Here is a 57,671-nt window from a genome sequence, read left to right as displayed (position 1 = left end):
AGATATCTGCAGGTCTTTTTCCATCAAGTGCTTGGTGAGGTCGTTCTTGATTATATTCATTTCTAAATGCATCAAAACAGTGTTGTTGTTCCTCAAAATTTAATTTTGGAGGTGAAGCCACCGCTTCTTTTAAAGTTCTATGCATTCTTTCGTGTCTTCCGTTTTGTTCTGGATGACCTGGTTCAATGCGCTCAGGCATTATCCCGAGTTTTAACCACCAGATTGAAAGTGTTGTTAAGGCACCAATCCCCATTCCAGCGAAAGGTTGTCCATTATCGGTTCTAATTACATCGGGAAGACCATACTCAATAAATGCCTGCCTAAATCCTTCTTTTGTTTCTTTTTGTCGAGGACCAACTAATCCTTTGCATAACAATAAGAAACGACTGTGATTGTCCGTTATCGTCAGTGGATAACAATAGGTGCCACCTACCTTAAATTGTCCTTTAAAGTCAGCACTCCAGGTATGATTTGAATCGTTGCATTCCCTAAATGGTTCTGTACACGCTGATACGCGCCTCCTGTATTTCCTCGGCTTAACTAAACCATGCTTCTTTAAAATATCTCCTATAGTACTTACTGCCGGCCACACTTCTTCGGACTCATTAATTAATAACCAATCTCTTAATTTGTCCGGGCCCCATTTAGGATAACGATATTTCAACTCAATTAATCGTCGTTGCTTCTCATAAGGTGTTCCATTTGGATGGTGATGCCTTGCATGGGATTTTGGTTTCAACGCAGCCTCTCCCTCTGCTTTATAGCGATTTATTAGTTTATAGCCTGTTTTTCGACTCACTCCATAATGCTTACACAACTCGCTAAAACTAAATTCTCCTTTTAACCAATCTCCAATAAATTTTAATTTCTCTATTTCAGCCTTTGTATTCAGCCAATTCATTGGTAACACCTTTTTCTCCTAGAATAGTGTTACCTATCATCCCGGTTTAAAGTGTTACCAGTCTACCCGGTTTGTACCAGCCCACCCCCCTCTCCCGATAACGGGGGAGAGAATTTTTTTTATCAACTGCATTAGTACAGCGTCATCAGGAGAGTTCCATTACACTCCGGATGACTGAGGGTGGCGAGAAGGTGCTTGTTAGTGCGGATGCGGTAAAAATCACATTTCCTTAATACCCAGCGCATCGTCTATTAACCGAAGCGAAGTTTTTTCATTCTGCCTAAAAGACGCATGCTGATTGATGCATTGAACAATCTGATCCAAATCATTATCTAATGGTAAAACATGTGCGGAGTTAGTGAGCCAATGGATTTGGGTGTTCGCTAAAGGGGAAAAAATTCGCTCTATCTCTTTTGAATCAACAACCGCATCATGGGTTCCTAAAAAAAGATCGATTGGACAACTTGGTGCTACCCAATGGTGTGTACGAATCAAGGTAAACAGTTCAATAAGTGCAGGAATTGGGAGCTTTCTGTAGGATATTTCAGCATATTGATCCGTTTGCAGATTCCCTGCTTGTCCTCTTAGCTCACAGAATCCAAGTTTTTTGAGCACAGCAAGAAGTTTCAAGTTCTGATCAATGTTCATACGTAGTTTTAATGCCGGTGCTAAAAGGAACATATGATTGAATGTAAATATTGTACTCAGCTTGCATGCTAAAATACCCCCAAGTGATAATCCCAGTATGTCTACTTTTGGGTATTCCTTAAATAAGGCTTCACATTCTAGCATGGCACAATCAAGCCAATCTTCAGCTTTGGCTTGTGCAAAAGCTGCAATGCTTTCAGCATGTCCAGGTAATGCAGGACAAACTAATGCATCGTAATGATTTATTTGAGGTATCAGGTAACGATACACTGCGGGGGAGGAAGTAAACCCATGTAAAAGCAGGAGGGCTCGTTCTTTTTTTGGTCCCCGTTGATTAATTGGCTTAAGCAGTGCTAAATCTTCCTTTTTTAAATCAAGCAATTGTTTGCCATGACTCATATAACGAAAATCATTTTGATTCATCATCATTTATTATTCCATTTCAGTGCATTTACTTTGCAAAATAAGTGTAAATTATGGGTAAATATGGCTCATATAAAAAGAATCCTGATATGCTTAAGTGTATCTGAAAATACTGATTCTGCGCTATTTATTTAGAGGCAATGTTTCTTTTGATGTGCTATCTTTATTATAATAGGGGTAGATATTGTAGAGGTTAAAGACAATGAGTAACGGAAAAACTGAACCTACCAGCCCAAAACCAGGCAGCCAGACCCCAGGTCAAACAGTTAGTGATACACCACCTCCTCCAAAACCACAGGTTATAGCTCCTGATGTATCTGATGGGCCAAAGCAAACCGCTAAGAAAGACGAAGACAAGCCTAAGCAAGAACAAGAAGTACCTAAAGCCAAAAAAGCTGAAGGTCAGGGAAAAGAAGAGGGCAAGGATAAAAAACCCCCTATGCAGGAGTACCTGGATGATCTGGGGAAGATGGTTGAGGATATCCAGAGCGATATCAATGGTGCTTTGAAAGATGTTGCAAAAAAGGGTTGGGATAAAGCTGCAGAATCTAAGTTGGGGCAAGCTCTAGGTGGGTTAAGTGATGCCATAGGTGCAAAGAAAGACGAATTAGTCGATAAAGCAAAACAAGCAATTTCAGATAAGGTCGATGAGAAGCTTGCAGAATTCAATAAAACTTCAGTGGGCAAAGCAGTTGGTAAATTTACCGATGCACTAAGTACCGCTAAAGATACGATTACCTCGCTTCCTGACAAAGCCAGCGACAAAATGGTTCAGGGTATAGAAAAACTTACCGAGAAAATAAATAACATTGGTAAGAAGGAAGAGCTGGGTAATGTAGTCAAGGCTGAAAATATAGATGCAGATGAAACGGTTGCAGTAGAAAATGAAAAAGAAGATGAAATAGAGCAAAATGAAGATCTAGAAGAAGAACAGCAAGAAGAGCAGGAAGATCTAGATGAAGAAAATGAGCAAACCTTTGATGAGATTGAAGACGAAGTAGAGGAAGACACAGTAATGGAACTTGGTTCTCCATCAGATACTACTACGTCTCCCATGTCTTTCGCGGAGCAATCATTGCCTCAAGATTTTACAAGTGTTTCACCTCAATCGAGTACACCAGCTCCTTCTAAAGATTTGACAGAAGATCAAACCGCAACTGTAAGTAATACGATGTAGCCTGAGTGAGGCAAAGCGAATCCCGGGGAAAAACGAGAACCCGGGTTATAGCTTAAGCCTTCACCCGGGGTTGGATGTAATTTAGCCTAATAATTTATGCGGTAAGCTTTCAATACGACCGGCTTGGGTGACCACTACATAATTTAATTTGCGTTGCAGTTCACTGATTGTGTCCGCACCAGCATAGGTCAGACCCGATCTTAAACCGCCTACGATATCCGCAATAATGGCATCGGGATTTTCTTTGAAAGGTACCTCAGTTGCTACACCTTCAGCGGTTTTCCATTCATGCATTTGGCCTAAGAAGTTTTCTTGTGCTTCTTTTGAGGCCATACCACGATAACGCTTAACTTTGCTGCCATCTGGTTTTTCAATGACTTCGCCAGGGGTTGGTGAAGTACCCGCTAGCATCCCGCCAATCATGACAAAATCAGCGCCAAAAGCTAACGCTTTGACGATATCTCCTGAGGTTCTAATGCCGCCATCAGCAACAATAGAGCGATCAGAGCGTGAACAGTCTTGAATACAGGTTAACATGGGAACACCAAAACCTGTTTTAATTCGAGTGCTACATACCGAACCACCACCAATACCTGCTTTGATTATATCCGCACCGCATGAGGCAAGGTAATCCGCTCCAGCGTAGGTGGCAACATTTCCAGCCATAATACATCGATCAGCAAGTATCTGACGTAAGCTTTTGAGGGTCTTACCCACATATTTGGCATGAGCATGAGCCACATCCACACAAAAATAGTCAGCGCCTGCATCACGTAATGCCGCCGCTCTTTCTAATTCAGCGGCAGTACAACCTACTGAAACAAAAACTCTATTTTGGCACTTTTTAAACTCGGCAATGTTGTCTTCAATGCTCATAAAGCGATGTAAAGCACCCATAGCGCCTTTAGAACCCATGAAATTGGCCATTGCACTTTCAGTAATGGTATCCATATTTGAACTGATTACAGGCAGCTCTAGGGTTAATTTGCCCAGTCTGTCAGTACTGGCAGTTTCCACTACTCTTCTTGATTCATGGTGGTTGTAGGAAGGAACAAGTAGAACGTCATCAAAAGTGATGGCATGATCAGTCATGGTAAATCCTTAAAGTGCATACTATAAATGTTCCGCCGCATAAAATGCAAGTCTTGAACGTTCGCCACGTGTCAGACTCATATGAGCGCTATGTTCCCAGTGTTTAAAGCGATCAACGGCAAAAGTTAAACCCGAAGTCGTTTCACTCAAATAGGGGGTATCAATTTGTTTAATATCACCCAGACAAATAATCTTAGACCCTGGGCCTGCACGGGTTACTAAAGTTTTTATCTGTTTTGGAGTTAAGTTTTGCGCCTCATCAATGATAATGTATCGATTTAAAAAGGTACGGCCACGCATAAAATTCAAAGAGCGAATTTTAATTTTGTTTTGCAATAAGTCTTGAGTTGCGCCACGCCCAAAAGTACCACCCACTTGGGAACTGTGGAGCACTTCTAAGTTATCCATTAAAGCGCCCATCCACGGGGTCATTTTTTCTTCTTCAGTACCGGGAAGGAAACCAATGTCCTCGCCGACAGGAATGGTCACACGGGTCATTAAAATCTCGGTATAACGGTTTTGATCCAGGACTTGGGTTAAACCTGCTGCAATCGTGAGTAGCGTTTTTCCTGTTCCAGCAGGACCTTGTAAGCTGACAAAATCGATCTCCGGATCCATAAGCAGGTTTAAGGTGAAGTTTTGTTCACGGTTTTTCGCATGAATTCCCCATACAGAATGCTTTGTATAATCGCGGGTTAGCTGGATGACCGCATGATCATGCTCCAATTTTTTTACAATGGCTTGAAACTGATCATCTTCGGTACTGATGCAATCATTGGGGTTCCATTGATGGATTAAAGGGCCCGTTACTTTATAAAAAGTTTTTCCACTTTCTTGCCATGACTCCATATCTTTAGCATGAGTATCCCAGAAATTATTATCAAGAATATGCAAGCCTTTGTGTAACAGATTGACATCATCAAGCACCTGATCGCTGTAATAATCTTCAGCAAGAATCCCCAGTATCCCGGCCTTAATACGTAAATTGATGTCTTTGGATACAATAATTACTTGCTTTTTCCCTGTGTATTTTTTTTGTAAGCCCAAAGCAGTGGCAAGAATTGTATTATCTACTTTGTGTCCGGGAAGAGTCGATGGAACAACCTGATCGAATTCATCGGTTTGAAAAAATAACTTTCCACTGCACTTTTTCTTATCTGAATGCAAATAATTAGGTATCGCTAATCCTGAGACGATTTGTTCATGGGTAGAGTTACTCATGAGCTCTACCAACATGCGGTTGGTTTGGCGGACGTTACGTGCCACCTCCGATGTACCCATTTTATGATTGTCTAGTTCTTCCAGCACCACCATTGGCAAATAGATATCATGCTCTTCAAAATGATAGATGGCGGTAGGGTCATGCATTAAAATATTAGTATCAAGTACAAACAACTTCTGACGGGTATTGCTATTATCCATAAATTCACCTTGTGATTAAAACGTGTAGCCTGGGTGAAGGCAGTACCTAACTGCCATCAAGTTAGGGTGAAATCCAACCTTCACCAAGCGACACTTATTTGATTGCTTCCTTCATTCTGCTTAGGGGATGCGACCCAGTCAAGAATAAAATGGTTACTTTAACGCACTAAGTACTTCGTCTACATGACCTTTGACGCTTACTTTACGCCATTCTTTGCTTAATTTTCCCTGCGGATCAATGATGAACGTACTGCGCTCAATTCCACGCACTTGTTTTCCATACATTGATTTCATTTTAATCACCTCAAACAATTGGCATAATTGTTCGTCTGGATCACTAATGAGCTCAAAAGGAAAGTTTTGTTTGGCTTTAAAGTTCTCATGCGATTTTAAGCTGTCACGAGAAATTCCAAATATCTGAGTATTTAATTTTTGGAATTGGGGGTAGGCATCACGAAAATCCTGCCCTTCTGTGGTACAACCTGGTGTTGCGTCCTTAGGATAAAAATAAAGGACAACATACTGTCCTTTATAATCGCTTAAACGTGCATTAATTCCACTCGTTGCCGAAAATGCAAAATCGGGTATCGATTCACCTATATTCATCAGTCTCTCCCTGTTTTTTTCATGATACGAGAACGGTCTCTTTCCCATTCACGGTCTTTAATGGAGTCTCGCTTATCATGCTCTTTTTTGCCCTTAGCCAAAGCTATTTTTATTTTTATATTATTTTTTTTCCAATATAAAGAAAGTGGCACAATGGTATAGCCTTGACGTTCAACACTGCCGATGAGGTGGTTCAATTCTTTTTTATTTAATAACAGCTTGCGGGTACGTATGGGGTCAGGAATGGAATGAGTCGAGGCAGTAATGAGCGGTTGGATCTGGGCACCCAGTAAAAAGGCTTCACCGTTTTTGATAATAATATGTGCATCAGATAAATTAATTTTTCCGGCGCGCAGGCTTTTGACTTCCCAGCCCTCAAGTACAAGCCCCGCTTCGTACTGATCCTCAAGAAAATAATTGAAGCCTGCTTTGCGATTCAACACTATGGTTGAATCGGATTGTTTCTTGTTTGTCATATTTATTCTTTGACGCGGTCGTGTTTGTAATCCAAAGGTAATTGAGGATAGACTCGATTGAGTTGATGATCAACTGCTACACGATTATCAAAAACAAAACAATGTCCTTCCCAGAGTGATTCTTCTTTGGGCATTTTTTCAATATAGTTGAGAATGCCATCCTGCAAATGATAGACATTTTCAAACCCTAAATCTTTTAGGTAAGCAGTGGATTTTTCGCAGCGTATGCCACCGGTGCAAAACATAGCAATTTTCTTATCTTTTTTATTGAGCAACTCTTCCTGCACGTATTGTGGAAAATCACGAAAATTTTCCGTGATGGGGTTAATGGCATTTTTGAATGTGCCTAATTCAAATTCATAATCATTTCGTGTATCAATCAACACCACTTCAGGATCTTGAATTAATTCGTTCCACTCTTCAGGACTGAGATAGGTCCCTACAGTTTTCAGAGGATCAACATTCGTAAGACCCATAGTTACAATTTCTTTACGAAGTTTAACCTTAGACTTTTCAAAGGGATTTTCTTTATCAAAAGTTTCTTTAAATCTTAAATCAGCCAAACGCTCATCTTGATGGATAAATTGGTAAAATAGATCCATTTGGGCACGCGTTCCGGCAAAACTTCCATTGATTCCTTCAGCGGCTAATATAATGGTCCCCTTGATTTTAATTTCATGCATTTTAGCAAGCAAAGGCTCACGCATCGCTTCGAAATTTTCTAGGGAAACAAATTTATAAAATGAAGCAATCACTATTTCGTTCATCATACTACCTGAAAAATAACCAAAAATAATCGACAAAAATTAACATTTACACAGAATTTAATCAATAGGCCTGAATTAAATGCACCCTAAGTTTCGCTTCAATGTGAAGCAAAAGTTAGCTAAATGCGTTGACAAAAACTAACCAGCGATCATACTGTTATATACCTAAGAAACTTTAAAATACTAAGTTTACGTTTACTTGATTTTTTTGCCTTGGAAGGCTTAAAGATCGGCCATGGACTGGTTCTGTTGGGAATTTTTAGACTTCCAGAGCGGAAATGGCAATAGGTTAAAATAGTATTTTGAAGTTTCTTAGGTGTATACCAAAGCTATCTGTGTTTTCATTCTGCTGGCTTTATAAGGAGATAATATGGCACATTACATTCGGAAGTTGCGTTGGTTCTTTATCCTTTGTTTTTTTATCCCACTCTTTAGTTTTTCCGCTACTCCCATAAAAACTATGGTTGTTTTTGGCGACAGTTTGTCTGATACCGGGAATACTACCCATTTACTAAAAAGTTTACGCCAAGAAGAGGATCCTGCTTTTTTAGTAGCACCTTTCAAAGCATTTGTACTCAATAAGATGGTTGAGTTTGCTGAAGAATATTATGTGCCACAAATGGTTTTGGATTCAGGTATCGCTGTAGTTACCGATTTTTTTGATAACCAATTAGCGCCTTATATCGCCAATTTAGTCAGTAAAATTAAATTAGTGCCTGTATTGCCAGGAAAGCCTTACTGGAATGCGCGTTTTTCTAATGGTCAGGTATGGAATGAATATTTAGCGAAGATGCTTTCCATTTCTCCGGACGATGAAGAAGTTTATTTGAACCGTGCTTTTGGTGGAAGCTGGGCCGCAACCTACGATTATCAGCTCACTGTCTGGAATTTAATTCGTCATCCATTAGGGACAATCAAAAATCTGATTGTAGGGAAATTGGTTCCACCCAGTCTTGGTCTAACGGTTCAGGCTTATTTGCTCGAACATCCCACCTTAAGTGATGAAACAGTGTTTTTTATTTTCACAGGAAGTAATGATTACATTAATGTTTTGTTCTTTGAAGATAATTACAACACTGAAGTGATGAGTACCTATGTTGATAATGTTCTATCAGGTGCTGGTTCAGCAGTCATGAAATTAATGCAAGCAGGAGCACGTCGTTTTGTGATTATGGGGCTGCCTCATATAGGCGATACTCCTCGTATGGTGCAAACCACTGATAGAGAGGTTTTGAATAATGCAGTGGATATGCACAATGAGCGCCTTCAAAATCGTATGCAAGAATGGGCGAAGATTTATCCCGACTCTAATTTTCTTTACATCGATATGGGCGATTATTTGTCACGCGCTTTAAAAAACCCAGAAAATTATGGATTTACTAATACGACGGAGGCGTGTATCGATGTGAAGCTTCCAATGTATGATGCATTCCGCAACTCACCTTTTGCGAACAACTATGTATTACGTTACGCACAAGTACTGCAGTACCGAGATGCGAGCTTTGCTGCTGGGGATAAAAACTATCATGTATGTGATACGCCCGACAGCTATTTATTCTGGGATGAAATTCATCCAAGTACCCGTGCTCATGGACTCCTTGCTTTTGAAGTCTGTAAGGCAATGAAATATCACGGATATGACGTAACCTGTGAAAATCCAATAGAGTAAAAAGCGGCGAGACTGGCTGAATTTATTTATTGGAGGTAAAAGGAAGCCTCCATCCGCCCTTACGGGCACCTTCTCCCTAGCAGGGAGAAGGAATGTTTTTAAAAGTACCCCCTCTCCCCACTTGTGGGAGCGGGGCAGGGGTGAGGGGTTCTTTTTGTAAAAACCAAGAAAATATCTATAATTTATTGGTAGTAGTTGTAGTCTGAATTTTCTTTTTATAACTTCTATTTATGGCTGTATTCCATATTTGATTTTAGAAGATAATTTGTGGCATCGTCCTTTCTCAATCTATTACGAATCATGTTAGTGATTTATAAATGTTTATGGCATAATTGCCGTTTTTTTATTGATATATCGTTCATATGCGGTTGTTGAAACGAGGAGCAGGTTTATGTGTGGGATTATGGGAGCTGTGTCTGAAAGGGATATCAGTAAAATTCTACTGGAAGGTCTACGTCGCTTGGAATATAGAGGTTATGATTCAGCCGGCATTGCGGTAATCGATAATCAAGGGAATTTAAAGCGTGTGCGAATTCAGGGTAAGGTGCAAAATTTAGCGGATGCAATGCAAGAAACCGCCATTGCGGGTAATACAGGGATTGCACACACGAGATGGGCGACACATGGTAAGCCCTCTGAGCAAAATGCTCATCCTCATTTATCCCATGGACAAATTGCATTAGTACATAATGGTATTATTGAAAATCATGAAAAATTACGTCATGAATTAATGATGAAGGGCTATCAGTTCACCTCTGAAACCGATACAGAAGTGGCTGCTCATTTAATTCATTACCATTATCAACAGAATGAAAATTTACTTGCAGCAGTGCAAACTGCTGCTGCAGAAATGGATGGTGCGTTTGCTTTGGGTGTTATTCACCAACAAAGACCAATGGAGCTTGTTGCAGTTCGTAAAGGGAGCCCCTTGGTTGTTGGTTTAGGCATCGGTGAAAATTTTATCGCATCTGATGGTCTGGCATTAAAGTCTTTTGCACAATCAGTGATCTACTTAGAGGAAGGGGACAGTGCTTCAATTACCTCAAAAAGCGTGACCATCTATAATTCATCCAAATCGGTTGTTGAACGACCTCTTCATCCTTTAACAAGTGATTCTGAAACGGTAAGCAAAGGGCCTTATCGGCATTTTATGCTTAAGGAAATCTTTGAGCAATCTAAGGTACTGACTGATACTTTAGAAGGTCGCATCAATAGCCTCGAAGTTCTTAAAGCCAGTTTTGGTGAACGAGCCTCTCATGTATTTCCGATGGTAAAACAAATTCATATTGTTGCTTGTGGTACCAGTTATCACGCCGGAATGATTGCCAAATATTGGTTAGAATCTTTAGCGGGATTGCCCACGCAAGTTGAAATCGCAAGTGAATACCGCTATCGAGATGTTGTCGTACCCCAGGATACTTTATTTATTACCGTGTCCCAATCCGGAGAAACAGCAGACACGCTCGCTGCTTTGCAAAAAGCAAAAAATATGAATTATTTGGCCACCTTGGCTATTTGTAATGTGGCAACAAGTACTTTGGTCAGGGAGGCAGACTGTGTTTTCCTAACGCGTGCTGGAATCGAGATTGGTGTGGCATCGACTAAAGCATTTACCACTCAATTGGTTGCTTTCTTGATGTTAGCCGCAGCACTTTCCCATGATCATCGGGCTAATGAAATCTTAAAACAATTGCAAGAGTTGCCTGCATGTTGCGAGCGTGCATTAAAAATGAATGAAGAAATTGAAGATCTCGCATCTCTATTTGTTAATAAAGCACATGCTTTATTCTTAGGGCGCGGGGTGCAGTATCCAGTAGCTCTTGAAGGTGCTTTAAAATTAAAGGAAATTTCTTATATTCACGCAGAAGCCTATCCTTCTGGAGAGTTGAAACATGGTCCTTTGGCTTTAGTTGATGAAAATATGCCTGTCGTTGCCGTTGCTCCCAATGATGAACTGCTGGATAAATTAAAATCTAATTTGCACGAAGTAAGTGCACGCGGTGGTCAGTTGTTTGTTTTTGTTGATAATACTCAGAACTGGCAAGCAAATGGCACGCGTTTAATTAAGGTACCTTACTGTGGTCTATGGATCGCTCCAATAGTTTATACGATACCTTTGCAATTGTTGGCTTACCATGTCGCCGTTGCTAAAGGTACGGATGTTGATCAACCGCGCAATCTTGCCAAGTCAGTGACTGTTGAGTAATAATGTGGCGGTTTTTTAAACGACTCACCCAGACTACTCCAGTAAAGTTTCGGGTGCGGTAATCAAATTGTTCTATATTTATGTTTTACGGGGATGTAAATGACTCAAGAGATGTCGGGATTAGCTGCGATTATTGCGCAAGAGCTTAAAGTGAAACCAGCGCAGGTAGAAGCGTCCATTCGTCTGCTCAATGAAGGGGCAACAGTTCCTTTTATTGCTCGTTATCGCAAAGAGGCTACAGAAGGATTAGATGATGTGCAATTACGTTTTATTGATGAACGTGTGCATTATTTACGAGAATTGGATGAACGTCGAGCTGTAGTTTTACAGTCTATCCGAGAACAAGAGAAACTCACTCCTGAGCTTGAAAAAAGCATTTTGGCTGCAGACACTAAAACTCGTCTTGAAGATTTATATCTACCCTATAGACCCAAGCGTCGGACTAAGGCTCAAATTGCCATAGAAGCAGGTTTAGAGCCATTAGCTCAGGCTCTTTGGAAAAATCCAGATCTGGATCCCGAAGAACAAGCCGTGCAATTTATCAATCCTGAGGCTGGCGTTGAGGATGCAAAAGCAGCATTAGAAGGTGCGCGGCATATATTAATGGAGCATTTTGCAGAAGATGCCGATTTAATTAATGAGCTGCGCGAATATTTGTGGCAGCATGGTATTGTCAAATCAATAGGCAGCTCCAAGAAAAAAGAAACGGTAAACAAATTTTCAGATTACTTTGATTATGCCGAAGCAATTAAAAAGATCCCTTCGCATCGTGCATTAGCTTTATTCCGTGGCCGTCGGGAAAGTGTTTTACAAGTGAGTCTTACTTTACCTGAGCACGAAGAAACCTACGGTGAAAATAAATTAGCTGCGTATTTCAATATTGCTGACCAGCACAGAAAAGCAGACAGTTGGCTCCTTGAAACCGTACGCCTGACCTGGAAGGTAAAATTATTTACTAAATTAGAGCTGGAATTACTCACTCGTTTACGAGAAATGGCAGATGAAGAAGCAATAAAAGTATTTTCCAGAAATTTACGGGATTTGTTACTTGCTGCACCAGCTGGTCCACAAATCACAATTGGCCTTGATCCTGGAATCAGAACAGGTGTTAAAGTCGTTGTCGTTGATGCAACCGGTAAGTTACTGGATTACACCGTTATTTTTCCATTTGCGCCCCAAAATGAATGGCATCAGGGAATTACTGATTTGGCAAAATTGGCAGCAAAACACCAGGTCAATTTAATCAGTATTGGTAATGGAACTGGCTCTCGCGAAACAGAGCGCTTAGTTTCTGATTTAATAAAAATGTATCCTGATTTAAAACTGACTAAAATTATTGTGAGTGAAGCTGGTGCATCTGTTTATTCGGCTTCTGAAATAGCTTCTCAGGAATTTCCTGATCTAGACGTCACCTTGAGAGGAGCTGTTTCCATTGCACGTCGTCTCCAAGATCCACTTGCTGAATTAGTCAAAATTGAAGCCAAGTCTATTGGCGTAGGCCAATACCAGCATGATGTGAATCAAACTCGGTTAGCGCGTTGTTTGGATGGTGTGGTTGAAGATTGCGTGAATGCGGTTGGTGTTGATGTCAATACGGCTTCGGCGGCTCTTTTATCCCATATTTCCGGTCTCAATGAGGCTTTAGCCAAGAATATCGTCCTTTATCGTGATGAACATGGCGCATTCAAAAACCGGATGGATTTGAAAAAAGTAAACCGTATGGGTGAAAAAGCATTTCAACAAGCAGCAGGATTTTTACGTATCATGCATGGCGATAATCCTTTGGATGCCTCTTGTGTTCATCCAGAAGCATATCCTTTAGTAGAAAAAATTATTGCAGATAAAAAAGTTGATATTAAGAAACTAATCGGCAATAAAGAAGTATTACACAGTGTGAATGCGGCAGAATTTATCGATGAGCAATTTGGTTTGCCTACTATAAGAGATGTGTTGCGTGAATTGGAAAAACCGGGTCGCGATCCCAGACCGGAGTTTAAAACGGCACAATTTAAAGAAGGCGTTGAAGACATCGAACATTTACACGAAGGAATGATCCTTGAAGGGGTTGTCAGTAATGTAACTAACTTTGGTGCTTTTGTGGATATTGGTGTTCATCAAGATGGATTAGTTCATATTTCAGCGATGACCAATAAATTTATTTCTGATCCACGTACCGTAGTGAAGGCCGGAGATATCGTAACGGTTAAAGTTATTGAAGTAGATAAAGAAAGAAAACGCATTGGCTTAAGTATGAAATTGGAAGATGAACCTGCGAGCCAAGCTGTTAAAAAAGTTGCAAAAACATCGGAAGTGAAAAAACAACCGCCAGTTAAAAAAGCAGAGCATAAGAAAAAACCTGAGGCTAAAAAAGTTGAGCCGGTTAAAAAAACGGTATTTAATACGGCAATGGCAGATGCATTAGCCAAATTAAAGCGTAATTAAAAGCTGGGGTGGCGCTTGGTTAATAGAGTCCCCTCTCCCACCCGTGGGCGAGGGGTAGCGGTGAGGGTTCATTAGCTGTAGTCAACACCCTCATCTGCCCTTACGAGCACCTTCTCACCATGGGGAGAAGGGATTTTCTCTTAATTTAATGACCGTGTTCCCTGGCTACATCTAACATAAAATGGTGAATCATGACCAATACCCCCAAAGGAGAGTTAACTATTCAGACTTTGGCGATGCCAGCAGATACGAACGCCAATGGTGATATATTTGGTGGATGGATTGTGTCACAAATGGATTTAGCCGCAGGAATATTGGCGAAAAAATTGGCATTAGGACGTGTGGCTACAGTAGCTATTCATTCAATGAATTTCTTAAAACCAGTTCATGTGGGGGATCTTGTGAGCTGTTATGTCACTTTGGTGAAACAAGGCAATAGTTCTATGACATTTAATGTTGAGGTATGGGCTCATCCTGCGACTCAGAATGAAACTTATCAAGTCACCGAAGGTGTTTTTGTTTTTGTTGCCATAAATGAAGAAGGTAGACCAAGAGAGGTGCCTAAAAAAATATGACCCAAAATTCGTCAGACCTATACCACCTACTCACGGAAATGGCGACCCACATTGAACAAAATGCGGAACCGGATCCTCAGTTATATACTTTATTTTTTCAAGAACCTGAACTCGCTTTTAAATTAGTGGATATCATTAATAACTTAGAAGAAAAGTTGGATGAAGGTCTTTCGGTTTATTCCGCATGTGTTTTTGCCTTAGATATTTGTGTCGCGCAGTTGCAAGGGGCTGCGGAAGGTAATAATAAAGTTACTGCAAAGGCATTAACTCAATTAATGAATCATTTAGCTGAAATGATTGATTCACGCAAACACACCCTTAGTTTTTGGCTCCCTATATTAAATTCATTTTATGAATCGCATGTTGAATTGACTGAAGATTTAAAAGATGCCTATTACGATCTTGCCAGCGATGAGGAGGAATCGATTCCTGAAGGTGAACCGATATCACATTTAGATGCTATTCGTGATTTGATTCACGAATTATCTGACCTGAACGTTTTTGAAATCGCCGAAAATTTTTTCGCGCAGAGCTATGCTATGCCCGCGGACTTTTTTATCGATCTTATGGTCGATTTATATAATATCGAGGAGGGGGCAGATATTGCCTTGCTCATTTTATTACATCCTAAGGCTGAGGTGCGCGACATTGCGATTAATACACTGGGCCAAATTATAGAGTTTGTGACTTTTTCCTCTATATCTCTTTCACGTTTGCAGACCATTATGCACTGGTATCCAGAGCGTTATCATGCACTATTTAATTCCTGGATAAAAACGCAACGTAAAAAAGGGGTTGTATTTGCACCGGAACAGGAAGCGGCTCAAGCGACTATTCGAGCTACTGAGGTGGATGGTACAGGCTCACAAGGTATTTTTCTGAATGTACGTAAACAGAGGAAAAATAGACTGTGTGGTTTATTACTAAAGTATGATTTAGGTATTAAAGATGCATGGATAACACCGGTCCTCTCAGCAAAAGATGTAAAGGATTATTATAAAAAGGCTTTTGATGAGAACGTGACGCTTCGTGAAGTCGATTTATCTTATTTCACCATGATGGTGGAACATTTCTTGGCGATAACAATAGAAAAAGAAGAGATTCCTAATATTCAATTTTTAGAAATTCAAGAACTATTAGGCATCCGCATACGCCCGGTGAAATTGGATTTAGATTATCTCTTTGAACAGATGAGTGTTCAAATCACGCCATTTACCCAAGAAGTAATTTCTGAATCGCTACGCCGTTCAAAATCATGGCTTAAAAGTAAAGCATTTACTGAATCCTGGTATTTGGAAAATGCTTTAGTGGATAAGATTGTCAATCACAACAGCACTTTTGTTGATGGAATTAGAGTGTGCAGCATGGAAGAGGCCATGGATGCAGTATTTGCTGAAGAAATGGAAATACACCGCGATAAATGGCAATTTCATTTTTTATGGATTGCCTTATGGATGAAAGCGAAAGAAAAGCGAAATGAAAAAATATGGCGTGATAGTTTTCTGATTGCATATACAATTTATCAAGGACAACCCTTGAAAGAGATTCCTGTTATGCAAGAGATTTGTCGGCAAACGGTGATTAATAGCGTGGAAACCATGCAAGAGAGACGAACACATCTGAGCCAGGAGTAAGAAGAGTCCACCTCATCCCACGCGAAGCAAGGGATCTCCTCGTTGCACTCGAGATGAAGCGAAAGGGGTGGAAACCGCCAAAAAAGACGGACATACTTGAGGCAGGAATGAGAGGAATTCATGTTTACCGGAATTATTGAAAAGAAAGGTACCGTGATTCGCAACATGAATCATGGTGATGCAAACCGATTGGTTATTTCTTGTGGTTTTGAAGAACTACAGATAGGTGAAAGTATCGCGGTAAATGGCGTATGCTTAACGTTATTGCCTTCTGACGAGGCAAACTTGAATTTTGACCTTTCGCCTGAAACGCTAACTAGAACCACTTTAGGACATTTAGGAGTTGGGGATGAGGTTAATTTAGAACGTGCTATGCTTGCATCGACTCGCTTTGGTGGGCACTATGTAAGCGGGCATGTTGATGCAGTGGCACAAATTCAGGCAATAAAGCATATGAACGAATTTGTTGAAGTCGAGTTAAGCGGATTTGATGCCAATGCCATGTTGTATTTAATTCCTAAGGGGAGTATTACGGTTGAAGGGGTAAGCTTAACGATTAATTCAGTTGCAAATCAAAGCATCAAATTAATGCTTATTCCCCATACATTACTTAATACAACCCTGTGCTACTTAAAGCAAGGACAAGAAGTTAATATTGAGTTTGACTACCTGGCTCGGATCGTTGCCCATCAGTTGCAAGTTGCCGGAAAGTTGAGTAATCAAATCCCGTTATGAATTAAGGAGTAGTTCATGACCAAACATTTAACATCCCGATGGCATCGTCTTTTTTTTGCCACGATTATTATAGGGATTGTTTCTGGTTTTGGGGGGATGTTTTTAGCGATATTATTGCATTTTATCCAACACCTAGCCTATGAGCACACTGTATTTCCTATTCTTGGCAACAAGAGCTTTTTATATGTGGTCAGCGATTCAACTGCTCCAAGAAGAGTAGTTGCACTTCTGCTTTGCGGTTTTATTGCAGGTTTTGGCTGGTGGGCTGTCTTTCGCTATGGCAGCCCCTTAGTCAGTATAGCCAATGCAATCAAATCACCAAGACCCTACATGCCAATAAAGACCACTCTAACCCATGTGCTGCTGCAAATTGTTACGGTGGCTTTGGGCTCTCCGTTGGGGCGTGAAGTTGCCCCACGAGAATTAGGGGCTACCTTTGCGTGTTGGTTTACTAACAAGATGAAATTACATCCTAAAGAAAGTCAAATATTAGTGGCAAGTGCTGCAGGGGCAGGATTAGCGGCGGTTTATAATGTTCCTTTTGGAGGTGCTTTATTTACCCTGGAAGTATTACTTGGAAGTTTTCGATGGTTTGCGGTAATCCCGGCAATTACTACCTCTGCGATTGCTGTGGTTATTTCTTGGATGGGGCTTGGCAATCAAACCATGTACCATATACCTGTTTTAATTTTGGATTATTCCGTAGTTATTTGGGCGATTATTGCCGGTCCTTTTTTTGGTTTCTCGGCTTATTGGTTTAAAGAAATTACCAATAGAGTGCAAAGTAGAGCGCCGCGTAACTGGAGGATTATCGTTTTTTGCCTGTTCAATTTTTTCCTAATCGGCTTATTATCTATTTATTTTCCGGCAATCTTGGGAAATGGTCGCTCGGCAGCGCAGTTAGGATTTGATGGCAATATCTTAGGATTAAGTATTGCTGCAGTTTTATTAATACTGCGGGTGTTAATTGTATGTACCAGTATCCAAGCCGGTGCTGCAGGCGGGCTATTAACCCCTTCGCTTGCCAATGGCGCTTTATTGGCAGTGGTGCTCGGCACGCTTTGGAGTTATGTATGGCCTGGCATCTCTATCGCTGCTTTTGCGGTAATTGGCGGAACTGCCTTTCTTGCCGCGGCGCAAAAAATGCCACTTACAGCAATTGTGCTCATTATTGAATTTACCGGTATCAACTTTAGCTTTTTTATTCCTATTCTTTTTGCAGTAGCCGGCTCAGCAAGCATGTTCAATTATTGCGCTACCAGACGAGTGGTTGCGGTGGCAAGTTGAAAAATCGCACGTACTATTGCATAGTGACGCAACCGATTTACATCCAGAGCAGTATTTCTTAAATAGCCAGCTCGTGAAGAAAATGCAGTAGACGTTCCTGGCATTTTGAATGATTTGATGAAATGGGACAGTTATCGACTCTGTGCTATAAACCTTTCGTAATTCAATTTTTAATACTTTCTGTAATACAGTGAGTGTATGGTATCCATTTCTTATGTTGAATTTGAATTTCAAATGATGGAAATACTTTTGACACAAGTTCTGCATATCCTTTTTCTGTTCGAACATTTCTACCGCGATCGTGTGCTATCAAGAACTTTGCAATAGGGTTTTGGTTTTTAACAAAACAGGGATCAAGTGTTATAAGTCTCCCTCCCGGCTTTAGAGCAGAAAAAGCTAATCGAAGCATTTTGATTAATGTATCATCATCAAGGTGATGTAAAAGCCCTATCGCTAATACAACATCGACTTTAGGTATATTGTCTAAATCATTTAATTCAAATTCTTTGCAATAAAAGTTTCCTCGATCTCCGAATATAGATTGAGCTTTTGTAATATATGCGTTGCAGACATCGAACCCATAATATTCTACGTCTTTTAGATAATTAAGAATTTCTGCTGGTCCGCATCCAATATCTAAAATTTTCATGCCCGAGTAAGGCTTAATGAAATTCTGCGTAAATAGAGTTCTCGCTTTATGGGCGCCCATAAGCGCCTGAAATAGGGAATAAATAATAGGATAAGATAAAATTGAACGAATACCATGAGTTATTTGTGCCATAATTGTTTATCCTTATTTTAAGCGAATGATTTTGCAATCTATTGTGGGTTGCATAATAATGGGTATGAATCCAAAAAAATAATGCATGCGTAAATAGGTAATACCCTTTATTACATGAACCATCCAACCAGAACGGCGCTTGCAAAATTCTGAGTCATTAAGCGCTCTTTCAAAAATTGAAACCATATACTGTTTATTAAAAACGATGTCCAAATGAGTTAGATTGCGAATTATTTTTTTTATTTGTTTGACATTTATCCAATTTAATGAGTTCCAAGTACCTTCTGGATCAGGTATTTTAATTTTATTAAATATCAATTTCTTAAAAAATTTTTCTGTTATTGATTTGGAAAAGAGAGTAGGAATATTAAAATGAGGCTCATAGGGAAATAAATAATTGGGGCAAGTAAATCGATATACCGCTTTTTTCTTCAGACTATTCCCAATTAAAGTTAGTGCAAGTGATACATTTTCAACATGTTCCATTACATTTATTGAGAAGGCGAAGTCAAAATTATTTTGTATGTCCAACTGCTCCACTGGAAGATGTATGATTTTAGGACTAATATTTTGACTGTTCGCCAAATCCAATATTAATGTCTGCATTTGGCTAAAATGAGAATAACCAGAGCCCATGGGTTCTAGGGCTGTAACGTCGTACCCTTCTTTTACTAATTGACAGCTCAATATCATACTTCCAGCACCAACCTCAAGTATCTTGGTATTTTTACTTATATTCTGCAAATCATCACTAATTAATGTCCTCCCAAATTTTGCTTCTCCAATATATATTTCCACTAAAGACAATATTTCCGGTGCTTTTTCTCTAACATATACCCGTATGTCATTTATCCATTGTTCTATTGGTGGAATATAAAGTGTATTGCTCATTACGTAATCGTCCATAGTTTGAATGACTGCTATTTTATAGTAATTGATGAATTAAATCGGATTTTGCCTCAAAAAATTGAATACTCACGATGCTCCTTGTTGAGCAGATCATATCTCTTTAACACAGTTCAAGAAAGGATCAATTTTTTTCCTGAATCAAACTAGCGATTTACTCAATGAGTGCTGGTAAATTATTTTGTCTAAAAACCAATAGCTTTAATACAAAGAAAAAGTAAATGGCGATCAAGGCTATCGCTATTAATTGGACTAATTGAGGTGAGTAACCTAAGCGATCGACGCATTCTATTAGTAACGCCAAATTAATTAAATATCCGGTAAGGTATGCGATGATGAATCGTACAATAGTAACACGATTAAATTTTTGATTTTGATGATTAGCGAATACCCATCGTCGATTACTGAAAAAACTAAAAGTTAGATTGAAAAAAAATAATATAGTAATCACGACCTTAGGATTGATACCAACCCAAGTAAGCCCTAGGAAAAAGGAGTAACCAATAATATTGGTAATCAACCCCACGGTGCCAAAGCGTATGAATTGAATGAGGTTTCTTGATAATTGAAAAGGAAAAATCGTCCTGTACATATTTTACTCTACCTACCGATACTTTAATTTGCTAAAAACATATTCGTTATGGTGACGACATAGTACATGAGACCAGTGTCCAGGCGATACATTAAATGTAATATATTGCGAAGAATATTCGCTCGATACAACTCTGTGAAAGAGTATCACTTTGCAAAAGAAAAGCCTAAAGGTTAAGGCTTTATTAGCCAAAATGTTTTTTGGTTAAGCTGAAATAATTTGTTTTGAAAAGGGAAAGGAATACCACATAACACACAGATCTTTACATTAAGGGAACCTTGCACTAAAGTATGAAGCCTAAAAGCTAATCAAGAATTTTTAGATAACTGTGGGGTTAATTTTAGTGCAAGATCATGTTATAAAATCACAATCCGCCACAGTTATCTCCATTCCTCAGGTAACTGTCTTCACAATTCTTTGCTTGAATTTATTGCCATTATTTTTCTTTTTTCACAGAGCACCAGTTTTGCTAAGTGGTTTATTTATTTTATTTTTTTCTTGGCTGTTGCTCTATCCAAATAATAAGCGTTGGTCCTATGGATATACTCATGGATTTAAGATATTGATTCAAAATAAGGTTGATGCATTCTACTTTATTGCTCCTTTTTTTATATTGCCTTTTTTTTGGAATATTTCCCCCACCATTTTATTTTTTAAATTTGATTTTTATACAAAAGTAATTATTTCTTGGTTTATATTCTCCGTAATATGGTTGAATAAATATTATGCTATAGTCAAAGACAAAACGGATTATCGTAGTATAGCGTTTTATTTTTTTATATTTGCTAGTTGTTCTTTATGGCTACAGCTGCTATGGAAAATTGGGGCGGAGTATGTTGTTTATACGAGTATTTCGACCCATCGATTCAACCGATTAGCACAAGCTTTTTATTATATTTGGGAGCATAGGCCATTTTCATCTCATTTTTTAGTGTCATTTCAGTCTATTCAGAAATATAATGATAAAATTGCGTACGCAGGATATTCACCTCCGTTTTTGCTATTAATGTATTTTTATTCAAAAATATTAGCATTTTTATTAGGAGTAACATTAGAGCTAACAACGAGAGTTATTTCAATTTTTTATTCCATTATCTTTGCTGCTGTATATGTATTTACACTCATCAATAATCCAAATAAATCACCATTAAACAACACCCTGGTTCAATTTTCAGTTTTTTGCGTATTTGGAATAATGCTATCCATACCTGGTTTTTGGATTCAACTCACCCAGGATACCGGCACTGATAACGTTTTTCCATTAATAATGTATTTTACACTTTTTTTATTCGTATACGTCAGCCGGCAAGATTTTACATCCTCATGGTTCAAGTTTGGCTTATTAGGTCTCTGCCTCGTTGTGCCAATACATGGAATATTGATGATTGTTACACTCGCTTTTTATGTTTTGCCTAAGGAGTATAAACAGCAATATTCTGAGGTAGTCCCTGTATTATTGTTTGCATTTGCCGTTGCAATTGTGACCTATTTATATCCAGTTATCATGATAAAGCTGTTGCATTATCATAACGATTCGAGCTCGTTTCTTTTCCGTTCGGGTTTAGATGGCGATGTAACCTATTATAAAAACATGTTACAAGCTCTAGTTTTTCCATATTGGACATCATTTCCTCGTGGCTTTATTTCTGAGCTAATCTTTTTATTAATTGCTTATTTGATTGGTGGTAAAATTCTGTTGAAAGAAAAGTTCGAGCTTTACGAGAATTATCTATTTCTTTTTTTTCCTTATTTACTCACTTTTGTACTTTGGCCACAGGTGATTTCTATCCATCCATATCTGTATGATTATATGTTGGAACTACCTATTTTTTTTGTTGCTTGCTCCTTGGTCATAAGCCCCCAAGTTCAACAGCGCCTTCGTGGACCTTTTGCATTATTATTTATTCTCGGCCTGATTAGTTTGCTAATGCATAATTTTACTATGATTGCACAGGCCTCAAAGGCTTTTAGACCCTAGTTATTTTTGAAAATTTATTTATTGAAATTATCTTATCTGAAGTCTAGAATATCCCGCGTACTTTATTTTAATCAGATGAGTCAGAAGCGAATTAATACAGCGATCATTAAGGATGTGACTCTCAGTTCAAAAGTAAAATGACCTGTGAAGCAACAAGGGTAACCTTCATGAAAAAAATCGCTATCCTTCAATCTAATTACATTCCATGGAAAGGTTATTTTGACATGATTGCATCAGTCGATGAATTTATCTTATATGATGATATGCAATTTACTAAAAATGATTGGCGAAATCGTAATAAAATTAAAACACCTTCTGGGATTGAATGGATTAGTGTACCTGTTGGCCAAAGTAAAAGTAGGCGTATTCGTGACGTTGAATTGCCAGAATGTGGCTGGCAGAAAAAACATTGGAAGACTTTAGAATGCAACTATCGTCGTGCCCCAAAATTTGAAGAGGTATCATCTTTTCTGGAGCCGCTTTATAAAAAGCATTATTCTCACCTCTCGGTTTTAAATCGGCAACTGATTGAAGCTATATGTGATTATCTTGGCATTACAACTAAAATATCGAACTCCTGGGATTACACTTTAATTGATGGTAAAACAGAGCGGTTAGTTGATCTATGTTTACAAGCTGGTGCTAATGAATATCTTTCTGGACCTGCTGCTTCTGATTATATCGATGCGAAATTATTCGTTGAGCGGGATATTAAATTGCACTGGTTTGATTATAAGGGCTATCAAGAATATCCCCAACTTTGGGGTGAATTTACCCATGAAGTTTCTATTTTAGACCTCTTATTTAACTGTGGCAAAGATTCGGTGAATTACATGAGGTATGTAAAGAAATGAAATTATCTGTTGTCACTACTTTATATAAATCGGCACAACACATCGAAGAATTTTGCGCGCGTACCGCCTTAGCCGCTGAACAGCTGGTTGGGGATGATTATGAAATAGTCCTTGTCAATGACGGTTCTCCTGACAATAGCTTCAGTATCGCTCTGCAATTAGCAAAAATAAACCCACATATCCTTCTGATTGATCTGTCTCGTAATTTTGGACATCATAAAGCGATGATGACCGGACTGGCACATGCAAAGGGAGAGCTTATTTTTTTAATAGACAGTGATCTTGAGGAAGATCCTGAGTTACTTAATCCGTTCTCTAAAAAAATGGAAGAGAGTCTTTGCGATGTTGTTTATGGTATTCAAGAAAAACGTAAGGGTGGTTTCTTTGAGCGAATATCCGGCCAGTTATTTTATAGAGTATTTCGCGCACTTACAGGCATAAAAATCCCTTCAAACATTGTTGTTGCGCGTTTAATGACTCGACGTTATGTGAATGCACTTTTACTTCATCAAGAACGCGAAATATTCATGGCTGGTCTATGGTCTATCACTGGTTTCAACCAAGAACCACAAATTATAAATAAAAAAAGTACAAGTCAAACCACCTACACACTACGCCGTAAAATATCCATGTTTATCAATGCAATCACTTCGTTTAGTAATACACCATTGATTAGCATTTTTTATGTTGGCATTTTGATTTTATTATTTTCAGCCAGTTATGCAGTATTCCTCATTGTAAATCGATTTGTTTTTCACACCATACTCAGTGGTTGGACATCTATTATGGCATCAGTTTGGCTGCTAGGTGGCCTAATCATTTCGTTCATTGGTATTATTGGTATTTATCTTTCAAAAATTTTCTCTGAAATTAAACAACGCCCATATACTATTGTTCGGCAAAAATACCAAAAAAACCTTATTGATCCGCGTAACAAAGAACTGGAAGTAAGATCAACTGAATCTACAATTGATGAATAATTTAATGATGTGTCTGGTTTTGCAACATGAATAATGATAGAACATCTTGAAGATCAAATATTCTCAATTAAAGCTAAGACGTTGTACTCAGAATAAATTTATTAAGGGACCTTATGAAAAAACTAATTATTTTTGGAACTACCGATGCTGCTGAACTTGCCCATTATTATTTTTCTCGAGATTCTGATTATAAAATTGAAGCGTTCTCAGTCGATCGCGAATATCTTAAATCAAACACATTCTGTGGTTTACCGGTTATTCCTTTTGATGAAATTGTCGAAAAATATCCACCAGCGAGCCATGAATTTTTCGTTGCACTAGGCTATTCAAATCTCAATGAGACGAGGAAAAAAAAGTATCTAGAGGTCAAGGCTATGGGCTATCAACTTGCCAGCTATATTAGCCCCCATGCAACAATCCTCAATCAACACCAAATAGGAGAGAATTGTTTTATTCTCGAAGATAATACGATTCAACCATTTGTCACCATCGGTAACAATGTAACCCTATGGAGTGGTAATCATATTGGTCATCACTCCGTAATATCTGACCATTGCTTTTTGGCCTCCCACATTGTTGTTTCTGGACGAGTAGAAATTGGTGAATCTTGTTTTATTGGAGTTAATGCAACATTCAGAGACAATATATCTATAGGGGAAAAATCAATCATCGGAGCTGGGTCACTAATTCTCGCCTCTACAGAACCTCTAGGTCTCTATGTGGGTAAAGCAACGGAACGATCACGAGCTCCAAGTAACCGAATAAAAAACATTTGAGTCAGGAAGTAAGAAATGAAATGGAAAAAACTAGGTCACATATTTTGTGCTGATAATCATAGCGATTGGATGTACTCACACGCGATGATTCCAATTGCCGAACAAATTGATAATGAATTATATCGAATCTATTTTTCCTGTAGAGACAAATATAATCGCGGACATGGTGCTTTCATTGAAATTGATATGCGTAATCCGACGAAAACTCTTCGCGTTCATGATAAACCGGTTCTGGAGCCTGGGGAATTAGGTTGTTTTGATGACAGTGGTGCGCTTCCAAATGCCATTGTAATGCATGAAGGAAAGAAGCTGCTGTATTATACGGGGATCAACTTAGGTGTCACTGTTAAAATTCGCAACTCAATTGGTCTTGCGGAGTGGAATGATACGACGGAGCGCTTCGAGCGACGCTTTTTTGGCCCGGTTATTGATAGAACTCGAGAGTTTCCTCATTTTGTAGCAACTCCTGAAGTAACTTATGAGAATGGTTTATTTCGGGCTTGGTTTACATCCTGTGTTGGCTGGAAACAAACCTCAGAAGGGCCGAAGCATTTCTATCGTCTTGAATATGCAGAATCCAAAGATGGCGTGTGTTGGGAGCGAGATGGAACAATAGCCATTGATTTTAAAGATGAACATGAATACGCTCTTGGCGTGCCAAGAGTATTGCATGATACAAGCGGTTATAAAATGTGGTTTTGCTCGAGAGCAACTAAAAATTGCGACACCTATCGAATTAATTTCGCAACATCAGATGATGGACGAAATTGGCAACGGCAAGAGGCGGTCGAACTTGATGTTTCTCCATCGGGTTGGGACTCTAAGATGACCTGCTATCCATTTGTGTTTGATTATAACCATGAACGTTATATGTTGTATAACGGTAATGATTATGGAAAAACAGGATTTGGAATTGCAGTGTTGAGTAACGAGTAACCTCTAAGGCCTTGTAATAGCGTGAAAGTTTCAGGAGTGGTGGTCAAATGATGAATAGCGAGAAAATACCCTTTAATCGCCCATATACTACAGGCAAAGAATCAGAGTACATCAGCCAAACCCAGCTAGATAAACAATTATCAGGGGATGGTTCATATACGAAACGTTGTCATAAATGGTTAGAAGAACGTGTTGCTTGCATCAAGGCGCTTCTAACCCATTCGTGTACGGCGGCTTTAGAGATGGCGGCACTCTTATCGAATATACAACCTGGCGATGAGATCATCATGCCCTCCTACACCTTTGTATCGACAGCAAATGCTTTTGTCCTTCGAGGCGGTATCCCTGTATTCGTCGATATTCGAGAGGACACGCTTAATATTAACGAGCACCTGATAACCGCAGCTATAACACCTAAAACTAAAGCAATAGTGCCAGTGCATTATGCTGGCGTAGCATGTGAGATGGATGCAATCATGGATATTGCAGCACATTATGATTTAAAAGTAATTGAAGATGCTGCCCAGGGAGTGATGGCTTATTATAAAGGGCGTGCTTTAGGAAGCATCGGTGATCTCGGTGCTTACAGCTTCCATGAGACTAAAAATATTATATCAGGAGAAGGTGGTGCATTATTAATCAACAATCCTGAATTTGCTTTACGAGCTGAAATAATTCGTGAAAAAGGCACTAATCGTAGCCAATTTTTTCGTGGAGAAGTAGATAAATATACCTGGAACGATGTCGGTTCCTCTTATCTGCCCAGTGAGCTCATTGCTGCCTTTCTTTGGGCTCAACTTGAAGAGGCAGAAAAAATAACGCAACAGCGTCTAGCGATTTGGAATTATTATCATGAACGACTTAAATCTTTAGAGGATACGGGTCTTATTCGTCGTCCTATTATACCGAGCTCCTGTCAACATAATGCACATATGTACTATGTCATTCTATCTCCTGAAATTAATCGACAATCCGTTTTGGATGCGCTCAACTACAATAATGTAAAAGCAGTATTTCACTATGTTCCATTACATTCCGCACCTGCAGGTATGCGCTTTGGTAGAGCTCATGGAGAGTTGTCTTTAACGGAATCTCTGGCAGAACGAATAATCCGATTACCCCTGTGGGTCGGTTTGTCGAATAATCATCAGGACATTGTCATTGAGCAACTTTCTAATATATTAAGCAAGAGTATTTAACTTTGAAAATTCTAATTACCGGCGGGGCAGGATTCATTGGTTCAGCTTTAATCCGTTACCTTATTCAGCACACATCCGATTCTGTAATTAATATAGACAAATTAACCTATGCTGGAAATTTAGAGTCTCTTTCTGAAATCAGTCATAGTAGTCGCTATGTTTTTCAGCAAATAGATATTTGCTCCTTTGATCAAATGAATCATATTTTTTCTACGTTCCAACCCGATGCCGTGATGCATTTGGCCGCCGAGACTCATGTAGATCGCTCTATTGGTGGACCAGCTGCCTTTATAAAAACTAATATTGTGGGGACTTACACACTACTGGAAGCTGCACGTGCCTACTGGCAGTCATTGCCTGAAACACGTCAACAGTTATTTCGATTTCACCATATATCCACTGATGAAGTTTTTGGCGATCTTGAAAATTCCAGTGAGTTTTTTACTGAGACTACCCCCTATTCCCCAAGCTCACCTTATTCAGCAAGTAAAGCAAGTTCCGATCATCTTGTAAGGGCATGGCATCGAACGTATGGGCTACCGATCCTAATAACAAATTGTTCAAATAATTATGGCCCCTACCAATATCCGGAAAAGTTAATTCCCTTAACCATTTTAAATGCACTGGCGGGTAAGCCATTGTGTATCTATGGAACTGGAACACAGGTGCGTGATTGGTTATATGTCAACGATCATGTTCGTGGCTTACATCAAGTTTTAAACTTTGGAAAAGTAGGGGCTACTTATAATATTGGTGGCCACAATGAAATGCAAAATATTGATGTGGTGCGCACCATTTGTTCATTATTAGAGGAATTACTCCCAACCAAGCCACAAGGCATTATGCATTATAAAGATTTAATTACGCACGTTACCGATAGACCTGGCCATGATCTACGCTATGCTATTGATGCCAAAAAAATTCAATCTGAATTAGGTTGGCGACCTTATGAAACATTTGAAACAGGGATGAGAAAAACTGTGGAGTGGTATATTAAAAATCACAATTGGTGCAGGGCTGTTTTAAATAAAACGCAGCAAGTCACCAACCATTTCAAGCTATCTGATAAGGAATTGGTCGTATGAAAGGAATTATTCTAGCCGGGGGGGCGGGTACACGGCTTCATCCTATTACAAAAGGGATCTCAAAACATTTATTACCTATTTATGATAAGCCGATGATCTATTATCCTTTATCCGTCCTGATGTTAGCGGGTATTCGCGAGATCCTTATCATTACAACTCTTGAAGATCGTCCAGCTTATCTAAGACTTCTCGGTCATGGGGAACAGTTCGGAATAAGCATAGATTATGCAATACAACCAACCCCAGATGGCCTTGCTCAAGCATTCATTATCGGTGAAGAATTTATTGGACCTGACCGAGTTTGCTTAGTTCTCGGTGACAATATATTTTATGGGCAAGGCTTTACTCCAAAACTACGAGAAGTTGCTGCCTGTGAAACAGGAGCTACTGTTTTTGGCTATCAAGTAAAAGATCCTGAACGTTTTGGCATCATTACTTTTGATGACAAAATGAAAGCGGTGTCAATTGAAGAAAAACCCAGCAAGCCAAAATCTAATTATGCGATCACTGGACTTTATTTTTATGACAATCAAGTCGTTGATATTGCGAAGCAAGTAAAACCATCCAGCCGAGGTGAATTAGAAATCACTTGTATTAATCAACATTATTTGGAATGCGGTACTCTTCACGTTGAGCTACTTGGTCGTGGTTTTGCATGGCTGGATACAGGAACTTACGAAAGCCTTTTAGAGGCAAGTATGTTTGTGCAAACAATCGAACATCGTCAAGGATTAAAGATAGCTTGTCTGGAGGAAATTGCTTACAACAACGGCTGGATAAGCAGGGACATGATTGAGGAGATGGGGCGTGAGTTAAGTAAAAGCAGTTATGGTAATTACTTGCTAGGATTGTTGAGCCAGGGATGAGCCTTTTGGTGCACCGGTCATTGCGAGTATAGTTATTTCAAGAATTGGTCGCATACGTTCATCAATAACTTACTAATTTTCCGATAATTTTAAAAAGTAATATTTGCGGTAAGAAATTTTTGATTAAAGAGGACAAAAAGCTACGCCTCAAGATAACTCATTCTCTGAAACAAACATGACTTACATGCCAGACTCGCAGTTTCTTTAGTAAAAAAAATTTGTCGTAGAAAAATTACTCGTTTTTTTTAGGTAAAACAAGCTCCTTATAAAATGAGTCATAGTGGTCCACACAGGCCTCAAGAGAGAACTCTGAATGAGCACGTTGGCTTGCAGCTAATGAAAATTGTTTTCTTAGTGAGTCATTTGATGCTAAATAAAGTAACGCATCAGCCATTTTTGATGGATCATTTGGTGGTACAACAATTCCTGAAACGCCATCGAGCACCGCCTCGCCATTCCCTCCTACGTTAGTGACAACCATTGGTAATCCTGCTGCCATACACTCAATTACTGCATTAGAAAATCCTTCTTCTAAAGAAGATAAAATACCTATATCGGATGATTTAAGCAGAGCAGGCACATCGGATCTCGCTCCAAGCCATTTAACCGAGTCAGCAAGGTTACATTCCTCTGCATATTTTTTTAACTCCGAACCTATCCCATCATCACGTCCAATCACTAGAAGATACCATGGGGTTGGTAAACGAGATGCGATTCGAGAGAACGCCTCAAGCAGAACACGATGCCCCTTGTAAGGAATGAGGTTTGCTACAATAGCAAATACTAAGGCTGAATCGGGTATTTCCAGTTTATTCCGCACGCTCTGTCTGTCTTCGATGTCAGCAAATCTGGAAAAATTCACACCATTATAGATTAACCTTAATTTGGAATCGGGTACCCCTTCTTCTTCTAGCTGAGAAATAACAGCACGTGAATTTCCAAGAATAGCATTCATATGGCGATGTAATTTTTTTTCTATCTTTGACAGGACTGGGTATTTTGCCTGATAACCGTTTAAACTCCGCCGACTCATCACCTTAAATTTTTTAAAGGTTAAAATAGAGCAAATTCCTCCAATCAAATAGGCTGTAGGGAGGAAAAAATGCACTACTTTAAAACGCCGGTAAGATAAAAAAACAAGAAGTGACCCAAAAGAAAATGACATACGGAACAGTCGATAAATGTAAGAAGCCCCCTGTTTATGCTTAAATAAAGGCGAGTTGACTTTAATCCCCATTTTTTGTAGTTCTTGGGCCAGCGCACCCGGTCGACCAATGCAAAACACTTCGACATCCCAATTTTTTTGTTTTAATTTAGGGAGGAGTTGAAAAAGATGCATTTCTGCACCACCAACATCTAAAGACCCAATCACGTATAATATTTTATTCATTTATCCTCTAAGTTTGCTAATCAATATAATGCCCTATCAAGAGCAACCTACTTTTGAAAAATTGGAATAAGCAGGGCGGAACATTTTTTCGAGTTGATTTAACGTAAAAACAAAGAAAGTTAACAGGAGTCCCATCTTAATCTGACTTATCCAATATGAAGGTTCATCACGTAAAATGGAATAGCTGATATAGAGTGATACAAAAGTAAGTATGGAGCCTTTGGTAATCCAATTAAAAAACATAGAAAACCACATAAAAATCAATCCTATTCCATAAGTTCCCAAAACAAATAATTGAAAATTGTAGGCAGCACCCTGGCCATTGGGTATCTGTAAAACCTCTCCTAAAGAATTGAGCATTTTTCCCGCATTCGGCGACAATGAGGAGGTGAAAGGAAGGAAATTTGCAAAAACATGGAGTGAATTAGTTATCTTGCCTAAATCAAGCGACAAAACTAAATTGGTTAAAATAGCCATTTGTTCGGGGCTTGGCTGGAATGTGTAAGTTCTGGAAATATAATCAAGATATTCACTTAATTCAAAGCCCTCTTTAAATAAAGCAGCATGTACATACCATTTTAAATAATTTGAAACTTCTCCAATAAATGTAAGTAATAGAGCCACTAAAATAGGAGAGGCTATTTTATTTGATCTGGATAAGACGAGATAAGAAAAGATTAAAAAGACTAAATGTCTGTATCCACTAATAATAGAGACACACACTGTGGCTAATGTTACGACGGCAATAAAAAATTTGAGGGCTTTAGACTTAAATGGAGAAAAAAACAGTCCTCCAAGAAGAATCGTATCATAGGGGAAATGGTAAAAAAATAAATCCATAGAGCGGCCTGAACTGGCGATGATAAATTTATCTTTTGGCAAAAAAATCAAATCATAACTTTTTATCAGTACATAGACTTGAGCCAAACAAGCCATTAGCAGTAAAACCTGACATCCAATCCCATTTGTATTTAAAACAACAAGGTAGTCCCGGCTTAAGGAAGAATTTTCCGTAACAACAAATAAAGACAACAATAAAGCAAGATCAGTAATTATATAAATGCTGAGCACAAGTGCTGAAGGAGTGTAGGTTACGGGAATACCAAAGAAATCAAAGCGAAAAGGAACCAAAACGACAACGGAGTAAAAACAATACAGCATCACGCTGATTTTACACCAATAGGGTTTTCTCATTGAAATAAAACTGTTAATTAAAAGTAATGTAAAGTGCATCATCCATGTAAACACAGTAAGAAGTTCCACTTTGTTCCTCACAAAAAAATTAGATATCCTTTAGTAATAACAAAAAAAATCAGGGTTGGCGGCTCATAAAGTAACGTCGTAACCCTATTTTCAAATGCCTTTCTTCTGCTAAAAACATCAATGAGAAGAAAATCAAATTGATGCCATAAACAACTGAGTATGAGTACATTACACCGGTCATGCCAAACGCTGGAATGAGTAAGTAATTGGCAGCCACTTTACTTAATAGACCCAAAACTCCTGAAATAAAAATAAGGAAGTACTTTCTTGAGCTTGCAAAATAACTCACTAAAACAAGACTGGATGCATAAAGCGGTAATTGCAACAACCCTCTTTGGAATAAATAAGCGACTACTGATGTATTATTCGCATTAAAAGCACCGCGTTCAAATAAAATAGACACTATTTTATGTGCTGCAATCCACGACAAAAACACAATGGCGATGCTGCCGACAAAAATAATAAAGACCCAACGAAGCGCTAAAGATCGTACCGAGCGATTTGAGCCGGCAAATTCAGACGAAAACACAGGTAAAGTGGCTCGGCTAATAGAGAGGGCTGCAAGACTTAAAATCAACGCCAATACTCTATTTGCATAACCCAGGGAAGCAATAGACCCTGAGCCAAGATTGGCAGCAAAGAATTGATCGATAATCGGACCCAGAGCAATTAGAGCCTGGCCAAGAGTAATAATGCCAATTCCCTTGCCGAGCTCACCCCAAAAGGCACATTTAAAAGTAAAGCGTGGAACAGGAAGCTCCCCTGAGCGGTGTAAGGAAATTGAAAGCACGAGTAAATGAACTATATAGCCTATCACGGTTCCCCAAACCAGTGGTTCTAACTGCAAGTTCGAAAAACACACAATAGCCAGGCACAGTATAAAAGCTGGAATGGCTTCATATAAAGTATTTTGATGACGTCCTACTGCCAATAACCAGACGGAAAATAGGCTTATAACCGCTCCTAATGGTGCTAAAAAAATGAGCGAATTTGCCATCGTTTTTGCAATCTCTTTTGTATGCTCTGAAAATCCCAGTTCTTGTGTATTGAAAATAACCCCAAAAAAGAGATAGCAAGATACCATGAAGAGCGATGCGATAATTAATGTAAACCCCAATAATTCGCTATAAAAAAATGGAATTTCTTCAGGTGTGTTAGCGCGCATGCGAGCTAAAAGAGGAACTAATACTACTGTTAAAACACTAAGCCAAATTGATAAGGGCCAACTGAGAAGAGAAAAGACAAACAAATAAGCATCTACAATTTCATCCGTACCATAATGCCAGGCTATGGACATTTCTTTTGCTGCACCGATGATTTTACCGAGAAGAATAAAAAGAATGATCCAAAACAATCCGCTTGCTATACGCCGCCATTCCAAACTAATGCACGTTAATTTTTCTTTAATATCGAACTCTCTAAAAATAAAAGAAATCAATGTGTTTCCCACCAAAAAAAATTTCCCTACAGCCAAGACACCTGCTTTGAATCGTTTCGCTTTTAGTATCAGATTATATTCTTGGACGTCTTAAATGGGTTTGAGAGAAAACTTCTTGTTAACATCCCCTCATCAATTTATAGCACAATATGGGTTCCACTTTTATATGTGGCGTATATATCCATGACATGCTGGCACATTATCATAAATCCTGGTTTAGGGAAACCCAATTTTTGAGCGCTAAATGTACTAGAGGATTATTTTTTAAAGCTCGAATATTAAATTTTTTTTGAATATACTATCGCCAACAACATCAATTAGTTATTTGACTCGGGATAAGAATGGCTTTCGTAGCAAATTATCGGCAGCCAAGTAGCGTTTTAAAAAGGGATAAACAAGTTATGGCAGGAATGCTAAAAGCGAGTTCTCACGATACTCATGGTGTCGATCTCTTCGTCTTGCTTGGTATGATTTATCGAGAAAAATGGATCATTCTGTCTTGTGCTTTACTGAGCCTATTCGTTGGATTCACCTATATTTATCTCAGTGCCCCTGTTTATGAAGTTAAAGCCTATATCTCAGCCCCCAATCAAGGGGATGTGGCTGCATTTAACAAAGGAGTTCTTGCGAACCAATCTTTAATTGAACCCCTGAACGTTAATTCAGTGTATCAAGTTTTTGGCAACCAATTGCTGTCTATTTCTCTCAAAAAATATTTCTTTGAACATTATTATCTGTCACTTTTACAAGAAAAACCCCAAAATATCATTGCCAAGGCGCATGTCTATAATGATTTTTCCAACAAACTGTCAATCAATGTAATTAAGAACACTACCCCAGTGCACTATGAAGTAGTAATCAAAGGAACTGAGCCAAAATTGATGGCTGTTTGGCTGCAACAATACATCAGGTTAGTCAACAACCGCACGGTGCATTCCCTTATTAAGAATATTGACAAACAGCGTGCCATCGCCATTTATCGACTAGAGCATGAGATTGATTTAATAAAAGGTATTGCCCAAAAGCAGAAATTAGATCATATGGCTCAGTTACATGAAGCCATTAATATTGCGCAAAATGCAAATATAAACATCCCGGTGGTAAACCAATATCATACGGTAAATGAAACTAATATGGCTTATATGCTTGGCACTCCAGTTCTTCGCGCGAAAATTAAAAATTTATCAGAGCGAGATTCGAATGACCCATTTACTCCTGGCCTACGCACATTACAAGGCCAGCTTGATTTTTATAAATCATTTGTTATAGAGCCAAAAGAAGTAAAAGTATTCCATCTGGATGGAACAATAGAGACACCAATTATCCCTGTTTCACCGAAAAAGAAATTGATTCTTACAATATCTTTATTGTTAGGTATACTTGCAGGGGGAGTGTTTGGAATCACCCGAATTTTTTGGCGAAATGTCCATGCGCTAAAAAATTCCTAGTGACAGAAGATCAAACCACGTGTACCTTTTGCTAATTAAGAAGAAATTAAAATGGTTTTTAGTTTAATCTCAGTACTCTGATGGAGGTGATGTTTAGTGAGAGTTTTAGTTACTGGAGTAGCTGGATTTATTGGCTTTCATGTGGCACAAAAATTGTGCGAACGAGGTGATGAAGTTATTGGTATTGATAATCTCAATGACTATTACGATGTAAATCTGAAAAAGGCACGTTTACAACAACTGGCTGATTTTGCCCATTTCAAGTTCATTCATCTCGAATTGGCTGATCGAGAATCTATGGCGCAATTGTTTGCATCGCATAATTTTCAACGAGTTATTCATCTTGGTGCCCAGGCTGGAGTTCGTTATTCCATTGAAAACCCCTATGTCTACATTGACAGTAATCTGGTCGGTTTTCTCAATATTTTGGAAGGATGTAGACATCATCGTATAGAGCACCTTAGTTATGCTTCTTCCAGCTCCGTTTATGGTGCTAATGAATCCCTGCCTTTTTCAGTTCACGATAATGTAGACCATCCTTTGAGTCTTTATGCAGCAACCAAAAAGGCCAATGAGCTTATGGCTCATAGTTACAGTCATTTATATCGACTTCCAACCACAGGACTACGCTTTTTTACAGTGTACGGGCCTTGGGGAAGACCCGATATGGCACTTTTCAAATTTACCAAAAATCTTCTGAACGATGAGCCTATCGATGTATTTAATTTTGGAAACCATCGACGAGATTTTACTTATATTGATGACATAGTAGAGGGCATAATAAGAGTACATGATCATCCGGCTACACCAAATAAAGAGTGGTCAGGTATGTCTCCCGAACCTGGTACAAGTTCTGCCCCATGGCGCGTTTACAATATTGGCAATCAAAGTCCTGTTCTTTTGTCACGTTATATCGAAGTATTAGAACAGTGTCTCGGAAAGAAGGCAAAAATGAATTTGTTACCCCTGCAAGATGGTGATGTGCCAGATACTTTTGCCGATGTAGAAGCGCTTAAGAATGATGTGGGATATGCCCCAAGCACTCCAGTAGAAGTGGGGATAAAACGTTTTGTGGAATGGTATCTGGATTATTATGCAGTACAATCTGATAGAGCGTTAGAGCGGGTCAGTTGATAATGATGATGTTGGATGAGATTACAATAATATAAAAATAAAATTGGGACTGAAAGGATGAGCGTTGTTGAAGAAAAGAAGCTTGCTGTAGTTGGTTTGGGTTATGTTGGTTTGCCCTTGGCAGTTGAATTTGGCAAAGTGCGTTCGGTAATGGGTTTTGATATTAATGAAAATCGCATTAGAGAACTTAAAAGCGGTCATGATTCGACTCTAGAAATCAGTGATGCAGAATTGCAGGAAGCAAAACATTTGTATTTAACATCAATCCCTGAGGAAATTGCTTTTTGTGATATGTATATCATTACCGTACCAACGCCGATTGATCAGTACAAACAACCAGATTTTCAGCCTCTGATTAAGGCCAGCGAAATGATAGGGCGTATGCTGGAGCCTGGTAATATCGTAATCTATGAGTCTACTGTATATCCTGGCGCTATAGAGGAAGTCTGCGTACCCGTACTTGAGCGTACCTCTCGAATGAAATTTAATGTGGATTTCTATGCCGGTTACAGCCCAGAGCGCGTCAATCCAGGTGATAAACTTCACCGAGTAACAACGATTACGAAGATTACTTCAGGATCAACCCCTGAAGTCGCAGATATTGTCGATGCTTTGTATCAAGAAATTATTGTTGCAGGCACTCATAAGGTCGAGAGCATCAGAGTCGCAGAAGCAGCAAAGGTCATTGAAAATACACAACGTGATTTGAATATCGCATTAATCAATGAACTAGCGATCATTTTCAATAAGTTGGATATCGATACGGAAGCGGTGCTGAAAGCTGCTGAAACCAAATGGAATTTTTTACCGTTTCGTCCTGGTTTGGTTGGTGGGCATTGTATTGGTGTCGATCCTTATTATTTGACGCATAAAGCACAAGCTATTGGTTATCATCCAGAAATTATTCTCGCAGGGCGTCGTCTTAATGATGCAATGGGATCTTATGTGGTATCTCAGCTTGTGAAATCAATGATTAAACAACGTATTCATGTTGAAGGGGCAAGAGTTTTAGTAATGGGATTAACTTTTAAGGAAAATTGTCCTGATATACGCAATACACGTGTCATTGATGTTATAACTGGGTTAAAAGAATATAATGTAGCTGTGGATGTCTATGATCCCTGGGCTGCTGAAGCAGATGTTGAACATGAATATGGACTTTCATTAATTGCACAACCCAATAGAGGCGAATATGACGGCATTATTCTCGCAGTCGCCCATCAACAATTTAAGGATATGGGTATCGAGATGATTCGCTCATTTGGTAAGGGGCAACATGTTCTATATGATTTAAAGCATTTGTTTTCAGCTGAGGCGAGTGATTTACGATTGTAATGACATGAATTTTATATTGCTTATTAAATTGATAAAGAAATTTAAGCACGAAATGTATGAACGTGGATGTTCACGAACAATTTTCTACGAAAGAGCCTGTGAACGTTTTGGTCCGCTTAATAAGGAGTTATCTCACTAAATGTGTGGATTTGCTGGTGTTTTATCCCGAGCTGATTGGTCTGGTATATCCGAAAAGCTGTTAGCATCAATGTGTGATTCGATTGCACATCGAGGCCCTAATGATCGTGGTACTTGGTATGATGCAGGAGCAGGAGTTGGATTCGCGCATACTCGTCTTTCTGTAGTCGATTTATCCCCGGCGGGACACCAACCGATGAGCTCGGCAAGCGGTCGGTATGTTATTGCGTTCAATGGGGAAATATACAATCATTTAAAACTAAGAGAGCAGCTAAAAATCGAGACTTGGCGAGGCCATTCAGATACAGAAACATTGCTCGCTGGATTTGAGACCTGGGGAATTGAGGAAACCATTAAACGCACTATTGGGATGTTTGCCTTTGCTCTTTGGGACAAGCTGCTGCATACGCTCACTTTAGTTAGAGATAGAGCAGGAGAAAAACCGCTCTACTATGGATGGAATGATCATGTTTTTCTCTTTGGTTCCGAGTTAAAAGCTTTGAAAATTCATCCTCATTTTAAAAAAGAGCTGGATCACGGGGCCTTGGCACTTTTTCTACGCCACAATTATATTCCTGCGCCACATTCAATATATAAGAATGTGAGTAAATTGCTTCCTGGAACGTTCCTTCAACTGTCACTCGAAAACCCTCAACCTATCATAAAAAGTTATTGGACACTCGCGGGTATTAGTACTGCAGATTCATTTAAGGGGGACGAACTTGAAGCAGTGGATGAATTGGAACGGCTTATAAAAGATGCCATTGCCCAACAAATGGTTGCCGATGTGCCCCTTGGCGCTTTTCTTTCTGGAGGAATTGATTCTTCTACAATAGTGGCATTGATGCAAGCGCAATCGACACGTCCCGTACGAACTTTTTCAATCGGTTTTCATGAAAAGCAATACAATGAGGCCGCTTATGCTAAATCAGTTGCGGAGCATTTGGGAACGCAACATACTGAATTATATGTTTCCACTGAGGATGCACTAGCGGTAATTCCCAGACTCCCCGTTTTATATGATGAACCTTTTTCTGATTCGTCACAAATCCCCACTTTTCTTGTTTCGGAATTAGCAAAGCAAGAAGTGACGGTTGCCTTGAGTGGTGATGCCGGCGATGAATTATTTTGTGGATATAATCGTTATAAGATGACTGCTCAATTTTGGGGAAAAATTAATAAAATCCCACTTCCTGTAAGAAAAGCGGCTGCCAAATTAATTAAAAACTTTTCTCCAATGACGTGGGACAGGTTTGCTTCGGTCCTTCCTTTATTGGGGCGTTATCCTCAGACGGGATTAAAGCTTCATAAGGGGGCGCATGTGCTAACAAGTGTCAATGCTCAAGAAGCCTATCGCACTCTTATTTCCCATCATGAAGCGCCATACTCCCTGCTCATTGCTGAGGGAGTTGAACCGAATACGTTTATGGATGAAAATCTTGTTCATTTCACCGGATTAGGTGAGATTAGCAAGATGATGGCAATGGATTTTATTTCCTATCTGCCCGATGATATTTTAGTGAAAGTAGATAGAGCTGCTATGGGCGTTTCTCTTGAAACCAGAGTACCATTTCTTGACCATCGATTGATTGAATTTGCCTGGAGTTTGCCTTTATCCATGAAACTAAAAGACGGGCAAACTAAATGGCCGCTTCGCCAAATATTAGATCGTTATGTGCCAAGAGAGTTAATAGAGCGGCCTAAAATGGGTTTTGGCATCCCTCTAGCGGATTGGTTGCGGGGGCCTTTACAAAATTGGGCGGAGACTTTGCTTGATGAAGGGCGATTAAGTCAAGGAGGTATTTTCAATTCGCAACCAATACGTGACATGTGGAAGCAGCATTTAAGTGGTAAGGGAAATTTTTCCTCTTTATTGTGGAATATCTTGATGTTTCAGGCGTGGTGGGAAGTACAATAAAAAACATCATAAAACTTTAGTCAACAGAACGCGGAGCATTTTGCAAATTAGGGAAAGTACTCTCTAAACGCTGTTGCTATGGCAACGAGTACAATGTTAAAATTCAAGCACTCTTAAAAGCTTGTGCTAATTTAATTTTAATTTTTTTTCAAGATCATACCGCACTAATTAATGGAAAGCATATTGGTATTTTATGAATGATAATCCTCATAAAATTGCTATAAATCTGGAAGATATCTCATTAGGGAGTGACTTATAATGCCAAAATCTTCAAATAAAAGTCATCCTCCAAAATTCCTGTTAATCTCCAGTTTTACTGATTCAATTATTAAATTTCGTGGAGCCTTAATTCAGCAATTGAATCTTGATGGAGTTGAGGTTCATGTTTGTTCTCCAAATATTGACGTTCCATCAAAAACACGAGACACCTTATTGTCGATGGGGGTGAACCTTCATGATGTATCGTTGCAACGCACAGGAAAAAATCCTTTTGTGGATTTAAGATACTTTATTTCTTTAATTAAAGTGATTCGTAAAATTAAACCGGATTATGTTTTAAGCTATACGATAAAACCGGTTATATATGGAACATTAGCTTCCAGACTTTTAAAGGTCCCTAATATAACCAATCTGATTACAGGTTTAGGTTATCTTTTTATAGGCGATAAAACTCATTGGTTTTATCGTCCTGTCATGTCATTGTATCAGGCCGCGCTTAGATCCTCGCGTTTGGTCATATTCCAAAACAAAGACGATCGACAATTATTGATTGAAAAAAAATTGTTATGTCCTACTGTTAAAACCACGGTAGTGAATGGTTCTGGAGTAGAGCTTGAGAGGTATACTCAAGCTCCATTGCCAAAGGGTATTCATTTTTTATTAATTGCACGTCTATTGGTAAATAAAGGAATTCGAGAGTATATTGGAGCAGCTCGATTGGTCAAGAAAAAGTATCCGGATGCAACATTTACGATGGCAGGCTGGATTGATGAAGGACCGGATGCTATTTCGAAAAAAGAGCTGGATGCTTGGATTGAAGAAGGAGTAGTAAACTATTTGGGGTTTCTTGAAGATGTACGCGACGCAATTACATGCTGCAATGTTTATGTCCTCCCCTCGTACAGAGAGGGAATGCCTAGAACTATTTTAGAAGCAATGGCTATGGGACGTGCTATTATAACAACGGATGCTCCTGGTTGTTGTGAAACTGTAGAAGAAAATGTGAATGGATTTAAAGTTCCGGTAAAGAGCGTAGATATTTTGGCAGAAGCTATGTTCAAATTCATTGAAAATCCATCTTTAATTCAGCAATTTGGAGAGCAATCGAGAGATTTATCCGAAAAAAAATATGATGCTGATGTGATAAGTAAAAAAATGCTTGAAGCGATAGGAGTATGATTTTTTTGCAATGGGTAACCATTTCGCTGCAAAATATAGATAAACTAACACATCCGGCCATCAATACGCCCCTAAATGGGTATTAAAACTTGGAATAAGCTTTGGTTTTTTATATCATACATAAGCTCGTTGTATTTGAAGTAGCATTGATTGATTTTTTCTTTCATTCTTGGATAATTAATGACTAAGAAATTGCAACATATTCGTGTGGCACGTGTGTCAACAGTGCTTCTTTTTATGACAACTCATTTGCGGTCACAACTCGCATCCATCAGTGATGCGGGTGCAGAAGTTACTGTTATTTCAAGCAAAGATGGGTTATCTGAAGCGATGAACTCCTTTAAAGACTGCAAGTTCAAAACAATACATATCCCAAGAGAAATTAGCCTAATTAAAGATACAATCGCCTTAATACGCTTAACAAAATTATTTTTTACTGAGCGTTTTGATATCATTCATTCTACGACACCTAAAGCCGGATTCCTGTGTGCATTAGCTGCCAAATTCGCAGGCATTCCCATTAGGCTGCACACTTATACCGGTCAAACCTGGGTTAGCTTAAAGGGGCCCAAAAAAGCAATAGTCAAATTTTGCGATAAATTGATCAATCGATTGAATACTCATTGTTATGCAGACAGCGCCAGCCAACGCGATTTTTTAATTCAACAGAAGGTAGTTCGTCCCTACAAACTCTCAGTTTTAGGGAGTGGCTCTGTGGCAGGTGTGGATATTAATCGTTTTTCGCAAGAAAATTTTTCAGAAACAGCAAAGCAGCAAATTCGTGAGTCGCTGAATATTGATAAGACAAGCTTTGTACTCCTTTTTGTCGGAAGGATCAATCGAGATAAGGGCTTTTTTGAGCTTATTGAGGCAGTTGGTCGTTTAACTACACAAACTAAAATTACCCTAATTATTGCCGGGTGCTTTGAACAAAATATTGAAGAAGAAGCACGTCGTCATGTCCAAAAGCATTGCCCAGAAAAGGTTGTATTTACCGGATTTTATTCCAAACCAGAAAATTTAATGGCTATTTCCGAAATTTTATGTCTTCCAAGCTATCGAGAAGGTTTTGGTACCGTCGTTATAGAAGCTGCTGCAATGGGTGTTCCAACTGTAGCAACGTCCATTTATGGATTGACTGATGCGATAATAGATGAGGTTACCGGTTTATTGGTAGAACCAAAGAATGTGACTCAATTAGCAACAGCCCTTGATCGACTGATTGCTGATGCTCCCTTAAGAAAAAAACTCGGTGCGAGTGCTAAGAGTAGAGCGATTAAGGAGTTCGATAGTCGCCATTGCGATAATTTACTGGTTGATGAGTACCAAAAATTAGTTAGTGAATCAAAATCATAAAGTCATAAATTTCCATTTTGCGCTCTGTTTATTCAGTAACACAATCAACGACGACAATGAATTAAGGGGCTGCCGAGCTTTCTTTGGCTAGACTCATTTGAAATTTATTAAAGTACAATCGCAAAACAGAAATTTCGATAAACAGGCGCAGTATGTACCAAAAATAAACAAAAAGCATGCTATGACTTTGAACATGCAACTTCAAACAGAAAAATACAAATAAAGCGCTAAACAGATCGACCAACCCAGTAAAGGTAACTAGTTTTGCATTATGAATAGAGCGATTGATCTTAAAATACACAATGCGGTGTAAAGAGGAAAAATAACAAGAGACGATGCTAATTAATAAAAACTGCACTCCCACAAAATAAAAGTTTAATGTATCAATAGAACAAACCGAGAGCAAAGCTAAAATAATAATAAAATTTATCTGTTTGTTATCAATCAATTCCAGAAAGCGATCTTTGGAGCTCCCTGAACTCCAAGAGCTGATTTTTAGCCCAATATATGAATCTACAAATACAAAACGAAATGTGATAAGGCACTTCATAAATAAAGAAGTTAAAGTTAAAAATCCCTGACCTACTTGGAGAAAAATAAGTCGTCCAACAATTTGAAATAATTGTTCCCCAAGTACCGAAATACAATGGCGGAATAAAAACCACAAGTCTTCAAGGCATATTGGCATTTTTCCTGGAACATAATTTTGGATACGAATGAAGCTGAGTAAAAACAGCTGGATAGTATGAATCAGCACAAAGGTAAATAAAAAACACAAAATAAAAAAATGTGTAGGTAAAAAAGCAAGAGTAATTACTGCTGGGATCATCAGAAAACTGGGCGCTACACTAACCAATAACGAAGACAAATAAGCCCCAAAACGTTGTTTATGAAAAACCAGTAAAGAAACAAATAAATTTAGAAATCCGCCAAAAGCAGCTAAAAACATATAATAGGGATTCAAATTTGGCTTGATCACCATCATGAATCCAACGAAGAACATAATAAAAATAAAGACTACAGAAAGTAATAACGCGATTAATTGTTTGAAAGGTCGAACTGCAATCAAATTTAAATAGGTAAGCCTTAACGGATCTGAGAAGAAACAAATGACAAAATACAAAGATAAATAAATTTGTAGAATATCATTTAAGGTACTAAATCCAAAGATAAAAACGAGTAATACATCTCGTAACATGCCCAGACTAGCACTACTTAGGGATAAGAGAATCCCTAAGGTATGAAGATTTATTTTTGCTATTCGCTTTTTTATATTAATCATTTACACTCTTTGGAGTTTCAAAGCATTTCTTCTCCATGCAAGTTTCTTGAATAACTGAGCAGCGAAATCATATATGAGTGGGGTTCCTAATAAGATAAGTATCCAATCGGTCATCAGATTGTGTCTCATTGCGGTGCCATACGCTATGGTGCCCAATGAAAAGATGAAACTAACAATGAAGTACAATGAGAGTAAAATCAGTGGAGATCTAACCGATTTTTTATAGAAAACTATACTCAATTTGATTGCAGAACAAAAGAATAGCAGTCGAGCAATATAAATAAAAGACAAGATCAAATTCAAGAGAGTCCAATTACCTGTTACTAATACTGCAGGTAAAAATGCATAGTGCAGGTACTCGCGTAGAGCCATATAGCTAAACTGAATCAAATTTTTGGGTACAAAATTACCTTTATCATAATTCGTCTTCGCATTAAACAAACTTGCCATATACTCGGGGCTTAGTACCTCCGCATCACCATAACGAAATTTGGCTACAGTTTTATATAGACCCAAGGAGGAAATTTTTTGGGATAAATCCTTAGCCACCTCAACAGTCATGTAATTATTGTTATAAATAATTTTAGAAGCATGCATTTTTTTTTGTTCTACTTGCTCTTTGTTCAGATCGGTATTTGATTGATAAAATACAATGACTAACAGTAAAACAAAAGGTAGATAGATCAAGGAAATATATTGCTTCAGTTTTTGGGGTTGCATTAACTTCATAACCATTTGCGCGCCAGTTTTATCTTTTGCAGGGAGGATGAGTGCCATAAAGAAAAACACTGGAAGGCAAAAAAATAAACCTTTATGGAGCAAACACATATAGAGTATGAGTAAAAAAGAACCACTCAAATATAATAATCGAGTTGAAATTGCAAAACCACCCGATTTAAAACAGAGTAAACACTCGGTCGCGAGCAGCAAGAAGGTCAGTTCAAAAGGCTCCCGCAAAATGACATTAGTCCAAAGAAGAGATGCAGGAGATAACGCATAAAGAAGCAAAATGGGGATTATATATGTGTCCAGTTGGTAGTATTTAACAATTCTCATCAGGACAAAACAAGAAGTCATAAACATGACTAAAGAAATTTCTTGTCCAAACAACTGAGAGTTATTTATTTTATAAAATAATGCGAGTAAATTTGAAAAGAATGCGGCATCGGTGCCAAAAGAAAAATAATTCCCTTCGGCGATGGTTTTTGCAGTAAGTTGAAACGTTGTAAAATCAATGTCTTCAACATAGCCTGGATATTTTATAAAATAATATAAGGCGATGATTTGATGAATAAATAATATGAATAACAATATGCCTTTGGTTTGAGAATCGAGTTTCATCCTATCTATAAAATAGAAGCTTCCACCTAGAAGGAACCATCCCATCCAATCATTAGGATAAAAATACATACCGCCCATTAAGAGCATTAATCCTAAAATGACAGTTATTTTATTTTTAAAAAGGAGCATGATAAACCCTTGTATCGATTAAGCTGATTTCATTTTTTATTCATTGAAATGTATTTAGAAAAAATATTCCGTTACATTATCAGTTTATGAATTGATCCCAAATGTTTTTAAATAGAAGAACAACTTTAAACTAGAACGAACATTTCTGAAAAAAATGGCGCGATCCATGCATGTTTGATTTGAATAGTGCTCATATTATCCCATTTGGCCCAATAAGTCTTTGGCTTGATGATGGCACAAATCAATTTGGCCTTCAAGTGCTAAAGTAACAAACAGCAAGAGCTCTTAACATGCGCCTTTTAAAAAAAACTTTCAGTAAAAGGGTGGTGCTTTTAAACTCTACTTGCTTGCAACATGACTTCTTCAAGAACCTGGCACGTTTTATCAATTTCTGATTTTAATAAACTTGGATGCACTAAAAACATCAGGCTGGTTTCCCCAAGCCTGGATGCAACAGGTAGCCGATTATTAGGGCGCCAACCCGTATTATCAAATGCTTTTTCCAGATACACTTCAGAACAGGTACCCTGATAGCAAGGAACCCCGCGATCATTTATTTCTTTTAAAATGCGACAACGATTCCAGCCTGTCGCCAGCTGACTTTCTTCTACAAATACATAACATTTGTAAGCAGCATGAGTAATATCATCGGGAATTTGCGGTACTCTTAATCCTTTCAAAGTCGAGGCCACTTCACAAATCTGTTTTAAGTTTCCAAGTCTTTGTTGATGCCAAACCGGCATCTTTTGGAGTTGTATACGCCCAATCACCGCTTGAATTTCAATCATCCTGCCATTAGTACCAAAATTTCGATGTAGCCAGCGAAAGGTGGATTCATGTGTTTCGTTATATACTGCATCCCAAGATTTCCCATGATCTTTGTAAGACCACATAGAGGACCATAGCGTATCATCATTTGTGGTGACCATGCCCCCTTCGCCACCTGTGGTCATAATTTTATCTTGGCAGAATGACCAGGCACCGATGTGGCCTATTGAACCAACAGAACGACCTTTATATTTTGCTCCATGAGCTTGGGCACAATCTTCTATCACATACAGATTAAATTCTTTAGCTAATTCGAGAATTGGGTCCATATCACAAGGCCAACCTGCAAGATGCACGCAGATTATGGCTTTAGTTTTAGGAGTTACTACTGCCCGAATGGTTTCTGCAGTAATGTTTTGGCTGTTTTCATCAACATCAGCAAATACCGGTATCCCCCCGCAGGTCACAACAGAGGACGCCGAAGCAATGAATGTGCGCGAGGTCACAATCACTTCGTCTTCTGCTTTTATGCCAATCGCTTTCAAAGCGACATCAAGTGCAATAGTGCCATTAGCTAATGCAACAGCATGTTTTGTGCCAACCCAAGCTGCGAATTCTTTTTCAAATTCTCTGCATTCATTCCCAGTCCAATAATTTACTTTATTCGAGAGAAGAACCTGATGGATCAGGTCCGCTTCTTCTTTGGAGTAATTTGGCCATGGTGAAAATGGGGTATTTAACATGTTTAATCCTTTGAATTTTCTTTATAAATTTTTGCTGGTACACCGAATGCAGTGCAATGATTTGGCAAGTCATTCACAACAACTGAACCTGCCCCTACCATGACTTCTGAACCAATTTTAATGCCTTGACGAACACAAGCTCCAATGCCAATCCAGCTTAAATTTCCGACCTGCACATTTCCGGCTAAATTGACACCAGGAGAGATATGCACTGACAGTCCAATACGGCAATCATGCTCAATGATTGCGCCAGAATTTATAATCGTTCCCGCCCCAATGATGCAATCTGGATTTAATACTGCTCTGGCAAAAATAACAGATCCTTCTGCGATCTGGGCTGAGGAGCTAATTATTGCTGAAGGATGAATAATGGTTGCGATAGGGATATTTTCATTTAAAAATAGGGTCATTTTCTCAAGGCGAACGGCATTATCGCCAATGGCAATAATAACCCCATTGAATTCTGAGGCTTGCGACAAAATCGACTGCGTGTTTCCACTAATTTTCAGTCGGCCAACTGTTTCAATATGGGGCCATCTATCATCAAAAAATGAAATATTTTGCCAACCAGAGCAAAGCGCTGCATCAGCTACAACTTTAGCATGTCCACCAGCACCAAGAATGGCAAGTGATTTCATGAATTATTTCCTGTAAACTTTTCATTACTTACACTTCCTTGGCTCGTAATGCCTTCGCGTATCACTACTTTCTTCACTGTTAATAAGAGGATTTTGATATCTAAATAAAACGATTGATGATCTACATACCATAAATCCAATTTAAATTTATCATCCCAAGTTAAAGCATTACGGCCATTCACTTGAGCTAACCCAGTAATTCCTGGTTTCACATCGTGGCGTCTTTTTTGCTCATCATTATAAAGAGAAAGGTATTCCATTAATAGAGGCCTCGGCCCTACAAAGCTCATTTCGCCTTTAAGAACATTCCATAATTGAGGCAACTCATCTAAACTGGACGCCCTCACAAAATGGCCGAAGCGAGTTATCCGATCTTTATCTGGTAACACCTCACCTTGTTTATCGTATAATTCTCTCATAGTCCTAAATTTTATTACTTGGAATGTTTTACCATGCAATCCTGGACGATCTTGGCGAAAAAAAATCGGTGAGCCCAAGCGATATCGGATTAACAATCCAACAATAATCAGTATGGGCATAAATACGATTAATAAGATACTCGCTAAAAGTACATCGAAAAAACGCTTAAGCAAAATTACTTCTCCGCATCCAGTTCTTTATTTTTAGGAACAATAGCATAAGATTTTGCTCTCTTTCTTACAAGATTTAAACAACAAAAGATTCTTAGTGCCCGTTGAATTATAAACCAAAAGGAACATTTGAATCCGAGCTCATATCTTATTACCCCAGTTTATCTGCCAAATCGCTTAAGACGCGACTGCCAGTACAAAACATGGCTACTTTAAGTTCATATTCAATGGCTTGCATGCATAAACTCACTTGCTCTGCTGATTCTAGAGCTGCTTCAAGCATTGGCCTTGCATAGCCGACAGTTGTGGCACCAAGCGCAAACAGCTTGGCGGCATTTAATCCGTTCAGCACCCCACCAGAGCCCCAAATTTCAAAAGAGGGTTTGAGCTCTGCCGCATTCCTTACCGAGGTTACGGTATCAATTCCCCAATTCTGAAAAGTAATCGCCGCTTGTTGTCGAATTGGATCATGCGTTGCTCTATGCCCTTCAATCCGTCCCCAATGGGTTCCTCCCAAGCCACCCACATCAATTGCGGCAATACCAATCTCATTTAAGCGCTTCATGGTTTCACGTGAAAACCCGCAACCGGTTTCTTTAACGATAACAGGCAAAGGAAGATTCTTAACTGCATCGGCCAAAGCATGCCAGCACCCTTTATAGTCTGTTGTCCCTTCGGGTTGCATGCACTCTTGTAAGGGATTGCAGTGGATAATTAAAGCATTAGCCTGCAAGGCATCAGTTAAGCGTTGAATATCGCTTAAGGAGTAAGTGATTAATTGGGCAATTCCTAAATTGCTGTATAAGCTGACTTGGGGAAAATCACGACGTAAGTGGTGCCACTCAAAAGCGGCCTTAGGATCAGTGAGCTCACGTCTTTGTGAGCCTACACCCATCGCCCAACCATTCAACGCACATGCCTCAATCAAATGATGATTGATGTGCTTTGCACGACGATGACCTGCGGTCATGGAGCTAATCAGAAACGGCTTTTCTACGACTTGACCAAATCGAGATCCTTTGATACTTACTTCATCAAAATTTAAATCGGGTAGGGCATCATGTACTAGATGGATGCTATCAAATGTACTGAGTTCTGCAGTTTGGTTTTCAGGCATTAAGGCTAATTTAATGTGATCTTGTTTGCGTTGTTCAAACTGCTCATAGTTATTCGTCATGGATTTTGCCTGTTTTACAATTGACCTAATGTTTGGTGCATGGATATGGCCGCATTGGCTACATCGATTCCTTTGTGTCCGGCTTTTCCACCTAACCTATCCCATGCTTGCTTTTCATTATCTGTAGTCAGTACGCCAAAAAGAACAGGGATATTATACTCTAATGAGACTTGCAAACATCCTTGACTCACCATATTACACACCAGATCATAATGACTGGTTTCACCACGAATGACCGCGCCTAAGGTAATAATTGCTTGTACTGTCTTTTGCATGGCAAGGCGTTTTGCAACTAAAGGAATTTCTACTGCTCCGGGAACTTCAAATGACCTGATGTCTTGTTCATTAAAGCCACGTTTCAGAAGCTGCGATATAGCTCCTTCCTGCAACGCTTTCGTGACTTGACGATTAAACACACTGGTGATGATCGCAATGGGGAATGAACTTACTATGCTATCGTCTGAGATCGCTGTAATTTGCATAATCTGTCTCTCTTATTTTTTTGCCGTTCGTTGTAATCCGTGCAATTTAACTTTTTATGTCTGTATTTTCCACTTATTTACTTTGTGACGACCGTGTTTTGTGAAATAATTATACTGTTTTTTTGCCTGAAAACCTAATTGCTTCAATTGCGAGGAACAACATATGAGCACAGAGCGAATAATTATCGGAATTACTGGTGCATCAGGCATGATTTATGGGATACGCCTTTTAGAACTCCTCAAACTGACGTCAATTGAAACGCATTTAATAGTGAGTAAATCTGCGCAATTGACACGTAAATATGAAACTAATTTATCACTTACTGAATTGAAGGCATTAGCGGATGTCTATCATTCTTGGAATGATGTGGGGGCGAGTATTGCCAGCGGTTCTTTTCAAACATTGGGCATGATCATTGCCCCGTGTTCCATGAAGACCTTGGCAGCAATTGCGCATGGAACCAGTGATAATCTGATCGGCCGAGCAGCAGATGTGACTTTAAAAGAGCGTAGAAAACTAGCGATTATGCCGCGTGAATCTCCTTTGCATTTAGGACATTTGCAAAACATGGTATCACTGACCCAACAAGGTGCTATCATTTGTCCTGCAATGCCTGCATTTTATACTAAGCCAGAAACTATTGACGACATAGTTAATTACAGTGTGGGTAGAATACTTGATCTTTTTAATATCGATGTGGGCATAGTGGAGCGTTGGGAGGGGTGAGGGCATTAAGCGCTGATTACCCTCGTCCTTCCTTACGGGCACCTTCTCCCCTACTTGTCACATCGAGAAACCTAACAACTGTCTTAAATTTTTAATTCAAGATAGTTGCTACTTATTCTACCTGACCGTACAAAAGGGGAAGCCCAGGCATCGTATATTTTGTTGTGAACTAGCTTTTGGTATTAAGCTCAACCCAATCGGCATAAGTGTCTATAAATTTTTTCAGGAATTTTTGAGTGTCTTCTTTGGTAATGTTCCCTTGGGCGTCAAATAAATCTCCTGCTCCTCCGATATAACTCTCTGGTTGTTGAAGGGTTGGTATATCTAAGAAGACAAATGATTGTCTTAAGTGGTTGTTTGCTCCAAAACCTCCAATCGCTCCAGGTGATACGCTGATTACGGCACCTGGCAGCTTGCTCCAAATACTCTTTCCGTAAGGTCGAGAGCCTACGTCGATTGCATTTTTAAGTACACCTGGAACCGAACGATTGTATTCCGGAGTGACAAATAACACTCCTTGAAAGGCTTTCATTTGTTCACGAAATTGAACCCAGGCAGCAGGGGGACGATTTTCGTCATCCAGGTCCTGGTTATATAATGGCAAATCACCAATTTCAACAACGTGTAAACTGAGAGATTTAGGTGCGAGAGAAATAAGCACCTTTGCCATTTTTCTATTAAGGGATTCTTTGCGCAAGCTGCCAACGATGACTGCGATTTTTTTACTCATGCTACAACTCCTTGTCGTATTAAAGGGTGACGTTCGTCATTGTATTATTACTTATTTTAGTAATTATTCCAGTTATTTAGGTAGTATTTCGAAAGGGACAGATGTTAACGCTATTGGTCAGGCGCAATCGCGCTTAATCGAGAGAATAGGATTGAGAATTTTTATAAAGAAAAACCCCCTATCCACTAAAATATTGTCATATTTTAAGCAAATAGGGGGTTTAGTAAATGATTTAGACTACTTCAACTTCTTCAGCTTGAGGACCTTTTTGTCCGTTGCTTGGCTTGAACATTACTGTTGCACCTTCAGCAAGAGTTTTAAACCCACTGCCTAAAATTGCACTGAAATGCACAAAATAATCTTTACCGCCACTTTCTAAAAAACCGAAACCTTTGGACTCATTAAACCACTTTACTGTACCGCGAATTTTTTCTGACATGTTAATTTCCTAAATTGTTACCAGCACATTGTAGCATTATTTTATTAATTGTGCTGTTTTTTTATTAAATTTTTTTAACTTTTTTTTCATTTAACGCAAAAACAGAAAATAATGCCCAACCATCATAGTGTATTTTGGTTAAAAATTCTAATACTTTACAATCTTTTAGCCGTTTTCATTGAAAAGCATGCAGGATGGCTTCAAAAACCTTATAAAGTTCTTTTTTCTGGAGTTTCAATCAATTCAATCCCATCTTCTTTTTTTAAAAAAGTAAAAATGATCCCTGAAAAAAAAGTCAGAATGCCAAGCATGAGAAACGTTTCATGAAATATATGAATGGATAAAACATGATTTACGGAATATTTATAAGTGAAAAAACTAAGCAAGATTGCTGAAATGGCGACGCCAAAACTTTGAGCCAATTGTTGGGTAGTACTCATAATGCTGGTTGCCGCACTCATATTGTTTTCTGTGATGTTGGCATATGCCAGTGAATTCATACCCGTATACTGTAACGCGATTAAAAATCCATACACAAAAGTCAAAAAGGCAATAACGTACACTGAAGTAGATTGGGTAATGGAAAAAAAGGACCAAAGAGACATACTGACTAAGACTGTATTGATAATGAGTAAATTTTTATAGCCAAGCCAGCGAAGTATATGGAACGATAAGGGTTTAACCAAAAAAACGCCCACAGCAATAGGAGCAAGCAATAGACCTGATAGACGAGGTGTATAACCTAAAGCAATTTGTAAGAGTAAAGGCAATAAAAAAGGAACACCGCCAAAACTGAGACGAGCTAATAAATTTCCTGCAATAGAAATAAAAAATGTACGGATATGAAACAGTTCTACTTTAACGATAGGATGCTTTCTTTTATAGGAGTGTTTGGTATATCCCCCTAATAAAAGGAATGCAATAAAGAGTGCAGTAAGGGTTTGGGTTACCGTTGCAGTCGATTCGCTAACCATCGATAAAGCGAAGGTTAAGGTAGCCAGGCCACTACCAAAAAGAATAAAGCCCAATTTATCCAGTGGCGGAACCGGCCGAGGGGGCATGTAAGGCAATAATTTGCTTGATAAACCTACGGCAAGGATTCCAACCGGAATATTGACCCAGAAAATCCACCGCCAGGAAAAACGATAGGTAATAATTCCTCCTAATAATGGTCCAAGCATCATGCCTAAGGAGGCAACCATGACGACGATAGTCATTTTGGCGATTAACTCATGTCGCTCACAGGTTCGTAAAATAATGAGTCGGCCAATGGGCATAGTTAATGAGCCCCCTAAACCTTGAACGATACGTGCAATAATTAATTCCCATAAATTATTGGTAAACCCGCACCAAATGGAGCTCAAAGTAAATACTGAGATAGCCGTCATAAAAACGATTTTTATACCAAATTTGTCAGCGATCCAACCACTAATTGGAATAAAAATCGCTAAACTCAACAGATAGCTAATCAGCGCTAATTTTAAATCCACAGGATTGACATTTAAACTCTGTGCCATCACGGGAATTGCCGTATTAATGATGGTTGTATCCACTGCTTCCATAAACATGGCAAAAGAAACAATGAATAGGATGATATTTTTTCTCATGAGTTCAGTATATCAATAAGAGATAAATTAAAAAAATCCCCTCTCCCACTTATGGAAGAGGGGAAGGGGTGATGGTGTCCCTCATCCGCCCTATGGGCACCTACCCCCCTTGTGGGAAGAAGGGAGGTCTTGGGTGCTTTCGTTGCTTCAGGCTACGATTCACTCAATAAACTCTTCAGTCCGGCTAAATGCGATTTAGCCAAATTTTTTGATTGCTCCTCCGAGCGTTCGACATTTTTACCAAACCACTCCAAATGCTCAGGGGGTAGCTCATCTAAGAATCGACTGGGTAAACAGTCTTGCAATTCTCCGGCCCGACGTCTTTGTTTGGCTAAGGTAAAACATAATCCTTTTTGTGCCCGGGTAATCCCAACATAAGCCAAACGCCGTTCTTCTTCAATTTGCTCTTCATCAATGCTTACCCTATGGGGTAATAACTCTTCTTCCATACCCACCAGATAAACGTAAGGAAATTCTAAGCCTTTTGATGCGTGTAAGGTCATCAGTTGTAAGGTCTCATTATCTTGCTCATCGGCTTGTTCCAATATGTCGATCAAAATTAATTTGTTGATGATTTCAGCTAAAGTTTGTTCTGGATTTTTAGTTAACAAACGTCCTACCCAGTCCAATAACTCCCAGACATTGTCCATCTTTTTCTGAGCTTTTGCTGGAGTGTCACATTGTTCGTAAATATAGGCCTCATACCCACTGTCTTCGACCATTTGTTTTAAAAGTTCAATAATCGATCCGTTGATTAATTTTTTTTTGATTTCTTCTATCCACGATTTAAAAACAAGCAGTGCAGCTCGAGGTTTTTCTGCAACATACTCACTGAGGGCAAGATGATCTGCTGCAGTATAAAGGCTAATCCCTCGGTTTTGGGCATAATGTCCTAAGGCATCAAGACTAGTCTCGCCTATGCCTCGCTTGGGCGTGTTAATTGCTCTTAAAAATGCGGCATCATCTGCGTCATTGCACAACAATTTCAAGTAGGCAAACACATCTTTGACTTCTGCTTTGGCAAACCACGATTGACCGCCACTGATGTTATAAGGAATACCATAATGGCGAAGTACTTTTTCAAACACGCGTGATTGATGATTACCGCGGTATAAAATGGCGTAATCGCCATATTCTGTTCGGGCGCGTAGCTTATGACTAATTAAATCAGCCACGACCTGCTCTGCTTCATCATTCTCATCCTTACAACGAATAACACGTAACAGTTCGCCGTGGCCAAACTCGCTCCATAGTTTTTTTTCAAACAGATGTTGATTGTTGGCAATGAGGTGATTGGCGGTATGTAAAATAATGTTCGTTGAACGGTAATTTTGTTCTAACTTAATTATCTTTAATTGAGGGTAATCCTGCTGTAATTGTTGCAAATTTTCAGGTTTGGCACCCCGCCATGCATAAATTGATTGGTCATCATCCCCTACTACAGTGAAACGTGCTTGGATTCCAGTTAATTTTTTTACCATAAGATATTGGCTGGTATTGGAGTCCTGGTATTCATCGACCAATAAGTGGCGTATTTTGTTTTGCCAGTATTCTGCTACCGATGGATGTTCGGTCAAGAGACTAACGGGAAGACGAATTAAGTCGTCAAAATCAACCGCATTGTAGGCTTTTAGTGCTTGCTGATAACGCGGGTACAATAAGGCTGCTTCTTCATAATAAGGGGCATCAGAAGGGTTGTTAACGACTTGCTCTGGGGTGAGGAAATCATTTTTCCAGCGCGAAATTCGTTGTTGAATTTGGAGGATAAATTCGCGTTCCGTTGCTTTATTTGTAGGTAAAAAACCTCTTAGGATTTGTAAACAGTCTTCACTGTCAAAAATAGAAAAGCCTTTTTTCAGATCACATAAAGCAAGATCATGTTTAATCATGCTCAAGCCTAAAGTATGGAAGGTTGCTACCTTTAAACCTCGGCGATTTGCTGCTGGCAGAACGGCGGCAACGCGAGCACGCATTTCATTGGCTGCTTTGTTCGTAAAAGTTACGGCACATACTGTGTTGGCGGCGTAGCCGCAAGTATTAATTAAATAGCCTATTTTTTGCGTTATGACTCGTGTTTTACCGCTTCCAGCTCCAGCAAGAACTAATAAAGGTCCATCAATATAACGTACCGCTGCCATTTGTTGGCTATTCAACATCTTAAGGGGTTCTCACTCAAAAAAAGAGCAATTATTGCCCGCTTAGGCAATTGAATCAACTACTAATTCATGGAGCGTTCGACATCAAACTCTTCTTCACTATCAATTTCAATGAATTCGGGTTTGGTTTCAGGTTCTTTTGATTCTTCAATACCAAAAACAACCTTATCAATGGTTTTAAAGAGGGGGGCAAGTATGTTTTTATCTATCATGATTTAGTCCTTTAAATTTTCAGAGGGAGGTTCTAAAAGCATAGTTCAAGATAATTTTTTCTCCAGGAAAATAATAAAAAAATTATGTTATACTTTGCACGGCCACAATGTTCTTGTGGTTTGCCGTCATTTAATTTGAGTCTGTTATGAAAGAATCTGATACCCTACAACGCTTTATTTTTGAGCATGCCAATATTCGTGGTGAAATTGTCCATATTGAAAATACTTTCCAAACGATTATGAGCCAACGGAACTATCCTCCGATGGTTAAAAATTTGTTGGGGGAGGCTATAGTTTCCTGTCTGCTTTTGGCATCGAGTATTAAATTTCAAGGCAGTTTAAATTTGCAATTTCAGGGCGATAAACGACTTCCTTTATTATTGGTACAATGTGACCATGAGTTTAATGTAAGGGCTTTTGCTCAATTTGCTGAAAATCTGGAAACCAAAGAATACGCTACCGCTTTTCTCGAAGGACAGATGGTCATTACCATTAATCAAAACAATCAAACGAACTCTTACCAAAGCATGGTTCCTATTCAATCAACATCCATGGGTGAGAATCTAATGAATTATTTTGCTCAATCCGAACAGGTATCAACGCGTGTTTGGTTGGCTGTTAATGAGAGCGCCGCTGCGGGGATGTTACTGCAATTGATGCCAGGCCAAGATACGGTACAAAGAGAACAATTTTGGGAATATGCTGTTCAATTAGGTCAAACAGTCAGTGAAATTGAGCTCCTTACTTTAGATAATGAAACATTGCTCCATCGTCTTTATCATGAAACGGAACTAAGGATATTTGATAGCCGTAAAACGCAGTTCAAGTGTCGCTGTAGCCTGGAGAAAATGAAACAGGTATTGAATGTTTTAGGTGAGGAAGAGGCACAAGAATTATTAAAAGAACAAGGCGAAGTGGCCATTCGATGTGATTTTTGCAATAAGAAATATACTTTTGATCCAATTGATGTAACGATGTTATTTCATAAAGGATAGATTTTTTGGGGTAAGTCGGGCCTGGACCCAACAAAAGCTTCAATTTTCATTTAAGGAAATGTTGGGCCAAGGCCCAACAAAAAACTTCCATGCATTTGGTATCTATTGGGCAGGCCCAACCCACTCGAGCAGGTTCTGAATGATTAATTACAAGCAGTATTTATTCGGGTTTCTCTTCATGCACAGGTTGGCGAAATAAAATCTTAAATCCGATACAAAGATATCTCCTTCCTTTTCCATCACAAAGATACGTTCAGGTTGTAATTCAAGATAATTGGATGCTTTTAAAACCGGGTGATAAATGGTGCCTGCAAAAGAGAAAATCCATTTGTTCAAAAAGGGTAGAATCACCTCGGGGTTGTTCGAATAAAATCGTTGATAAATATCGGCAATTAATTCCTTTCTCATTTCAAAATTACTTTTAAAATAAAGATTGTTTCGATCCTGGCGGTACAGCATCATGGGAACTTGGTTGGGGTTGTTTTTTAAACCCGCATTCAGATTCATCGATACAATAACACCTTTGGCACTCTCAAAGTCCAATGTTGCAGTATTAAATAAATTGTATCCGTTATATTCTTGCAGATAGGCTTTTAAATAATCAACGGCTTTATCGGTTAATGGATCAAAATAACTTTGGATAGAAAAACCTACCGCGTCTTCATCGGGGCTCTCCTGATCATAACTGCAATTGATATATGTGTTGTAAGTAAACAAATCAGGGGTGATTTTTTTTGAAAAAACACGTTCTATTTCATCTTCCACCTCTTCGCAACTGAGACCCATTCCCGTCACATTGCCACGAACTCGCACGATTTGAGTTGGAAAATCAACGGTTCTTTGAGTCATTTGATGCAAATTGGGTCTTACCTGCTCATTACTATAATGTCTGACTACGGTATTTTTATTCTTAGTTACTGGAGAAAAAATAAGACCATCTAAACCAGGATCTGAATGAGCAAAAGCAAGAAGGGGTGATAAACACAAAGTACCTAATAAACAGCTTATTTTCATAATAAACTCCTTTTTTAATGAATTAGAATCCCATTCCAATATCTAGCAGCTTTGAAAAGCCACCGAGTCATTACTCTAACCTGATGGCAAAGTATATCTTATCGGGTTTTAAGATCTGATCCCATGGATAATATAAATGGCAGAGCCAACATACCCGGTCCGGTTTTTGTTCCTTCAACTTATTTTTATGGGGCCCGGGTTACTCCAACACGTGTCATAAGACAGTTTTCCAGAAATAGATACCTTCAATACCCAGATCAAAAATTACGTTTTTATGAACCGATCAATGGGGCTGTATGTTGGACCGACATGGTAGGAAGAAAAGTAGATGGTATTCCTATAGAGTGCAACATGAGTGATATGTACCATTTGATTTAATAGTTTTAAATTTGCTATCAACAAGGTATTATTGCCGCTATTTTAATCACCATGGCAATTACAATGACAATACTGGCTGTTTGTGGACCTATAGGTAGTGATTTTAAAGGGCTCAGTGAGCGATGTTATTCTTTATTAAATCAAGAGACCACCCTGCTCATTGATAGTTCTAGCTTTGATTCTATGGAGCTGCTCTTGGCCGCAGTTGAGAATGCACCGCACGATGTTATTGTTTTTGGGCCTGATATTTTTTTAGAAGAAAAATTACGAGCAAAATTTGATATCAAGGTTTTTGTGGAAATGGATTCAGATCTGTGTTTGAGCAACTATTTAAAAGCATTTAAATCATGTGCGGTGAAACTAGAACAAGATTTGAATAATTATTTTAGTCTCATTCAGCCCTTGAATGAAAAAATAAGATTATCGGCCAAA

Annotated in this window: 52 protein-coding genes (2 of these 52 cut by a window edge); 26 read left to right on the top strand and 26 right to left on the bottom strand. The window is 38.8% G+C overall.

Annotated elements, in window-relative coordinates; genetic code table 11:
- A protein-coding gene (locus ACF8MK_RS04230; RefSeq protein WP_392538312.1) for an integrase core domain-containing protein crosses the window boundary here: on the bottom strand, window positions 1–901 show its 5' portion. The gene continues 248 nt to the left of window position 1, outside the view; the window shows 901 of its 1,149 coding nt (coding positions 1–901); its start codon is at window positions 899–901; its stop codon lies beyond the left edge, outside the window.
- 219 nt (window positions 902–1,120) lie between these two features.
- On the bottom strand, window positions 1,121–1,972 hold the full coding sequence (locus ACF8MK_RS04225; protein ID WP_392538915.1) for an alpha/beta hydrolase: 852 nt from the start codon (window positions 1,970–1,972) through the stop codon (window positions 1,121–1,123).
- A gap of 202 nt (window positions 1,973–2,174) precedes the next feature.
- On the opposite strand from ACF8MK_RS04225, the gene ACF8MK_RS04220 reads away from it, so the two are divergent.
- Window positions 2,175–3,149: a hypothetical protein gene (locus ACF8MK_RS04220; RefSeq protein WP_392538311.1), complete on the top strand. Its 975-nt coding sequence runs from the start codon at window positions 2,175–2,177 to the stop codon at window positions 3,147–3,149.
- 81 nt (window positions 3,150–3,230) lie between these two features.
- Here the strand turns inward: ACF8MK_RS04220 and ACF8MK_RS04215 are convergent, their stop codons facing one another.
- From ACF8MK_RS04215 to ACF8MK_RS04195, 5 genes are all read right to left on the bottom strand, one after another.
- Window positions 3,231–4,241 (bottom strand): guanosine monophosphate reductase, encoded by a 1,011-nt coding sequence (locus tag ACF8MK_RS04215; RefSeq protein WP_392538310.1) that lies wholly within the window; start codon window positions 4,239–4,241, stop codon window positions 3,231–3,233.
- A 21-nt stretch (window positions 4,242–4,262) separates the two neighbouring features.
- On the bottom strand, window positions 4,263–5,663 hold the full coding sequence (locus ACF8MK_RS04210; protein WP_265701883.1) for a PhoH family protein: 1,401 nt from the start codon (window positions 5,661–5,663) through the stop codon (window positions 4,263–4,265).
- A 153-nt stretch (window positions 5,664–5,816) separates the two neighbouring features.
- Complete coding sequence (locus tag ACF8MK_RS04205; RefSeq protein ID WP_265701884.1) at window positions 5,817–6,269, bottom strand: peroxiredoxin; 453 nt, start codon at window positions 6,267–6,269, stop codon at window positions 5,817–5,819.
- Window positions 6,269–6,745 (bottom strand): SsrA-binding protein SmpB, encoded by a 477-nt coding sequence (gene smpB, locus ACF8MK_RS04200; RefSeq protein WP_265701885.1) that lies wholly within the window; start codon window positions 6,743–6,745, stop codon window positions 6,269–6,271. Before smpB ends, ACF8MK_RS04205 begins: the two co-directional genes overlap by 1 nt.
- Before the next feature lie 2 nt (window positions 6,746–6,747).
- Complete coding sequence (locus ACF8MK_RS04195) at window positions 6,748–7,512, bottom strand: rhodanese-related sulfurtransferase (RefSeq protein ID WP_392538914.1); 765 nt, start codon at window positions 7,510–7,512, stop codon at window positions 6,748–6,750.
- Between the two features lie 370 nt (window positions 7,513–7,882).
- On the opposite strand from ACF8MK_RS04195, the gene plaC reads away from it, so the two are divergent.
- The 7 genes from plaC to ACF8MK_RS04160 all read left to right on the top strand — a co-directional run bounded on the left by plaC (window position 7,883) and on the right by ACF8MK_RS04160 (window position 18,060).
- The gene (gene plaC, locus ACF8MK_RS04190) at window positions 7,883–9,181 is read left to right on the top strand and encodes a lysophospholipase/glycerophospholipid:cholesterol acyltransferase PlaC (RefSeq protein ID WP_392538309.1); all 1,299 of its coding nucleotides are present in this window, start codon (window positions 7,883–7,885) and stop codon (window positions 9,179–9,181) included.
- A 391-nt stretch (window positions 9,182–9,572) separates the two neighbouring features.
- Complete coding sequence (gene glmS / locus ACF8MK_RS04185; RefSeq protein WP_392538308.1) at window positions 9,573–11,387, top strand: glutamine--fructose-6-phosphate transaminase (isomerizing); 1,815 nt, start codon at window positions 9,573–9,575, stop codon at window positions 11,385–11,387.
- A 99-nt stretch (window positions 11,388–11,486) separates the two neighbouring features.
- Window positions 11,487–13,829, top strand: a complete 2,343-nt coding sequence (locus tag ACF8MK_RS04180) for a Tex family protein (protein ID WP_392538307.1) — start codon at window positions 11,487–11,489, stop codon at window positions 13,827–13,829.
- A 191-nt stretch (window positions 13,830–14,020) separates the two neighbouring features.
- On the top strand, window positions 14,021–14,404 hold the full coding sequence (gene yciA / locus ACF8MK_RS04175) for an acyl-CoA thioester hydrolase YciA (RefSeq protein ID WP_028382478.1): 384 nt from the start codon (window positions 14,021–14,023) through the stop codon (window positions 14,402–14,404).
- Entirely contained in the window at window positions 14,401–16,038 is a 1,638-nt protein-coding gene (locus ACF8MK_RS04170; protein ID WP_392538306.1) for a hypothetical protein, read from the top strand. Before yciA ends, ACF8MK_RS04170 begins: the two co-directional genes overlap by 4 nt.
- A gap of 120 nt (window positions 16,039–16,158) precedes the next feature.
- Entirely contained in the window at window positions 16,159–16,773 is a 615-nt protein-coding gene (locus ACF8MK_RS04165) for a riboflavin synthase (protein ID WP_392538305.1), read from the top strand.
- A 15-nt stretch (window positions 16,774–16,788) separates the two neighbouring features.
- Window positions 16,789–18,060: a chloride channel protein gene (locus ACF8MK_RS04160; protein WP_392538304.1), complete on the top strand. Its 1,272-nt coding sequence runs from the start codon at window positions 16,789–16,791 to the stop codon at window positions 18,058–18,060.
- 163 nt (window positions 18,061–18,223) lie between these two features.
- On the opposite strand, the gene ACF8MK_RS04155 is transcribed toward ACF8MK_RS04160, so the two are convergent.
- From ACF8MK_RS04155 to ACF8MK_RS04145, 3 genes are all read right to left on the bottom strand, one after another.
- Window positions 18,224–18,841, bottom strand: coding sequence for a class I SAM-dependent methyltransferase (locus ACF8MK_RS04155; RefSeq protein WP_392538303.1), 618 nt, complete (start codon window positions 18,839–18,841; stop codon window positions 18,224–18,226).
- 12 nt (window positions 18,842–18,853) lie between these two features.
- Complete coding sequence (locus tag ACF8MK_RS04150; RefSeq protein ID WP_392538302.1) at window positions 18,854–19,732, bottom strand: methyltransferase domain-containing protein; 879 nt, start codon at window positions 19,730–19,732, stop codon at window positions 18,854–18,856.
- 169 nt (window positions 19,733–19,901) lie between these two features.
- Entirely contained in the window at window positions 19,902–20,339 is a 438-nt protein-coding gene (locus tag ACF8MK_RS04145; RefSeq protein ID WP_392538301.1) for a GtrA family protein, read from the bottom strand.
- A 343-nt stretch (window positions 20,340–20,682) separates the two neighbouring features.
- On the opposite strand from ACF8MK_RS04145, the gene ACF8MK_RS04140 reads away from it, so the two are divergent.
- The 8 genes from ACF8MK_RS04140 (at window position 20,683) to rfbA (ending at window position 29,013) form a co-directional block, all read left to right on the top strand.
- Entirely contained in the window at window positions 20,683–22,317 is a 1,635-nt protein-coding gene (locus tag ACF8MK_RS04140) for a hypothetical protein (RefSeq protein ID WP_392538300.1), read from the top strand.
- A 167-nt stretch (window positions 22,318–22,484) separates the two neighbouring features.
- Window positions 22,485–23,171: a WbqC family protein gene (locus ACF8MK_RS04135; protein ID WP_392538299.1), complete on the top strand. Its 687-nt coding sequence runs from the start codon at window positions 22,485–22,487 to the stop codon at window positions 23,169–23,171.
- Window positions 23,168–24,151: a glycosyltransferase family 2 protein gene (locus tag ACF8MK_RS04130; RefSeq protein ID WP_392538298.1), complete on the top strand. Its 984-nt coding sequence runs from the start codon at window positions 23,168–23,170 to the stop codon at window positions 24,149–24,151. Before ACF8MK_RS04135 ends, ACF8MK_RS04130 begins: the two co-directional genes overlap by 4 nt.
- Before the next feature lie 113 nt (window positions 24,152–24,264).
- Complete coding sequence (locus ACF8MK_RS04125) at window positions 24,265–24,927, top strand: acetyltransferase (RefSeq protein WP_392538297.1); 663 nt, start codon at window positions 24,265–24,267, stop codon at window positions 24,925–24,927.
- A gap of 15 nt (window positions 24,928–24,942) precedes the next feature.
- Entirely contained in the window at window positions 24,943–25,863 is a 921-nt protein-coding gene (locus ACF8MK_RS04120; protein WP_392538296.1) for a hypothetical protein, read from the top strand.
- A 47-nt stretch (window positions 25,864–25,910) separates the two neighbouring features.
- Window positions 25,911–27,062 carry a dTDP-4-amino-4,6-dideoxygalactose transaminase gene (rffA, locus tag ACF8MK_RS04115; protein WP_392538295.1) on the top strand — a complete coding sequence of 384 codons (1,152 nt, stop codon included), beginning with the start codon at window positions 25,911–25,913 and terminating at the stop codon, window positions 27,060–27,062.
- Between the two features lie 2 nt (window positions 27,063–27,064).
- Window positions 27,065–28,147: a dTDP-glucose 4,6-dehydratase gene (rfbB, locus tag ACF8MK_RS04110; RefSeq protein WP_392538294.1), complete on the top strand. Its 1,083-nt coding sequence runs from the start codon at window positions 27,065–27,067 to the stop codon at window positions 28,145–28,147.
- Window positions 28,144–29,013, top strand: a complete 870-nt coding sequence (gene rfbA, locus ACF8MK_RS04105) for a glucose-1-phosphate thymidylyltransferase RfbA (RefSeq protein ID WP_392538293.1) — start codon at window positions 28,144–28,146, stop codon at window positions 29,011–29,013. Before rfbB ends, rfbA begins: the two co-directional genes overlap by 4 nt.
- Before the next feature lie 232 nt (window positions 29,014–29,245).
- Here rfbA and ACF8MK_RS04100 read toward each other — a convergent pair whose 3' ends face one another.
- Genes ACF8MK_RS04100 through ACF8MK_RS04090 form a run of 3 tightly spaced genes read right to left on the bottom strand, consistent with a single transcriptional unit; the run spans window position 29,246 to window position 33,116 of the window.
- A complete protein-coding gene (locus tag ACF8MK_RS04100; protein WP_392538292.1) occupies window positions 29,246–30,403 on the bottom strand; it encodes a glycosyltransferase in 1,158 nt (385 codons plus the stop codon).
- 36 nt (window positions 30,404–30,439) lie between these two features.
- Window positions 30,440–31,666 carry a hypothetical protein gene (locus tag ACF8MK_RS04095; protein WP_392538291.1) on the bottom strand — a complete coding sequence of 409 codons (1,227 nt, stop codon included), beginning with the start codon at window positions 31,664–31,666 and terminating at the stop codon, window positions 30,440–30,442.
- 49 nt (window positions 31,667–31,715) lie between these two features.
- A complete protein-coding gene (locus ACF8MK_RS04090) occupies window positions 31,716–33,116 on the bottom strand; it encodes a lipid II flippase MurJ (protein ID WP_392538290.1) in 1,401 nt (466 codons plus the stop codon).
- A 329-nt stretch (window positions 33,117–33,445) separates the two neighbouring features.
- On the opposite strand from ACF8MK_RS04090, the gene ACF8MK_RS04085 reads away from it, so the two are divergent.
- From ACF8MK_RS04085 to ACF8MK_RS04060, 6 genes are all read left to right on the top strand, one after another.
- Window positions 33,446–34,552, top strand: coding sequence for an LPS O-antigen chain length determinant protein WzzB (locus tag ACF8MK_RS04085; RefSeq protein ID WP_392538289.1), 1,107 nt, complete (start codon window positions 33,446–33,448; stop codon window positions 34,550–34,552).
- 96 nt (window positions 34,553–34,648) lie between these two features.
- Window positions 34,649–35,686, top strand: a complete 1,038-nt coding sequence (locus ACF8MK_RS04080; protein ID WP_392538288.1) for an NAD-dependent epimerase — start codon at window positions 34,649–34,651, stop codon at window positions 35,684–35,686.
- 57 nt (window positions 35,687–35,743) lie between these two features.
- Complete coding sequence (gene tviB, locus ACF8MK_RS04075) at window positions 35,744–37,021, top strand: Vi polysaccharide biosynthesis UDP-N-acetylglucosamine C-6 dehydrogenase TviB (protein ID WP_392538287.1); 1,278 nt, start codon at window positions 35,744–35,746, stop codon at window positions 37,019–37,021.
- A 139-nt stretch (window positions 37,022–37,160) separates the two neighbouring features.
- Window positions 37,161–39,077: an asparagine synthase (glutamine-hydrolyzing) gene (gene asnB, locus ACF8MK_RS04070; RefSeq protein ID WP_392538286.1), complete on the top strand. Its 1,917-nt coding sequence runs from the start codon at window positions 37,161–37,163 to the stop codon at window positions 39,075–39,077.
- A gap of 258 nt (window positions 39,078–39,335) precedes the next feature.
- Window positions 39,336–40,475, top strand: coding sequence for a glycosyltransferase family 4 protein (locus ACF8MK_RS04065; RefSeq protein ID WP_392538285.1), 1,140 nt, complete (start codon window positions 39,336–39,338; stop codon window positions 40,473–40,475).
- A gap of 180 nt (window positions 40,476–40,655) precedes the next feature.
- Entirely contained in the window at window positions 40,656–41,831 is a 1,176-nt protein-coding gene (locus ACF8MK_RS04060) for a glycosyltransferase (RefSeq protein WP_392538284.1), read from the top strand.
- A gap of 61 nt (window positions 41,832–41,892) precedes the next feature.
- Here ACF8MK_RS04060 and ACF8MK_RS04055 read toward each other — a convergent pair whose 3' ends face one another.
- From ACF8MK_RS04055 to ribH, 7 genes are all read right to left on the bottom strand, one after another.
- Window positions 41,893–43,113 (bottom strand): hypothetical protein, encoded by a 1,221-nt coding sequence (locus tag ACF8MK_RS04055; protein WP_392538283.1) that lies wholly within the window; start codon window positions 43,111–43,113, stop codon window positions 41,893–41,895.
- Window positions 43,114–44,583, bottom strand: a complete 1,470-nt coding sequence (locus ACF8MK_RS04050; RefSeq protein ID WP_392538282.1) for a hypothetical protein — start codon at window positions 44,581–44,583, stop codon at window positions 43,114–43,116.
- A 332-nt stretch (window positions 44,584–44,915) separates the two neighbouring features.
- Entirely contained in the window at window positions 44,916–46,094 is a 1,179-nt protein-coding gene (locus tag ACF8MK_RS04045) for a DegT/DnrJ/EryC1/StrS family aminotransferase (RefSeq protein WP_392538281.1), read from the bottom strand.
- A 2-nt stretch (window positions 46,095–46,096) separates the two neighbouring features.
- On the bottom strand, window positions 46,097–46,732 hold the full coding sequence (locus tag ACF8MK_RS04040) for an acetyltransferase (protein WP_392538280.1): 636 nt from the start codon (window positions 46,730–46,732) through the stop codon (window positions 46,097–46,099).
- Window positions 46,729–47,325 (bottom strand): sugar transferase, encoded by a 597-nt coding sequence (locus ACF8MK_RS04035; protein WP_392538279.1) that lies wholly within the window; start codon window positions 47,323–47,325, stop codon window positions 46,729–46,731. Before ACF8MK_RS04035 ends, ACF8MK_RS04040 begins: the two co-directional genes overlap by 4 nt.
- Before the next feature lie 148 nt (window positions 47,326–47,473).
- Window positions 47,474–48,499 (bottom strand): type 2 isopentenyl-diphosphate Delta-isomerase, encoded by a 1,026-nt coding sequence (fni, locus tag ACF8MK_RS04030; protein WP_392538278.1) that lies wholly within the window; start codon window positions 48,497–48,499, stop codon window positions 47,474–47,476.
- A gap of 14 nt (window positions 48,500–48,513) precedes the next feature.
- On the bottom strand, window positions 48,514–48,981 hold the full coding sequence (gene ribH, locus ACF8MK_RS04025; RefSeq protein WP_392538277.1) for a 6,7-dimethyl-8-ribityllumazine synthase: 468 nt from the start codon (window positions 48,979–48,981) through the stop codon (window positions 48,514–48,516).
- A gap of 163 nt (window positions 48,982–49,144) precedes the next feature.
- On the opposite strand from ribH, the gene ACF8MK_RS04020 reads away from it, so the two are divergent.
- Window positions 49,145–49,708, top strand: coding sequence for a UbiX family flavin prenyltransferase (locus tag ACF8MK_RS04020; protein ID WP_392538276.1), 564 nt, complete (start codon window positions 49,145–49,147; stop codon window positions 49,706–49,708).
- Window positions 49,709–49,877: 169 nt separating this feature from the next.
- Here the strand turns inward: ACF8MK_RS04020 and ACF8MK_RS04015 are convergent, their stop codons facing one another.
- The 5 genes from ACF8MK_RS04015 to ACF8MK_RS03995 all read right to left on the bottom strand — a co-directional run bounded on the left by ACF8MK_RS04015 (window position 49,878) and on the right by ACF8MK_RS03995 (window position 54,852).
- On the bottom strand, window positions 49,878–50,438 hold the full coding sequence (locus ACF8MK_RS04015; RefSeq protein WP_392538275.1) for an NADPH-dependent FMN reductase: 561 nt from the start codon (window positions 50,436–50,438) through the stop codon (window positions 49,878–49,880).
- A 232-nt stretch (window positions 50,439–50,670) separates the two neighbouring features.
- Window positions 50,671–50,877 (bottom strand): cold-shock protein, encoded by a 207-nt coding sequence (locus ACF8MK_RS04010; RefSeq protein ID WP_028382507.1) that lies wholly within the window; start codon window positions 50,875–50,877, stop codon window positions 50,671–50,673.
- A gap of 209 nt (window positions 50,878–51,086) precedes the next feature.
- Window positions 51,087–52,484, bottom strand: coding sequence for a DHA2 family efflux MFS transporter permease subunit (locus ACF8MK_RS04005; protein ID WP_392538274.1), 1,398 nt, complete (start codon window positions 52,482–52,484; stop codon window positions 51,087–51,089).
- A 152-nt stretch (window positions 52,485–52,636) separates the two neighbouring features.
- Complete coding sequence (locus ACF8MK_RS04000; protein WP_392538273.1) at window positions 52,637–54,640, bottom strand: UvrD-helicase domain-containing protein; 2,004 nt, start codon at window positions 54,638–54,640, stop codon at window positions 52,637–52,639.
- Window positions 54,641–54,702: 62 nt separating this feature from the next.
- The gene (locus ACF8MK_RS03995) at window positions 54,703–54,852 is read right to left on the bottom strand and encodes a hypothetical protein (protein WP_265701916.1); all 150 of its coding nucleotides are present in this window, start codon (window positions 54,850–54,852) and stop codon (window positions 54,703–54,705) included.
- A 146-nt stretch (window positions 54,853–54,998) separates the two neighbouring features.
- On the opposite strand from ACF8MK_RS03995, the gene hslO reads away from it, so the two are divergent.
- The gene (hslO, locus tag ACF8MK_RS03990) at window positions 54,999–55,847 is read left to right on the top strand and encodes an Hsp33 family molecular chaperone HslO (protein WP_392538272.1); all 849 of its coding nucleotides are present in this window, start codon (window positions 54,999–55,001) and stop codon (window positions 55,845–55,847) included.
- Window positions 55,848–55,994: 147 nt separating this feature from the next.
- Here hslO and ACF8MK_RS03985 read toward each other — a convergent pair whose 3' ends face one another.
- The gene (locus tag ACF8MK_RS03985; RefSeq protein WP_392538271.1) at window positions 55,995–56,861 is read right to left on the bottom strand and encodes an Lpg0189 family type II secretion system effector; all 867 of its coding nucleotides are present in this window, start codon (window positions 56,859–56,861) and stop codon (window positions 55,995–55,997) included.
- A gap of 123 nt (window positions 56,862–56,984) precedes the next feature.
- Here ACF8MK_RS03985 and ACF8MK_RS03980 point away from each other — a divergent pair, with 123 nt between their 5' ends.
- Window positions 56,985–57,239, top strand: coding sequence for a hypothetical protein (locus tag ACF8MK_RS03980; protein ID WP_392538270.1), 255 nt, complete (start codon window positions 56,985–56,987; stop codon window positions 57,237–57,239).
- A gap of 63 nt (window positions 57,240–57,302) precedes the next feature.
- Window positions 57,303–57,671: the 5' portion of a uridine kinase gene (locus tag ACF8MK_RS03975; protein ID WP_392538269.1), read on the top strand. It continues 198 nt past the right edge of the window; only the first 369 of its 567 coding nucleotides appear in the window; it begins with the start codon at window positions 57,303–57,305; its stop codon lies off the right edge, out of view.

It is taken from the genome of Legionella sp. 227, from assembly GCF_043161935.1.
In the GTDB taxonomy this organism is placed as follows: Bacteria; Pseudomonadota; Gammaproteobacteria; order Legionellales; family Legionellaceae; genus Legionella; species Legionella sheltonii.
This window is presented reverse-complemented; position numbering and strand designations above follow the sequence as displayed.

Excerpts from the sequence above, each read along its gene's own strand:
- ACF8MK_RS04120 (WP_392538296.1), top strand. The coding sequence starts at position 24,943 with ATGAAATGGAAAAAACTAGGTCACATATTTTGTGCTGATAATCATAGC.
- yciA (WP_028382478.1), top strand. The coding sequence starts at position 14,021 with ATGACCAATACCCCCAAAGGAGAGTTAACTATTCAGACTTTGGCGATG.
- ACF8MK_RS04145 (WP_392538301.1), bottom strand. The coding sequence starts at position 20,339 with ATGTACAGGACGATTTTTCCTTTTCAATTATCAAGAAACCTCATTCAA.
- hslO (WP_392538272.1), top strand. The coding sequence starts at position 54,999 with ATGAAAGAATCTGATACCCTACAACGCTTTATTTTTGAGCATGCCAAT.
- ACF8MK_RS04040 (WP_392538280.1), bottom strand. The coding sequence starts at position 46,732 with ATGAAATCACTTGCCATTCTTGGTGCTGGTGGACATGCTAAAGTTGTA.
- ACF8MK_RS04085 (WP_392538289.1), top strand. The coding sequence starts at position 33,446 with ATGGCTTTCGTAGCAAATTATCGGCAGCCAAGTAGCGTTTTAAAAAGG.
- smpB (WP_265701885.1), bottom strand. The coding sequence starts at position 6,745 with ATGACAAACAAGAAACAATCCGATTCAACCATAGTGTTGAATCGCAAA.
- ACF8MK_RS04225 (WP_392538915.1), bottom strand. The coding sequence starts at position 1,972 with ATGAATCAAAATGATTTTCGTTATATGAGTCATGGCAAACAATTGCTT.
- ACF8MK_RS04015 (WP_392538275.1), bottom strand. The coding sequence starts at position 50,438 with ATGAGTAAAAAAATCGCAGTCATCGTTGGCAGCTTGCGCAAAGAATCC.
- ACF8MK_RS04155 (WP_392538303.1), bottom strand. The coding sequence starts at position 18,841 with ATGGCACAAATAACTCATGGTATTCGTTCAATTTTATCTTATCCTATT.
- plaC (WP_392538309.1), top strand. The coding sequence starts at position 7,883 with ATGGCACATTACATTCGGAAGTTGCGTTGGTTCTTTATCCTTTGTTTT.
- ACF8MK_RS04010 (WP_028382507.1), bottom strand. The coding sequence starts at position 50,877 with ATGTCAGAAAAAATTCGCGGTACAGTAAAGTGGTTTAATGAGTCCAAA.
- ACF8MK_RS04130 (WP_392538298.1), top strand. The coding sequence starts at position 23,168 with ATGAAATTATCTGTTGTCACTACTTTATATAAATCGGCACAACACATC.
- ACF8MK_RS03985 (WP_392538271.1), bottom strand. The coding sequence starts at position 56,861 with ATGAAAATAAGCTGTTTATTAGGTACTTTGTGTTTATCACCCCTTCTT.
- ACF8MK_RS04100 (WP_392538292.1), bottom strand. The coding sequence starts at position 30,403 with ATGAATAAAATATTATACGTGATTGGGTCTTTAGATGTTGGTGGTGCA.
- ACF8MK_RS04180 (WP_392538307.1), top strand. The coding sequence starts at position 11,487 with ATGACTCAAGAGATGTCGGGATTAGCTGCGATTATTGCGCAAGAGCTT.
- tviB (WP_392538287.1), top strand. The coding sequence starts at position 35,744 with ATGAGCGTTGTTGAAGAAAAGAAGCTTGCTGTAGTTGGTTTGGGTTAT.
- ACF8MK_RS04055 (WP_392538283.1), bottom strand. The coding sequence starts at position 43,113 with ATGATTAATATAAAAAAGCGAATAGCAAAAATAAATCTTCATACCTTA.
- rffA (WP_392538295.1), top strand. The coding sequence starts at position 25,911 with ATGATGAATAGCGAGAAAATACCCTTTAATCGCCCATATACTACAGGC.
- ACF8MK_RS04215 (WP_392538310.1), bottom strand. The coding sequence starts at position 4,241 with ATGACTGATCATGCCATCACTTTTGATGACGTTCTACTTGTTCCTTCC.
- fni (WP_392538278.1), bottom strand. The coding sequence starts at position 48,499 with ATGACGAATAACTATGAGCAGTTTGAACAACGCAAACAAGATCACATT.
- ACF8MK_RS04150 (WP_392538302.1), bottom strand. The coding sequence starts at position 19,732 with ATGAGCAATACACTTTATATTCCACCAATAGAACAATGGATAAATGAC.
- ACF8MK_RS04045 (WP_392538281.1), bottom strand. The coding sequence starts at position 46,094 with ATGTTAAATACCCCATTTTCACCATGGCCAAATTACTCCAAAGAAGAA.
- asnB (WP_392538286.1), top strand. The coding sequence starts at position 37,161 with ATGTGTGGATTTGCTGGTGTTTTATCCCGAGCTGATTGGTCTGGTATA.
- ACF8MK_RS04165 (WP_392538305.1), top strand. The coding sequence starts at position 16,159 with ATGTTTACCGGAATTATTGAAAAGAAAGGTACCGTGATTCGCAACATG.
- ACF8MK_RS04125 (WP_392538297.1), top strand. The coding sequence starts at position 24,265 with ATGAAAAAACTAATTATTTTTGGAACTACCGATGCTGCTGAACTTGCC.
- ACF8MK_RS04065 (WP_392538285.1), top strand. The coding sequence starts at position 39,336 with ATGCCAAAATCTTCAAATAAAAGTCATCCTCCAAAATTCCTGTTAATC.
- ACF8MK_RS04170 (WP_392538306.1), top strand. The coding sequence starts at position 14,401 with ATGACCCAAAATTCGTCAGACCTATACCACCTACTCACGGAAATGGCG.
- ACF8MK_RS04205 (WP_265701884.1), bottom strand. The coding sequence starts at position 6,269 with ATGAATATAGGTGAATCGATACCCGATTTTGCATTTTCGGCAACGAGT.
- ACF8MK_RS04000 (WP_392538273.1), bottom strand. The coding sequence starts at position 54,640 with ATGTTGAATAGCCAACAAATGGCAGCGGTACGTTATATTGATGGACCT.
- rfbA (WP_392538293.1), top strand. The coding sequence starts at position 28,144 with ATGAAAGGAATTATTCTAGCCGGGGGGGCGGGTACACGGCTTCATCCT.
- ACF8MK_RS04195 (WP_392538914.1), bottom strand. The coding sequence starts at position 7,512 with ATGAACGAAATAGTGATTGCTTCATTTTATAAATTTGTTTCCCTAGAA.
- ACF8MK_RS03980 (WP_392538270.1), top strand. The coding sequence starts at position 56,985 with ATGGATAATATAAATGGCAGAGCCAACATACCCGGTCCGGTTTTTGTT.
- ACF8MK_RS04220 (WP_392538311.1), top strand. The coding sequence starts at position 2,175 with ATGAGTAACGGAAAAACTGAACCTACCAGCCCAAAACCAGGCAGCCAG.
- ACF8MK_RS04060 (WP_392538284.1), top strand. The coding sequence starts at position 40,656 with ATGACTAAGAAATTGCAACATATTCGTGTGGCACGTGTGTCAACAGTG.
- ribH (WP_392538277.1), bottom strand. The coding sequence starts at position 48,981 with ATGCAAATTACAGCGATCTCAGACGATAGCATAGTAAGTTCATTCCCC.
- ACF8MK_RS04210 (WP_265701883.1), bottom strand. The coding sequence starts at position 5,663 with ATGGATAATAGCAATACCCGTCAGAAGTTGTTTGTACTTGATACTAAT.
- ACF8MK_RS04050 (WP_392538282.1), bottom strand. The coding sequence starts at position 44,583 with ATGCTCCTTTTTAAAAATAAAATAACTGTCATTTTAGGATTAATGCTC.
- ACF8MK_RS04020 (WP_392538276.1), top strand. The coding sequence starts at position 49,145 with ATGAGCACAGAGCGAATAATTATCGGAATTACTGGTGCATCAGGCATG.
- ACF8MK_RS03995 (WP_265701916.1), bottom strand. The coding sequence starts at position 54,852 with ATGATAGATAAAAACATACTTGCCCCCCTCTTTAAAACCATTGATAAG.
- glmS (WP_392538308.1), top strand. The coding sequence starts at position 9,573 with ATGTGTGGGATTATGGGAGCTGTGTCTGAAAGGGATATCAGTAAAATT.
- ACF8MK_RS04005 (WP_392538274.1), bottom strand. The coding sequence starts at position 52,484 with ATGAGAAAAAATATCATCCTATTCATTGTTTCTTTTGCCATGTTTATG.
- ACF8MK_RS04160 (WP_392538304.1), top strand. The coding sequence starts at position 16,789 with ATGACCAAACATTTAACATCCCGATGGCATCGTCTTTTTTTTGCCACG.
- ACF8MK_RS04135 (WP_392538299.1), top strand. The coding sequence starts at position 22,485 with ATGAAAAAAATCGCTATCCTTCAATCTAATTACATTCCATGGAAAGGT.